Raw genomic sequence first — 52945 nt, 5'->3', positions numbered from 1 at the left:
CATGACCGGGCCCCAGCCGATGCCGGCGTACAGTTCCGTGGTGTAAGGGCGCGGGTTGTTGTAGCCGCCCGGGTAGTAGTACTGGAGCACGCCCAGGTCATAGTTGAATTCGGTGCCGGCGACCTTGAAGGTGTTCTTGAAGCCGCCGTAGAAATCCATCTCGACCGGGGCCGANACCGCCGGGTTGGCATCCTCGAGCCAGCTGATGCTGGAGTTCCAGTTGCCCACGTAGAAGCCGCTTTCGTGGGCGTAGTCAAAGCCACCCTGGATAGCCGGGCGCAGGTTGGTCTGGCTGATGCCGCGATAGCGGTAGTCCGAGACCAGCGACACATTGGCCGTGAACGTATGCGGCGATGCCGGCTCGGCAGCGGCGGCAGCGGGCGCCGGGGCCGTCGCGTCGGTGCTTTGCGCGAGGGCCGTGGCGGCGGCGCTGGACAGGACAACCGCGCTGACTGCTAGGGCCAACTTCTTCATAGATTTTTCTCCTTTTTCCTCATGGCTCGGATTTGGTTTGTTTGGATTTCGGTGAGGCAGTCGGGACCACTACTGCAACTGCCATGCCAGCCCTTGGAAAAACAACGACGCGCTGGGCAGCCGCGCCCTTGTCCGTGATCCAGGCCGCCCTTGAATCTGCCGGGTGGCATAGCCAGATCAGGTTAAAAGGTGTGACCGACGGCACGCAGGCGCTTTCGCCCGCGTGCTTCACGGGCGATAATTGAGTCGTGACGGTGGGCCATGTACAGCGACAACCAGGTGGTGTGCCCGCAATCGGGGCGCCCAAAACCTGTGCGAAAGCGCGCTATACGCCAAATGCCCACCCGGATTGGCACCAGTTAGGTGCGCAAAGGAGAAACCATGAAACCGACCGATCTCTTCAACGACCTGCAGAACAAGGTCAGCGAGGCGCTGCGCAACTCGCCGGCAAGGGACATCGAAAAAAACGTGCGCAGCATGATGACCCAGGGCTTTGCCAGGCTCGACCTGGTCACGCGCGAGGAATTCGACGTCCAGTCGCAGGTACTGGCCCGCACCCGCGCCCGCCTGGAGGAACTGGAGGGCCGCGTGGCGGAGCTTGAGCGCCGCGCCGGCATCCCGCCCGGCGCCGGCTCGGTGGACTCGACCGGGGGCGCGTGAGCACGCCGGTCCTGCCCGATCCCGCCAGCCTGTCTGAAGGCCGCCAATCCTGGCGGCCTTTTTCGTTAACAGATCGATGACATGAGCCTTGCCGTCCTTCGCAGCCGGGCACTGACCGGCATCGCCGCCCCGCCGGTGCGGGTCGAGACCCACCTTGCCAACGGCCTGCCGGTATTCACCATCGTCGGCCTGGCCGACACCGGCGTGCGCGAGAGCCGCGAGCGCGTGCGCGCCGCCATCCTCAACAGCGGCTACGAGTTTCCCAACCGCCGCATCACCGTCAACCTGGCCCCCGCCGACCTGCCCAAGGAATCCGGCCGCTTCGACCTGGCCATTGCGCTGGGCATCCTGGCCGCCAGCGGCCAGATCCCGTCCGAGGCGCTGGATGCGCATGAGTTCGCCGCCGAGCTGTCCCTGTCCGGCGAACTGCGCCCCGTGCGCGGCGCGCTGGCCATGGCGATGGGCCTGGCGCGCGACAACGCCGCGCGCGCGGCCGCCGGCGAGGCGCCACGCGCCTTCCTGGTGGCCGAGGGCAATGGCGCCGAAGCCGCGCTGATCGAAGACCTGGCGGTGCACGCCGCCGCCACGCTGCGCCAGGCGTGCGGCCACCTCGGCTCCCTGCCCGACGCGCGGCTGCACCGCGCCGCCCCCGCCTTGCTGCCTGCCGCCACAGACCGCGGCCCCGACCTGCGCGAGGTACGCGGCCAGGCCCAGGCGCGCCGGGCCATGGAGGTGGCCGCCGCCGGCCAGCACTCCGCGCTGCTGGTGGGTCCGCCCGGCACCGGCAAGTCGATGCTGGCGCAGCGCCTGCCCGGGCTGCTGCCGCCGATGTCGCTGCAGGAAGCGCTGGAATCCGCCGCGGTCATGAGCCTGACACCGGGCGGCTTTCGCACCGAGCTGTGGGGCCAGCGCCCCTGCCGCTCGCCGCACCACACCGCGTCCGGGCCGGCCATGGTGGGCGGCGGCGGCAACCCGCGCCCGGGCGAGATCTCGCTGGCGCACCATGGCGTGCTGTTCCTGGACGAACTGCCGGAGTTCGACCGCAAGGTGCTGGAGGTCCTGCGCGAGCCGCTGGAATCCGGCCGCATCACCATCGCCCGCGCCGCCGGGCACGCCGACTTCCCCGCCTGCTTCCAGTTCGTGGCCGCGATGAACCCGTGCCCGTGCGGCTACCTCGGGCATCCTGACCGCCCCTGCCGCTGCACGCCCGACCAGGTGCGGCGCTACCAGTCGCGCATCTCGGGGCCAATGCTTGATCGCATCGACCTGCAGATCGAAGTTCCCGCGCAGGACCAGGGCGAAATGCTCGATGGCGCGCCCGGCGAACCCAGCGCCGTGGTGCGCACCCGCGTGCTGGCCGCGCGCGAGCGCCAGCTGGCCCGGCAGGGCAAGCCCAACAGTGAACTGAGCGGACAGGAGATCGAGCTGCACTGCGCGATGGAACCGCAGGCGCAGGCACTGCTGCGCGGCGCCATGGCACGGCTGGCGTGGTCGGCGCGGTCGTACTTCCGGGTGCTGAAGGTGGCCCGCACCATTGCGGACCTGGAAGGCGCCGAGGTCTTGACCTCGGCCCATGTGGGCGAGGCAATCCAGTATCGGCGGGCGTTGCGGATGGCGGGCGGGTGAATGACTGGCTTTAACCGAACAGCGATGCCAGCGTCCACGCGCTTGCCGCACGACTCCATGTCCTGCTGCTGCAGGTAGGCCGCAGGTTGCGCGCCAGGCGGGGCGCGGGACGTTCGGCCAGCGGCGTCACGCCTCCTCCGACCACTGCACGCCTTCGCGCGCCATGAACGCGGACGATGCCGCCGGGCCCCAGGTGCCGGCCGTGTAGGGCCGCGGCCCCTCGTCCTGGTGGCGCCAGGCTTCCAGGATCGGGTCTACCCAGGTCCATGCGGCCTGCAGTTCGTCGCGCCGCACGAACAGCGCCAGCCGTCCGCGGATCACGTCGAGCAGCAAGCGCTCGTAGGCTTCGGCGCGGCGCGTCGTGAAGGCCGAGTCGAGGTTCAGCGCCAGGCTCAGCGGCTTGAGCTTCATGCCCTCGCCCGGCTGCTTGACCATCAGCGTGAGGCGCACCGACTCTTCCGGCTGCAGCCGGATCACCATGCGATTGGGCTGCAGCGTGCTGCCGGCGTCGAAGATCGAATGCGGCACCTCGGCGAAGTTGATCACTACCTCGGTCACCCGCTCCTGCATGCGCTTGCCGGTGCGCAGGTAGAACGGCACCTTGTTCCAGCGCCACGTGCCCAGCTCGGCGCGCATCGCCACGAAGGTTTCGGTGCGGCTTTCGGGCGGAATGCCATCTTCCTGCAGGTAGCCGCGCACCAGTTCGCCGGCGATGGCGCCGGCGGTGTACTGGCCGCGCACGGTGTTGCGGCGCACGTCCTCGGGCGACATCGGCCGCAGCGAGCGCAGCACCTTGAGCTTTTCATCGCGTACCGCGTCTGAGTTCATCGATGCGGGCGGCTCCATCGCCAGGATGCTGACCAGCTGCAGCAGGTGGTTCTGCACCATGTCGCGCATGGCGCCGGCCTCGTCGTAGAAGCCGCCGCGCGTGCCCACGCCCACGGTCTCGGCCACGGTGATCTGCACGCTGCGCACGAACGGCGTGCGCCACAGCGGCTCGAAGATCGAATTGCCGAAGCGCAGCGCCATCAGGTTCTGCACCGTTTCCTTGCCCAGGTAATGGTCGATCCGGTAGGTGCGGTCCTCGCTGAAGTAGCGGCTGACCACCTCGCCGATGCCGATGGCCGAGGCCAGATCCACGCCCAGCGGTTTTTCCAGCACCAGCCGGGTGTCGTCGGCAATCAGGCCATGGCTGGCAAGATTGTCGCAGGTGGCTGCGAACAAGCCAGGCGGCATCGCCATGTAGTAGACGCGCTGCGCCGCGGTGCGCAATTGCGCCGCCAGCGCCGGATAGTCGCCGGGCTGCGCGGCGTCCAGATGCACGAAGTCCAGCCGCTGCAGGAAGCTCTGCCATTTGGCCGGCTCGAGATAGCGCGCATCGATAAACGGTTGTGCGCTTTCATCGGCAAAATTGACAAAGGCCTCGCGGTCCCAGCGGTGCCGGCCCACGCCGATGATGCGGGTGCCGTCGGGGAGGTTGCCGTCGCGGTGGCACATATAGAGCGATGGCAGCAGCTTGCGCGCCGACAGGTCGCCGGCGCCGCCGAAGATGACGAGGTCAAGCGGGCGCGCGTCGGCAGTGCCGAAGGAAGAGGCGGTTCGGGTGGTTTGCATGACGAACTCCTTGCTTGCCGGGAGCGGCATGGGGCGGCGTGAGCCGGTATTGGAGCAATCTGGGCCAGATCAGCGGGTCTCGGTCACCTTGCGCAGGTATTGCGGCTGGTCGGGATTGCGCCCGCGCGCCAGGGCGAGCGCCTGCGCCGCGACATAGAAGCTCTGGATGGCGCAGATCGGATCGAGCAGCGGATGACCGGCCGGCGCAAGCGGCAACTCCGCGCGGAATTCCCCCGGAAACTCCGCATCATTCGTGCCAGCAGGCGCAGCCAGCAGCACGCGCGCGCCGCGGGCGCGCATCTCGGCGGCCAGCGCCAGCAGCCCGGCCTGTTCCGGCCCGCGCGGCGCGAACACCAGCAGCGGGTAGCCGTCGCCGATGATTTCCATCGGGCCATGCCGCACTTCGGCGCCGGAGAATGCCTCGGCCTGGATGCCGGAGGTTTCCTTCAGCTTGAGCGCCGCTTCCTGTGCGATCGCCAGGCCCGCGCCGCGGCCCAGCACGATCATGCGCTCGGCGTCGCGCAGCGCGGGCACCAGCGCCGACCAGTCCTGCGCGGCGGCCTCGTCCAGCGCGGCCGGCAGGCCCTCGCAGGCCGCGACCAACTCGCGCTCGCCGCTGCGCGCGGCTTCGAGATGGCCCACCAGCAGCGCCGATATCGACAACATGGCGATATAGCTCTTGGTGGCGGCCACGCTGTGCTCGGGCCCGGCTCGCAACGGCAATGCATGCGCGCACGCCTGCGCCAGCGGCGAGTCCGGGGCATTGACCAGCGCCACCGTGGCGGCGCCGCCGGTGCGCAGCGCCTGCATGGTCTCGACCAGGTCGGGGCTGCGGCCCGACTGCGAGAACGCCACCGCCAGCTGCCCATCCACGCGCAGCGCGCTGCCATGCAGCGTCACCGTCGACATCGGCAGCGACGCCACCGGCACGCCCAGCCGGCGCGTCACCAGCGCGGCGAAGTAGCTGGCGGCATGGTCTGAGCTGCCGCGCGCCACGGTCAGCACCGCGGGCCACGGCTGCGCGGCCAGCGCCGCCGCCAGCGCGGCGACGTGCGCGCCGTGGTCCAGCTGCGCGGCCACCACGGCCGGCGCGCTCAACGCCTCTTCAAGCATTCTCGACACAACGCTCCCCTTCGACATAGACGGCACGGATGGCCAGCGCGCGGTCCAGCACGGCCACGTCGGCCCAGCAGCCGGGCGCCAGCGAGCCGCGGTCGGCCAGGCCCAGGTACTGCGCCGGATACAGCGAGACGCGCCGCGAGGCTTCGGCCAGGTCCAGCCCGATCGCGACGAAATTGCGCAGCGCCTGGTCCATGGTCAGCACGCTGCCCGACAGCGTGCCGTTGGCCAGCCGCACGCTGCCGCCGGCCTTGTAGACGGTCTGGCTGCCCAGGTGGTAGACGCCGTCGGGCATGCCCGCCGCGGCGGTGGCGTCGGTAACGGCGTACAGGCGCGGGATCGCGCGCAGCGCGGCGCGGATTGCGCCCGGATGCACATGCAGCAGGTCGGGGATCAGTTCGGCGAACTCGGCGTGCGCCAGCGCCGCGCCGACCACGCCCGGGGCGCGGTGCTGCAGCGGCGTCATTGCGTTGAACAGGTGCGTGAAGCCGCTGGCGCCGGCCTCGAGCGCGGCCACTGCGTCTTCATAGCTGCCCAGCGTGTGGCCCAGCTGCACGCGCACGCCGCGCGCGGCCAGCATGCGGATGATGTCCAGGTGCCCGGGCAACTCCGGCGCCAGCGTCACGACCTTCAACGGCGCCGCATCGAGGTACTGCGCCATTTCCCGCTGCGTGGCAATGGCCGAAGACTCGGGCTGCGCGCCCAGCTTGCCGGGGTTGATGTATGGCCCCTCCAGATGCACGCCGAGCATGCGCGCGCCGCCCGCCGGGCGCCTCGCGCAGGCGCGGTCCAGTGCTTTCAGTGCCGTCAGCAGCACCTCGTGCGGCGCGGTCATGGTGCTGCCCAGCAGGCTGGTGGTGCCGAAGCGCACATGCGCGCGCAGGATCACCGGCACCGCGGCCTCCCCGTCCATGAAGTCCTTGCCGCCGCCGCCGTGATTGAGCAGGTCGACAAAGCCCGGCAGCACATAGGGGGCGTCGTTGTCCGCCGGCGTGGCCGGCACGCCCTCGATGCGCGCGATGCGCCCGTCCGGGCCAGCATGGATTTCGCCAAGCAGCCAGCCGGTCGGGGTCAGGATGTTGCCTTTCATGGCAGTACTCTCCACATCACGGGCGCATTCCTCAGAACAGGTGGATGATGCCGGCATAAGCGCCCTGCTGGTTCGCGCCCGGCCGCGGCATGGTGTCCGGTGAGGCCTCGACCGAGAAGGTCGCCTTGCCTGAGTTGAACACCGACGCCACGGTGCCGTACAGCGACGTGCGCCGCGACAAGTCATACTTTGCGCCCAGTGTGACAAGCGTGCCATGGCCGGCGTGGTTGTTCAGGTTGGCGTAGTAGATGCCTGACAGCAGCGTCAGCGCCGGCAGCACGCGGTAGTTGGCGCCAACCCACGCCATCTGGCTGCGCGTGGCGGCGTAGGGGTTGGCCGCCGTGGCCACCGTGGCGCCCGACGACGCCGTCAGGTTGTAGCCGGCAAACAGGCGCAGGTCGCGCAGCGCATAGCTGCCGCCCAGCGTGTACTGGCGCGAGCTGGCATAGAGGTCGTCCATGCGGCCGCGCGCATCGCGCAGTTCTTCGTAAAGGCCGGTCACGGCCAGGTTGCCCTGCGCGTACTTGATGGCGGCGCTCAGCTGCCTGCCACCGTTGAAGTTGCCCGGAACGCCGTCGTGGCCAGCCTGCGCGCGCAGGCTGAACCCACCCCAGGCGGGGGAGTTCCAGGTCACGGCATTCGGGCGCGAGCCCCAGTTGCGGCCATAGACCAGCGTGGCCACCGAACTGGCCTGCAGGCCCATCGGGTCGAGCGTGCCGCTCTCGTCGTCGGTGAGGCTCATGGCGCGGCCAAGCAGCAGCGCGCCCCAGCCGTCGCCGGCCAGGCCCACCTGCGCGCGGCGGTTGAACAGCGGCTCGGCGCGCCCGGTGCCGGAGGTGATCATGCCCTCCAGGTTGAACAGCGCGCGCAGGCCGCCGCCCAGGTCTTCGGCGCCGCGCATGCCCCAGAAGCTGACGCCGTACTGGTTGCTGCCGAAGCGCAAGGTATCGGCGTCGCCGCCAGGCCGGGCGATGCCGTTGACGTAGTCGAGGCCGGCCACCGCGCGGCCGTAGAAGGTAATGCCGGTGGCGCCGGCGGATTGCGCGCAAGCGCCGCCAGCCGACGCTGCAAGCAGCGCCGTCAGTGCAATGCGTTTCACGGTCGGGAACTCCAGGATGGTATGGCGATTGCCACCACGCGCGGCCGCAAGCGGGCGCCGATGGCACGGATCGACCGCGGCCGCTGCAAACCGCAGCAGGCCGCGGCGGCGGGGGCGTCAGGCGGGCGCGCCGGCTTTCAGCGCACGGGCCAGCGCAGCGGCGTGCCCATCGGCCGGATGGCCGAAGGCGATATGCGCGGTGTCCGGCCCGGTCCACATCAACTGGTTGCCCGGGCCGCCCGCGAGGCGCTCGTCGCGCACGCAGGCGCGCTCGCGCACCACCACGCGCAGCCTTGTCAGCGCCACCACGTCGACGGCCGCCAGATTGCCGGCGCCACCTAGCGTGTCGATCCACCAGTCCGGGTCGAAGGGCGCTGGCACCGTTGCGGCCTCGGCGACAGCGGTAGCGGTGGCTTCGTCAGCGCTTAATGCCTCGGGCTGCTGCAGTGCTGCGCGGATCTCGCCTGCAACCTGCTCGGCCTGCGGCCCGATCACCACCTGCACCACATTGGGCGGGCGCTTGAGCACGCCGCGCACGCCCAGCGCCTTGAGCTTCGGCTCGGACACGGCACCGACGTCGGCCACGTTCAGGCGCAGCCGCGTGGTGCAGGCGTCGACCACCACCAGGTTGGCGCTGCCGCCCAGCGCCTCGACATAACGCTGGCCCAAGCCGCCTGCGGCGACCGGCTGCGCCACGCCGGCCGCGGCGGGCTCGGTCATGGCCTCATCGCGGCCCGGGGTCAGCAGGTTGAAGCGGCGGATAAACAGGCGGAACACGGCGTAGTAGGCCAGCCCGTAGGCGAGCCCCAGCGGCAACGCCAGCCAGCCATGGCTGGACAGCCCATAGCCGAGCACGTAGTCAATCGCACCGGCCGAGAAGGTGAAGCCCAGCCGGATATCCAGGATCTGGCACAACGCCATCGACAGGCCCGTCATCACCGCGTGCAGGCCATACAGCACCGGGGCCAGGAACATGAAGCTGAACTCGATCGGCTCGGTAATCCCGGTCAGGAATGAGGTCAGCGCCATCGAGAACAGCATGCCGGCCACCAGTGCGCGGCGCGCGGGCGGCGTCTCCTGGTACATCGCCAGGCACGCCGCCGGCAGGCCGAACATCATCACCGGGAAGAAGCCGGCCATGAACACGCCGGCGCCGGGATCGCCGGCAAAGTAGCGGTGCAGGTCGCCCGTAACGGCGGCGCCGGTGGCCGGATCCACATAGTTGCCGAACACGAACCAGGCCAGCGTGTTGATCAGGTGATGCAGCCCGGTCACCAGCAGCAGCCGGTTGAGCAGCCCGAACACGAAGGCCCCGGCCGCGCCGGCCGTGGTCAGCCACGCGCCGGCGGCATTGATGCCGGCCTGCACCGGCGCCCACGCATAGGCCAGCACCAGCCCTAGCAGCAGGCAGCACAGCGCCGTGACGATGGGCACGAAACGCTTGCCGGCAAAGAATGCCAGGTAGGGCGGCAGGGTCACGCCGCGGTAGCGGTTGTAGAGGTTGCCGGCCAGCAGGCCGCACACGATGCCGGCCAGCACGCCCATGTCGAGCGAGCTGTCGATGGCCTTCATCACCGTGGTCAGCACCAGGTAGCCGATAGTGCCGGCCAGCGCGGCGGCGCCGTGGTTGTCGCGCGCCGAGCCCACCGCCACGCCGATCGCGAACAGCAGCGCAAGGTTGGCAAAGACCGCATTGCCGGCCTCGGCCATCGGGCGGATATCGAAGACATCGGGCTGGCCCAGGCGCAGCAGCAGGCCGGCAACCGGCAGCACCGCGATCGGCAGCATCAGCGTGGCGCCAAGGCGCTGCAGCCCGGGCAACAGGTCGATCTTCATTGGCATTCTCCATAAGGGCGCGCAAGCGCGCCGTCGTTCCGGGGAGCCGGCGCCTGGGCCGGCCAGTATTCGCGGCACGCGGCACGCACCGCGCCCGCCGAGGGCAGCCGCAGCAGCGCGCCGGCGCGCTGGCAGCAGTCGGCGTGGGACAGCGCGCGCACACGCGACTTGATGCCCGGTACCAGCGCGGCATCGACCGACAGCTCGGTCACGCCCAGCCCGATCAGCACCGGCACCGCCAGCGGATCGCCCGCCAGCGCGCCGCACACGCCGACCCAGCGGCCATGGCGCGCGGCGCCCTCGGTGGTGGCGGCGATCATGCGCAGCACGGCGGGATGCAGACCGTCCATGCGCGCCGCCAGCTCCGGCTGGCAGCGGTCCATGGCCAGCGTGTACTGGGTCAGGTCGTTGGTGCCGATCGAGAAGAAATCGGCGTGCTCGGCCAGCTGGTCGGCCAGCAGCGCAGCGGACGGGACTTCGATCATCACGCCGACCTCGGGCACGGCCTCGGCACCCGCCTCGCGCGCCAGCGCGCGGATGCGCTCGCGCCAGACCAGCAGTTCGTCCACCTCGGTGACCATCGGCAGCAGGATGCGCAGCGGCGCAGCGGCGCGCACCGCCAGCAGCCCGCGCAACTGGTCGTCGAACAACTGTGGGCGCACCTGCGCCAGGCGCACGCCGCGCAGCCCCAGCGCCGGGTTGGCTTCCGGCGGCAGCTGCAGCCAGGCCGCGTCCTTGTCGCCGCCGATATCGAGCGTGCGCACGATCACGCTGCGTCCCGGCAGCGCGTCAACGATGGCCTGGCAACTGGCGCGATGACCGGCGGGCGTGGGCGCGGCGGCCTCGTGCAGGCACAGCAGTTCGGTGCGCACCAGCCCGACCGAGTCGGCGCCGTGTGGCAGCGCATTGGCGGCATCCGCCACGCTGCCGACGTTGGCGGCCACCTCGATGCGCACGCCGTCGCGCGTGCTGGCCGCGGCGTGCGCATCGCGCAGGTCGGTGTCGCGTTGCCAGGCGCGCTGGCGCATGGCGCTGGCCGCGGCGGCCAGCGCGTGGGCATCGGGGCTGGCGAGCAGGCAGGCGCGGTCGCCGTCGGCAATCACGGGCGTGCCGTCGGCCAGGCGCGCCAGCGCACCGCCCAGTGCCACCAGGCACGGCATGCCGAGCTGGCGCGCGATGATGGCCGCGTGCGAGGTCGGGCCACCGCGCACCATCACCAGTGCCGCGACCTGCGCCGGGCAGAGATGCAGGCCGGCCAGGTCCGAGGGCGTGAATTCTTCCGCGGCCAGCACCACCGGAGTGCCGTCTGCGGCCGGCAGGCGCCCGGCGGCAGTGTCCGCGGGCGCGGGGGCGAGCACGCGCCGCACGCGCTTGTCCACGTCGAGCAAATCGGCGGCACGCTCGGCCATGCGCGGATCCGGCATGCGCGACAGCAAGGCAGCCTCGGCGCGGGTGGCCTCGCGCCAGGCAAAGCCCGCGCTCTTGCCGGCGTCGATATAGGCCTCAGCCGCGGCCAGCAGCGCCGGGTCTTCCAGCAGCGCGCGATGCATGGCGAAGATGCCGGCCTCGGCAGCGGCACCGCGCGCGGCGGCGGCTTGGCTCTCGTGCGTGAGCTGGGCGTCGGCGCCAGCCAGCGCCGCACGCAGCGCGGCACGCTCGGTGGCGTTGCCCTGGCCTGCTTCGGCCGGCTCGGGGGCCGTGTCGCGCCACCAATGCAGCGTGCCGACGGCAATGCCGGGCGCGGCCGCCACGCCGGCAATGGCGCCCGGGACCAGGCTGGCCGACGAAAGCGGGATCGTGCCGGCGTGCACCGGCGGCGCGTCCTCGCCTGCGCCGGCGCGCTGCAGTTCACGCGCCACCGCGGCCAGCGCGGCCTCTGCATCGGCGCCGCTTGCCACCAGTTCGACCATGGCGCCTTCGCCCGCGGCCAGGCTCAGCAGCGCGACCAGACTGGACAGACTCGCCTGCCGGCCGCCGTAATGCAGCATCACGCTGGCATCCAGCCCGCGCATTGCCGCACGCGCCCGCGCCGCGGGCCGTGCATGCAGCCCGCCCGGGCACGCCAGCGTGACCGTGCGGCGGTGCGGGCGGAGGCCGGCCTCGCCCGATGCGTGGCGCGGCAACGCCTGCGCACCGGCGGCCCGCACCTGCAGCACCACGCTGCGGCCGGCCTCCGCCCGCACCGCCACGGGCTTGCCGGCAACCGCGAAGGCGTCGCCGTTGGCCAGCGCCATTACCGTCACCAGGCTCAGCGCCTGACGCGCAACCCCGTCGACATCGAAGCGCACCAGCACGTCGCCTTGCCGCACGCGCTCACCCGTCGCCACGCACGGCGCAAACCCCTCGCCGCGCAGCGCCACGGTATCGATGCCGACGTGCAGCAACACCTGCGCGCCGCAAGGCGCCTCCAGCGTGAGGGCGTGGCCGGTGGCGGCCAGGTGGATCACGGTGCCGTCACACGGCGCCACCAGCGTGCCGGACAAGGGGTCGATCGCCACCCCGTCGCCGAAGGTGCCGGCGGCAAAGACCGGGTCGGGCACCGTGGCCAGGGGGAGCAGCACTCCGCTTATCGGAGCCCGCAGCATCAGGGTTTCAGCAGTGTCAGCCATATCGTGTCCCGCAAATTGGTATCCGGCGCTGTCGGCGACGTGTCGCAGTGGTCCGCGGAAAGATAGACCGCATCAGACAATAAAAATACCAGTAGAAACCATTAGTAGTTATTTGTATTCAACTGGTATTGATGTTGCGATGAATCAAGACGCTAAGAATTGTCGACAGGAAGCCTCGGCGAATGCCGCGAGCGCGCAGAAACATGCAGAAATTTCCGTGCCATGGCCCTGCTGCTGGCGGCAGCCATGGCGCAGAACCTTTCCAATACCAGACCGCATACACGCTGTCACCCGCAGCGCCGCGATGGTAGTAAAGTCGGGTCATTCGCCGAAGTTGTCCTAAAGTGGTATCATCCAATTTACAAACCTGGTACTACCCGAGGATGCAAGATGGATGAACGTCTGCTGGCGCTGCGGCCAGACGAAACGGATGCCACGCCGATCTACCTGCAGGTCGCGCGCAGGCTGGGCGCGGCGATCCAGGGCGGGCAGTGGCGCGTGGGCGACGCGCTGCCTTCCGAGCGCACGCTGGTGGAATCGCTGGGGATCTCGCGCGTGACCGCGCGGCGCGCGCTGCAGGTGCTGGCCGAGGAAGGCGCGATCACGCGCAGCCGCGGCGCGGGCACCTTTATCGCGCCACGCCCGGAGCCCAGGGCGGCACGGCTGGATAACTTCAGCGAGCTGGCGCGCCGGCGCGGCATGACGCCGGCGAGCGAACTGGTGGCGTTCGAGCGCCGCCAGGCCACGGCGCCGGAGGCCGAGGCGCTGGCCCTGCGGACGGGTGAAGAGATCGTCAGGCTGACCCGGCTGCGCAAGGCCGACGGCCAGACCTTCTGGATGGACGTGACCACGCTGGCGCTGGCGGTACTGCCGGACGCCAGCGCCATCGGCGAATCACTCTATGCCTACCTGGAGCGGATCGGCCAGCCAGTGCTGCGCGTGACCGAGAAGCTGCGCGCGATCGTCGCCAGCGAGGAACTGGCCACGCGCCTGAATATCGCGCCGGGGGAACCGCTGCTGCATATCCTGCGCACCGGCTATACCCATGGCGACAAGCCGGTCGAACTGACTGACGCCTACTGCCTGAACGATTTCTACGAGCTCAAGCAGTAGCGGCCGGCCACAGGCGGCTCGACCGGGGCTGGGGTCGGGTCTTCCTCTGGCGGCAACGGCAAGTCCGGAGGGACGCCCGGCGGCCCGGGCTCTTCGACCGGGGGTACGGTATGGCGCGGCTGCTTGCGCGCACCGGCGTGGGGGTTCGGCAAGGCGGGCATGCGGGGTCTCCGTGGCCGGGTTTCCTCCTCATTGAAGCAAACCCGGCCGGTGCGCGCCAGTATTGATGCAGCCCCTGCTCAGGCGTGTTGCCGGCGCACGAAGAACAGCGCCGCGCCCACCGCCATCAGCACGCTGCCAAAGAAGCGGTTCTGCCAGCGCACCGCGCGCGCATTGCGGAACAGCCCCTGCATGCGCGAAGCCAGCAGCGCGTAGCCATGCATCACCACCAGGTCCACGCAGCACATGGTGGCCGCCAGGATCGCCAGCTGCAGCGCCAGCGGCCGGTTGGGATCGATGAACTGCGGCAGCACCGCGACCATGAAGATGATGCCCTTGGGGTTGGTCACATTGGTCAGCAGGCCGGTGCCAAAGCGCCGGCGCCGGCTCATCACCGCCACGCGCGCGGGGGCGGCGCTGCCACTCTGGTTTGCGCCGCCCTCCACCTTCGCGCGCCATTGCTGCACGCCGAGGTAGATCAGGTACAGCGCGCCAATCGTCTTGACCACCATGAAGGCCTGCTCCGAGGCCAGCAGCAGCGCGCCCAGGCCGCCGCCCGCCACCAGCAGCACGATCACCAGCCCGGCCTGCAGGCCGAAGATGGTGGTGGTGGTCCTGCGCAGCCCGTACGAGAGCCCATGGCTCATCGACAGCACCGCGCCCGACCCGGGCGACACGGCGATCACCCAGCACGCGGCGAAATAAGCCAACCACACTTCCCAACGCATCCCAACTCTCCTTTGATGACAACCATGCCGGGGCCACAATCCCGCAGCCACGGCACAAACAATCTTTCCTGCGGCGCGGCGCGTCAGAACGGGTGGAAGCCGCCCAGGAACTGCTCCACCTGCTCGGCCTGGCGCGCGTCGCGCGCGGCATCGCCCGATTCCAGCACCACCGCCTGGTATGCGCGCGTACCCACGGCCACCAGGCGTGCCGTCAGCCGGCGCGGCGACTGGTCCTGCGGCGACACCCCGCTCGCCTGCACTTCCACGCCGGCAATCGGGCGGCCCGGACGGTCGGCGCTCATCACGGTGACGGGCCGCGCGCGCGGCTCGCCCGACGGCGTGCCAAGGTTGGCCAGCAGGCCGGCCTGCATCGCCGCCAGCGCCTCGCGCCGCAGCGCTTCGTCATCGGCGGGCAGCGTCACCACGCCCACGGCGAACAGCGTGTCGTCGATGCGCGCGGCTTCCATCGTCATCGGCAGCTTGCGACCGGCAATGGTCACGTCGCGAGCGGCGCTGGTGGGCTTGCCCGGATAGAGCGCGGCATAAGCGCCCTCGCCAGACTGGATGGTGCGCCAGTCAAAGCGCGGCGTACAGGCGCACAGGGCCAGTGCCAGCACGGCGGCACAGTACCGCAGCGGCCGGCGGACAGCGGCAGGAAAGCTCAGCGGGGGCGGCACAAGACGCATCGGGAATCCATGGGGGGACGGCGCGCGCAGGCTGCGGGCGGCGCTGGCGGGCGCCATCGCCTGCGGGCGGAAACCGGTATTATCCCCAAAGCGGCGCGCCAGTGCTTGCCGCGCCGCTCCCGCTACCCACCAGCCCCCGGTTTCCACCATGCCTGCCGCCCGCATCGCCCGCCACGCCTTTGCCATCACCAGCTTGCGCCGGGTGGCCGCGAGCGCGTTGCTGGCAGCCGCGACCGGCATGTCCGCAGCCGCCGCCAACCCCGCCCACCTGCCGCCGGCCACCGACCTGGGCGCCCACGGCACCGAGGCCGCGCGCCGCGGCGAGCCGCTGGTGGTACTGGTGTCGATGCCGGGCTGCAGCTATTGCGATACCGTGCGCCGCAACTACCTGGGCCCGCAGGCCGCCGCCGGCGAGATTGCCGTGCGCGAGCTCGACATGACCGCCGACACCCCGCTGCGCGATGCCGACGGCAGCCTGACCACCGCGCGCGCGCGGGCCCGGGCGCACCAGGTGCGGGTGGCGCCCACGGTGCTGTTCCTGGACCGCCAGGGCCGCGCCGCCGCCGGCCCGCTGCGCGGCATGCAGCCGGATTTCTACGGCGCCTACCTGGAACAGGCGCTGGACCAGGCACGCGCCGCCATCGCCACCCGGCGCTGAATGGATTGGGGCGCTTGCGGCAGATTGCCGCAGCCCGGCCCCGCGCAGCGCGCGAACGCCCGCGGCATTAGAATGTCCCATTGCTGACTGAACCTGCCTGACCCGGATTCCATGACCACTGCTGCCCCTGCCACCAAATCCTCCCGCAAGCCCTGGCCCATCGTCGCGGCGGTGGTCGTGCTCGCGCTGCTGGGCTGGTTCGGCTACCGCGCGCTGTCGCCGGCCAATACGGCCCCGGCGGCCACCTTCACGCTGCTGTCGGGTGAGAAGGTCAGTACCGCCGACCTCAAGGGCAAGGTCTACATGATCAACTTCTGGGCCACCAGCTGCGCCACCTGCGTCAAGGAAATGCCGGACATGGTCCGCACCTATGAGCAGTTCAAGGGCAAGGGGCTGGAATTCGTCGCCGTGGCGATGAACTATGACCCGCCCATGTATGTGATGAACTACGCCAGGACGCGCGGCCTTCCGTTCAAGGTCGCCATGGATTCCGACGGCGCCGCGGCCAAGGCCTTCGGCAATGTGCAGCTGACGCCGACCACCTTCGTGGTCGACAAGGACGGCCGCATCCTGAAGCGCTATGTGGGCGAGCCCGAGTGGGATGCGCTGCACAAGCTGCTGGATGGCGCGCTGGCAAAGTCCGCGTAACGCTCCCGGCGGCAACCGCTGCGAAAAGGTGCTCATCGAGCACCTTTTTTTGTTTTTATGCACGATCGCCAGGGCAGCAGGTTGCGTGACGCCCCTGTATGGATATACAGTTGGCGCCAGCCTTTTCTGAGTTTTCCGAGCCTTCCCCCGAGCCCTGCCTGTGACTTTGGACCTAGCCCCCGCCGCCGACCGCGCGGCCCCTGAAGCCGATGACGTCCCCGCCTACCTGTCCCGCCTCAACCCGGAGCAGCGCGCCGCGGTGGCGCATGGCAGTGACGCGCCGCTGCTGATCATCGCCGGCGCCGGCTCGGGCAAGACCAATACGCTGGCGCACCGCGTCGCGCACCTGGTGCTGGCCGGCGCCGATCCGCGCCGCATCCTGCTGCTGACGTTCTCGCGCCGCGCCGCGGCCGAGATGGGACGGCGCGTCGAGCGCATTGTCGACCAGGCACTGGGCACCCAGACCGGCGCGGGGCGCGCGGCGCTGCAGTGGTCCGGCACCTTCCACGCCATCGGCGCGCGCCTGCTGCGCGAATACGCCGAGACGCTGGGCCTGTCGCCCGCCTTCACCATCAGCGACCGCGGCGATGCCGCCGACCTGATGCACGTGGTGCGCCACGACCTGGGCCTGTCGGAGACCGCCAGCCGCTTCCCGAAGAAGGAAACCTGCCTGGCAATCTACTCGCGCGTGGTCAACACCCAGGCGCCGCTGGAAGACGTGCTCAGGCAGCAGTTCCCGCGCTACGCGATGTGGGCCGACGCGCTGCGCACGCTGTTCGCCGGCTATGTCGAAGCCAAGCAGAAGCAGCACGTGCTGGACTACGACGACCTGCTGCTGTACTGGGCGCAGGCGATGGCCGAGCCCACCATCGCGCAGGACATGGGCGCGCGCTTCGACCATATCCTGGTCGATGAATACCAGGACACCAATGCGCTGCAGGCGTCGATCCTGCTGGCCATGCGGCCGGACGGGCGCGGCCTGACCGTGGTGGGCGACGACGCGCAGTCGATCTACGCCTTCCGCGGCGCCACCGTGCGCAATATCCTCGATTTCCCGCAGCAGTTCACGCCGGCGGCGCAGCAGGTCACGCTATCGCAGAACTACCGCTCGACGCAGCCGATCCTGCAGGCCGCCAACGCGGTGATCGGGCTGGCTGCGGAGCGCTATACGAAGGATTTGTGGTCCGATCGTGCCTCGGCGGAAAAGCCCGGCGTGATCGTCGTCAACGATGAGGCCGACCAGGCCCGCTACGTGGTCGAGCAGGTGCTGGCGCGGCGCGAAGCCGGCCTGGCGCTGATGGCGCAGGCGGTGCTGTTCCGCGCCACCGACCACAGCGCGCAGGTGGAGATCGAGCTGGCGCGGCGCAATATCCCGTTCGTGAAGTTCGGCGGGCTGAAATTCCTGGAATCGACGCACGTCAAGGATGTGCTGGCCGTGGTGCGCTGGCTGGAAAACCCGCGCGACCGCATCGCGGGATTCCGCACACTACAGTTGCTGCCCGGCATCGGCCCCAAGACCGCCGCGCGCGTGCTCGATGCGATGGCCCTGGCCACCGAGCCCTTGTTCTCGCTGGAGGAATTCGAGCCGCCGCCGGCCGCAGCGCCCGCCTGGGCCGACCTGCTGGCGCTGGCGCGCGCGCTGATGGCGCCCACCTCGCCGTGGCCGTCCGAGTTCGAGCAGGTGCTGGCCTGGTACGCGCCGCACCTGGAGCGCCTGCACGACGACGCCGCCGCGCGCCAGGCCGACCTGCAGCAGCTGGAGCGCATCGCCGCCACCTATGGGGCGCGCGAGCGCTTCCTGACCGAGTTGACGCTGGACCCGCCCAGTGCCTCGAGCGATGAGTCCGGCGTGCCCTCGCGCGACGAGGACTACCTGATCCTGTCGACCATCCACTCGGCCAAGGGGCAGGAATGGAAGGCAGTGTATGTGTTGAACGCAGTGGACGGGTGCATGCCGAGCGATCTGGCGACCGGCACGACCGAGGAGATCGAGGAAGAACGGCGGCTGATGTACGTGGCGATGACGCGGGCCAAGGACCACCTGGATGTCATCGTGCCGCAGCGGTTCTATGTGCACCAGCAGGTGGGCTTTGGCGACCGGCATGTGTATGCGTCGCGCACGCGGTTCTTGCCCAACCGCGTGATGCCCAACTTCCACAGCCGCGCCTGGCCGCCCCCGCCGATGCCGGGCGAGGCACCGGCCAGGCCCGCGCTGGCGCCGGTGGACCTGGCCAGCCGGATGCGCAATATGTGGCGTTAAGTCAGGTCACCTTCCCCTGGTCACCTTCCTCAGGCCACTTTCTCCAGCAACAACCCCTTCAGGTACTCGCCTTCCGGGAACGCCGCCAGCATCGGATGGTCCGTGCCCGCCGACAGCCGGCGCAGGATGCGCGCATCCGCACGCGCATCGGTCACCGCGCCCGCCACGATCTTCTGGAACAGTTCCATGCTGATCGCGCCCGAGCACGAGTAGGTGAACAGCAGCCCGCCCGGGCGCAGCAGCTGCATGCCGACCAGGTTGATTTCCTTGTAGGCACGCGCGGCGCGGTCGATATGCTGCGCCGACGGGGCGAACTTGGGCGGGTCCAGCACGATCAGGTCGAACTGGCGGCCCTCGGCGCGGAATTCACGCAAGGTCTTGAACACGTCGGCATCGAGCCAGGTGGCGCGCTCGGGTTCAAAGCCGTTGAGCGTGACATTGCCCGCGGCAATCTTCAGCGCCTCGCCCGACGAATCGATCGAGGTCACCGAGGTGGCGCCGCCGCGCAGCGCCGCCAGCGAGAAGCCGCCGGTATAGCAGAAGCAGTTCAGCACCTCGCGCCCGGCGGCCAGGTCGCCCACCAGCTTGCGGTTGTCGCGCTGGTCGACATAGAAGCCGGTCTTGTGGCCATGGCGCACGTCGACGTAGTAGCGCACGCCATGTTCGGTGACCGACAGCGCCGGATCCGGCTCGGCGCCGGCCAGCACGCCCGTCACCAGCTCCAGGCCTTCGCGCTGGCGCACGGCGGCATCGGAACGCTCATAGACATTGGGGCAGCCGGTCTCCTTGACCAGCGCCTGCACGATCGCGGTCTTCCAGTGTTCCACGCCGGCCGCATTGAACTGGCATACCAGCTGGCCCTTTTCACCATTGCCGTAGTAGTCGACGATCAGGCCGGGCAGCCGGTCGGATTCGCCGAAGATCAGCCGCACCGCGTCGCTGTCCTTCACCCATTGGCGCCGGTAGGCAATGGCCGCGGCCACGCGGCGCTTGAACAGGGCGTGGTCGACCGGCTCGTTCTCGTCGAAGGTCCACGCGCGCGCGCGGATCTGCGACTCGGGACTGTAGGCTGCCTTGGCCAGGAAGCGGCCGTCGGCGGCGCGCACGATCACGGTCGCGCCCGGCTCGCAGCGCCCTTCGGTCGTGGCAATGCCGGTGGCGTAGATCCACGGATGGCGGCGCAGCAGGGATTTTTCCTTGCCGGGTTTCAGGGTGATGGTGTTCATGTTGGTATGGGGAAACAGCGGACGCGCGGCAGCAGAGGCTGGCGAGAATGCGTCAAGGCGGCTCCCCTCCCGCACGCGGGAGAGGGGAGCAAACAGAGCGGAAGAGAAAGTCTTGCGGCGTTACCGCTTACAGCACCACCTTCACCATCGGATGCGCAGTCAGCGCCCTGTACAAGTCGTCCAGCTGCTCGCGGCTGGTCACCCACACCGTCACGGTCAGCCCCAGGTAGTTGCCCTTGCTCGACGGACGCATCTCCATCTTGCCGGCGTGGAAGTCCGGGTCGAACTCCTGCACCAGCGCGACGATGGCCTCGGCAAAGCCGTCCTGCATCGAGCCCATTACCTTGATCGGGAAATGGCTGGGGTATTCGATCAGCGACTGCTCCGGCGGGATATCGCCGGGCTTGCCGCCGCTGCCTTGGTTGTCGGTAGTCATGTCGGATTCTCCGGCACGAAACCGGCGCGCTGCATGGCGCGCCGGCTTGCGCGCATTCAGGTCACTTGCGCTTGAACCACAGGCGGATGGTGTCCCACAGGCGGCCGAAGAAGCCGGCCTCGGGCACTTCTTCCAGCGCCACCACCGGGAACTCCGCCACCTTGTTGGTGCCGTCCATCAGCTTGACCATGCCCACCTGCTGGCCCGCCGAGATCGGCGCGATCAGCAGTTCCTGGCGCTCCAGCACCGGCTTGAGGCGCCCGCCGGTGCCCTTGGGCACGGTGACGAAGGTCTCGTTCTGCACCCCGATCTTGACCGTGCCGCTCTTGCCCTTGTAGATGTCCGGCGTGGCCAGCACCTGGCCCTTGTCGTACAGGCGCAGCGTGTCGAAGAACTGGAAGCCGTAGTTGAGGATCTTCAGGCTTTCCTGCGTGCGCACCTGTTCGGTGGTGGTGCCGATCACGACCGAGATCAGGCGGCGCTGCCCATTGGGCACATTGGCCAGCGGGCGCTGGGCCGACGAGACCAGGCAATAGCCGGCGGACTTGGTGTGGCCGGTCTTGACGCCGTCCACGGTCGGGTCGATGTAGAGCAGGCGGTTGCGGTTGGGCTGCCTGATCTTGTTATAGGTGAACTCCTTCTGCGAGTACATGCTGTAGTACTCGGGGAAGTCCTTGATCAGGCGCGTGGTCAGCGTCGCCAGGTCCACCGCGGTGGTGTAGTGGTTCGGGTCGGGGATGCCGTCGGTGTTGGTGAAGTGGGTGTTCTTCAGGCCCATGCGCTGGGCCTCGCGGTTCATCATCGCGACGAAGCCCTCTTCCGAGCCGCCCACGGCCTCGGCCAAAGCCAGCGCGGCGTCGTTGCCCGACTGCACGATCAGGCCCAGCAGCAGGTCCTGCACGGTAACCGGCTTGTTGGGCTCGATGAACATGCGCGACTCGTCGCTTTTGACCTTCAGCACAAGGTTCGTCGGCACCACGGACTGGTCCAGCGTCAGGCGCTTTTCCTTGAGTGCCTCGAACGCCAGGTAGGCGGTCATCAGCTTGGTCAGCGAGGCCGGCTCGATGCGCGCGTCGGCGTTCTGCGACGCCAGGGCCTGGCCGCTGGTCACGTCATACAGCATCCACGACTTGGCAGCGACCTGCGGCATCGGCACGCCCTGTGCCAGGACGGCGGCGGGCGCGGCGGCCAGCGTGACGGCAGCAACGATGGCGGCGGGTGCAAAAGCGGACGAAAGGCGTGTCGTGGCTCTATTCAGCATGTTTCTGTTTTCCGACAGTAAAAAGGTGGCGCGGGATGGTCCGGGATGGCGGCGTGCCGGCCTTACCGGTCCCACGCATTGACGACGAGCTGCTTGATCAGGTGCAGCTTGCGGTGAAAGAAATGGTCGGCGCCGGGGATCACGATCACCGGCAGCTCCTGCGGGCGGGCCCAGTCGAATACGCTCGCCAGCGGCACGGTGTCGTCCTGTTCGCCATGGATCACGATGGTGTCGGCCGGGACCTCGGCCACCTGCCAGCGGCTGGCGGCGGTGCCCACCAGCACCAGGCGCTGCGCGGGCGTGCCGGCCTCGGCCAGGCGGCGTGCCACGTGAGTGGTGACGAAGCTGCCGAACGAGAATCCGCCCATGGCCAGCGGCAGCGTTGCCGCCTGTGCCGACCACGCGGTCTGCTGGCGCATCCAGGCCACCACGGCCAGCAGGTCGTCCTGCTCGGCGATGCCGTTGTCATGCTCGCCGGCGCTGCCGCCCACGCCGCGGAAGTTGGGGCGCACCGTGGCATAGCCCAGCTGCACGAAGCTGCGCGCCAGCGTCTGCGCGACCTTGTTGTCCTTAGTGCCGCCGAACAGCGGATGCGGATGCGCCACCAGCGCCAGGCCGCGCGGCTCACCTTGCGGCAGGTCTACCGAGAGATCGATCGCACCGGCGGGACCGGCGATGGAAAGTACCTGGGTATGCGCGTTCATGATGGCGGTCAGGATGGCGGTGAAGCAAGCGCCCGGCGGGAAGCCCGGGCAAAAAATGAAAAAACCGTCCGGCTGGCGGGCGGCGGGGCAATACAGCAAAGCGGCAAAACAGGGAAACAACAAGCCGGCATGCGCCGGCTTCGGTTCGTTCAGCGGTCCACCATCAGCCGTTCGACAGGCTTGCCCTTCATCAGGTGGCTGTCGATGATTTCGTCGATGTCGTGCTCATCGACAAAGGTGTACCAGATGGCCTCGGGGTAGACCACCAGCACCGGGCCGAGTTCACAACGGTTCAGGCAGCCTGCCTTGTTGATGCGCACCCGGCCTTCGCCGCCGGCGATGCCCAGTTCCTTGCAACGCTTCTTGGCGTATTCCTGCATCGCCTGGGCGTTGTGGTTGGCGCAGCAGTTCTCGCCGGCCTCGCGCTGGTTCAGGCAGAAGAAGACGTGGTGCTGGTAGTAGCTGCTCATGCGTGCGGTGTGAGAAGGCGGCCCCGGACGGCGGTACGGCCCGGACGGCATTGAACGGAAGCTCGGAATTATACGGTGTCGCGGCGGCATGGCCGCGATGGCGGCGCCCTGGCACGGCCGTGGAAGTTGCCGCCGGCCCCCGGTGGGTGGCGCTTCGCGCACCCGCGATGCATCCGGCATTCCGAAACCCCGGAGTCGCACCGTCCGGATTTCCGGAATCCCGGAGGCCGCGCACCCCTGCCAGGCCGGCGTTTCCTTGTGAATCAACCAGTTAGCAATGCTGGTTTGACTGGCACGGCGGTTGCGAATTCCCGTCCCTGAACGCGCCGCAACCGCGACGGCGCGCGCCCGCGCGGCCCCGCCCGGGTACGGTCAACACCGAGGACGACATCATGAGAAAACCCTTCTACAAGATCCTGTACGTGCAGGTCCTGCTCGCCATCTGCGTCGGTATCCTGCTTGGCCACTACTGGCCCGACACCGGCGTGGCCATGAAGCCGCTGGGCGATGGCTTTATCAAGCTGATCAAGATGATCATCGGCCCGATCATCTTCTGCACCGTGGTGACCGGCATCGCCGGCATGAGCGACATGAAGAAGGTCGGCCGCGTCGGCGGCAAGGCGCTGCTGTACTTTGAAGTGGTGTCGACCTTCGCGCTGCTGATCGGCCTGGGCGCCGCGCACCTGCTCAAGCCGGGCGTGGGCTTCAACATCGACCCGGCCACGCTCGACACCAAGGCCATTGCCCAGTACGTGTCCAAGGCGCACGGCCAGAGCACGGTCGAGTTCCTGATGCACATCATCCCGGACACGGTCTTCAGCGCCTTCGCCAACGGCGACATCCTGCAGATCCTGCTGGTATCGCTGTTTTTCGGCTCCGCGCTGGCCGTGCTCGGCGAGCGCGCGCGCATCGTGGTGCAGCTGATCGAGCAGGTCTCCAAGGTGTTCTTCCATATCGTCCACGTGATCACCAAGGTGGCCCCGATCGGCGCCTTTGGCGCGATGGCCTTCACCATCGGCAAGTACGGCCTGGGCTCGCTGGTGCCGCTGCTCAAGCTGATCGGCACCTTCTACTTCACGGCCATCGTATTCGTGGTGTTCGTGCTGGGCACGGTGGCGCGCCTGACCGGCTTCAGCATCCTGCGCTTCATCTCGTACATCAAGGAAGAGCTGCTGATCGTGCTGGGCACCAGCTCGTCGGAAGCGGCGCTGCCGCACATGATGGAGAAGCTGGAAAAGCTCGGCTGCTCGCGCTCGGTAGTGGGCCTGGTGGTGCCCACCGGCTACTCGTTCAACCTGGACGGCACCAACATCTACATGACGATGGCGGTGATCTTCATTGCACAGGCAACCGGCATCGAGCTGACGCTGATGCAGCAGCTGACCATCCTGACAGTGGCGATGATCACCTCCAAGGGCGCCAGCGGCGTGACCGGCTCGGGCTTCATCACGCTGGCCGCGACGCTGGCGGTGGTGCCGACCATCCCGGTGGCGGGCATGGTGCTGATCCTTGGCATCGACCGCTTCATGAGCGAGTGCCGTGCGCTGACCAACATCATCGGCAACGGCGTGGCCACGGTGGTGGTCTCGGCATGGGAGCGCGAGCTTGACCGCAAGAAGCTCAACCGTGTGCTGCAACATGGCGGCCGCGATGCTGAAGTACTGGCCGACGCCGGCCAGAACGTCTGACGCCGCGCGGGCGGCTGCCCCGGCCGCCCGCCAGCGGGTATCATCGGCGCGACAGCCTTCGCGCGCGCCGATGCCACACTCCGACGACTTTCTCGCCGTGCATGACCCCGCCGCCCCGTCTGCCGCGCATCCGGCCCATGCGCCGGACAGCGGCAACGGCCGCTGGTGGGGCTTTGCGGTCGCCCTGGCCGCGGGCCTGCTGCTGCTGTGCGCGCTGACCTGGCTGGTCTCGGTCCAGCGCGGCCTGGCCAGCCTGCAGCAAAGCACGGCCACGCGCGCCGACCGCTACGCCGCCACGCTGGAAAGCACCCTCGACCGCTACGAATTCCTGCCCGCGCTGGTCTCGCTGCACCCCTTCGTGCGCGGGCTGCTGGACTCCCCCAACGACCCGCAACGCGTGGCCGCCGCCAACCAGTACCTGGCGGAGGTCAACCGCCGCGCGCATGCCTCGGCCACCTATGTGATCGCCGCCAACGGCATTGCGCTGGCGGCCAGCAACCACGGCGAGCCCGGCAGCTTTGTCGGCACCGACTACCGCTTCCGCCCCTACTTCCAGGCCGCCGCCGGCGGCAAGATGGGGCGCTTCTATGCCATCGGCATCACCAGCGAGGAGCCCGGCTATTACCTCGCGCAGCCGGTCGAGTCCGGCGGCAAGGTCATCGGCGTGACCGTGGTCAAGCTCAACCTGGAGTGGTTCCAGCGCGCCGGCGGCGGCGCCGAGCCACTGATGGTCAGCGACGACCATGGCGTGATCTTCCTGTCGTCGGTGTCGGCCTGGCAGTACCGCACCCTGCGCCCGCTGCCGCCGGCGCTGCAGGCCGAGCTGGAAAAGACCCGCCAGTACCACGGCCGCGCGGTGACGCCGCTGCCGCTGGAGCCGCTGACCTCGCCGGTCACGCGCTGGCTGGCGGACACCACGCTGGCCGACGGCGCGCGGCTGGTGCGCGTGCGCGACGAATCGCCCGCCGCCAAGACCACCTTTGCCCCGGACGGCGCCGAGCGCGCCGACCGCTACCTGGAACTGGACCGCACCGTCGGCCCGGCTGGCTGGACCATGCAGGTGATGGCGCCGCTGGAGCCGGTGCTGGCCAATGCGCGCAACGCCACCGTGGCGGCAGCGCTGGCCTATGCCTGCATCTGCCTGCTGCTGGTCAACTGGCGCCAGCGCCGCCAGCGCGCGCGCGACATGCAGTACAGCCGCCGGCTGCTGGAGGCAGCCTACGACCAGCTGGAGCGCCGCGTCGAGGCCCGCACCGCCGACCTGATGGCGATCAATGAGAAGCTGGAAGACGAAGTGGCGGAGCGTACCCGTGCTGAAAGCGAGCTGCGCGCGGCCCAGGACGAACTGGTGCAGGCCAGCAAGCTGGCCGCGCTGGGGCAGATGGCAGCCGGCATCACGCATGAGCTGAACCAGCCGCTGGCGGCGCTGCGCACGTTCTCGGACAACACCCGCGTGCTGCTGGAGCGCGGCCAGCTGGCCGCGGCCGAAGGCAACCTGACCGCCATTGCTGACCTGACCGAGCGCATGGGCAAGATCACCAGCCAACTCAAGCTGTTCGCCGGCAAGGCCCGCCCGGTGCGCCGGCCGGTGGCGCTGCGCGCCGCGGTCGATCACGTGCTGGCGCTGCTGGCGCCGCGGCTGGGCGCGGTCACGGTCAGCATCACCGGCCTGGACGCCCTGCCCGGGCTGGCCGTGCGCGCCGATGAGCTGAAGCTGGAGCAAGTGCTGCTGAACCTGCTGGGCAACGCGCTGGATGCGATCGCGGCGGCCGCGCCGGCGCAGGGGCAGATCGATCTCGAGGTGCAGGCAGAGGACCACGCCGTCACCATCGTCGTGCGCGACAACGGCACCGGCATCACGCCGGAAGCGCTGCCGCGCCTGTTCGAACCCTTCTTCACCACCAAGGAAACCGGGCAGGGCCTGGGGCTGGGGCTGGCGATCTCGTCGTCGATCGTGCGCGAGTTCGGCGGCCAGCTGAGCGTGGCCAACATGCCCGGCGGCGGCGCGCGGTTCACGCTGGTGCTGGCGCGCGCCCCCGCCATCGATCCAGCGCCATCGGTTTCCGCCTCTCAATGAGTATTGCCATGCAAGACGGTCTGCGTGTCCTGTTTGTCGAAGACGAGCCGCTGGTGCGCCAGGCCACCGCGCAGAGCCTGGAGCTGGCCGGCTTCGCGGTGCTGGCGCTGCCCTCGGCCGAGGCCGCGATCCCGCACCTGCACGGCGCCTTTGCCGGCGTGGTGGTGACCGACGTGCGCCTGCCCGGCGCCAGCGGGCTGGACCTGCTGCAGCACTGCCGCAACGCCGCGCCGGGCGTGCCGGTGATCCTGGTGACCGGCCACGGCGACATCACCATGGCCGTGCAGGCCATGCGCGAAGGCGCCTACGACTTTATCGAAAAGCCCTTCGGCGCCGACCGCCTCACCGACACCGTGCGCCGCGCGCTGGAACGGCGCGCGCTGGAGCTTGAAAATCAAGCCTTGCGCCGCGAACTGGCCGGCCCCGCCGCGGGCACGCGCATCATCGGCCGCTCGCCCGCGATCGGGCAGGTGCGCGCGCTGGTGGCCAATGTCGCGCCCACCGACGTGCCGGTGATGATCAACGGCGAGACCGGCACCGGCAAGGAACTGGTGGCGCGCAGCCTGCATGCGCTGTCCGGCCGCGCCGAAGGCCCGTTTATCGCGCTGAACTGCGGCGCGGTGCCCGAGGCCATCTTTGAGAGCGAGATGTTCGGCCACGAGGCCGGCGCCTTCACCGGTGCCGGCAAGCGCCGCATTGGCAAGCTCGAGCACGCCTCGGGCGGCACGCTGTTCCTCGACGAGATCGAGAGCATGCCGCTGGCGCTGCAGGTCAAGCTGCTGCGGGTGCTGCAGGAAGGCTCGCTGGAGCGGCTGGGGTCAAATGCCTCGGTGAAGATCGATGTGCGCATCGTCGCCGCGGCCAAGGGCGACATGGATGCGCTGGTGGCGCAGGGCAGCTTCCGCGAAGACCTGTACTACCGGCTGAACGTGGTCACCATCGCGCTGCCGCCGCTGCGCGAACGGCGCGAGGACATCGTGCCGCTGTTCGAGCATTTCTCGCTGGTGTCCGCGGTGCGCTACCAGCGGCCGGCGCCGATCCTGTCCGAGGCGCAACGCCAGGCCCTGGCCCAGCGTCCCTGGCCGGGCAATGTGCGCGAGCTGCGCAATGCCGCGGACCGGATGGTGCTGGGCGTGCCGGAGGGCGGGCAGGCGGGCGCGCAGGCCGCGGCCCCCGATGAAGCCGCGCCGCTGCGCGAGCGGATGGAGCACTTCGAGCGCGCCGTGATTGCGGATGCCCTGGCGCGCACCGGTGGCGCGGTCAGCCAGGCGGCGGACTTGCTGCAGGTTGGCAAGGCTACGCTCTATGACAAGATCAAGCGCTACGGGCTGTGATGTCATGCGGCCTTCATTGCGCTGCCATGCCGCCGTCACATTGGCGGCCTATGCTTCGTTGGCGGCTGCGGCATTGGCAGGTGCCCGCCGTGCGTATCAATCTTCGTGGTAATTGACGGCCCCGCGTATGCGGGGCGTTTTTTTGGCTATTCACCGCGCCCCGCCGCTTCACACTCCCCACACATTGCCCTCACCCCAGCTGGCCAGACTGGAGCCCTTCCATCTCCGGGAACTGCCATGCCCTCGTTCGACTACGACATCGTCATCGCCGGCGCCAGCTTTGCCGGCGCCGCCTGCGCCCTGGCCGCGGCACGCGCCGGCCTGCGCGTGCTGGTGCTGGAACGCAAGACCGATCCGGGCGACAAGCTCCACACCACCGGCATCCTGGTCAAGGAAGCCACCGAGCAAACCTGGCTGGGCCGCGCGCCGGCCGATTGCGTGCACCGGGTGGAGCAGGTGCGGCTGTACTCGCCCAAGCTGCGCAGCATCGACCTGAGCGCGCCGGGCTATTACTTCCATACCACCGATACACCGCGGCTGATGCGCTGGCTGGCCGCTGAGCTGGTCCGCCACCGGGTCGAACTGCGCCTGGGCCAGGCGTTTGTGGGCGCGGTGCCGCGCAACGGTGGCTGGCATGTGACCGGCGTGGGCAACACGCGCTATCTGGTCGGCGCGGACGGCGCGAAATCGCGCGTGGCGCAGTGTGCCGGGCTGGGGCGCGTGCACAGCTTCCTGTATGGCGTGGAATACGAGTTTCCGGGACTGGCGCTGCCCGAGCCCGGCGCGCTGCACTGCTTTATCACCCGGCGCTTCGCGCCCGGCTATATCGGCTGGATTGCGCAGAACCCCACCGGCGTGCAGGCCGGCCTGGCGCTGCGCTACCTGCCGCGTTACGGCCGCGCGCCCGACCTGGACGGGCTGCTGGCGCATGTGCGCGAGCGCGCCGGCCTGCCGCAGCTGGCGCAGCCGGCGGCGACACGCGCGGGCCTGATCCCGTGCGGCGGCCCGGTTTTCCCGCTGGCGCGCGACGGCGTGATCCTGACGGGAGATGCCGCCGGCATCGTGTCGCCGGTCACCGCGGGCGGCATCCACTATGCCTTTGCCCATGGCGAGTCGGTCGGCCAGGCCGTGGCGGCGCACCTGCTGCGCGGCGGTCCGGCCCCGGAAGCCGTCGCCACCGCCAGCGCGCCCCGCTTTCGCGCCAAGCGTGCGCTGCGCTGGATGTTCGACCGCTTCCAGTGCGACTGGCCCTTCGACCTGATGCTGTACTCGCCGCCACTGCGCTGGGCCGCGGAGCAGATCTATTTCCACAAGCGCCGCGGCGGCGAACCGGCGCCGCCGGCCCGCACGGCGGCCAGCGTCTGACCGGCTAGAATGCCGGGCATGGAACAACCGCGGATCCTGGTGGTGGAAGACGAGCAGGCCATCGCCGACACCATTCTCTATGCCCTGCGCACCGACGGCATGCTGGCCGAGCACTGCACGCTGGGCGGCGCCGCGCTCGAGCGCATGCGCGCCGGCCCGGCCGACCTGGTGATCCTGGACGTGGGCCTGCCGGATCTGAGCGGCTTCGAGGTCTGCCGCACGCTGCGCACCTTCTGCGATGCGCCGGTGATCTTCCTGACCGCGCGCCATGAAGAGATCGACCGCATCGTCGGGCTGGAGATCGGCGCCGACGACTACGTGGTCAAGCCCTTCTCGCCGCGCGAGCTGGCCGCGCGCGTGCGCGCCATCCTGCGCCGGGCGCGCGGCGGCAGCACAGCAGTTGCGAAGGGCGACGAGGCCGCCGGCTTCACCCACGACAAGGACGGCGCGCGCCTGGCCTACCGCGGCCGCTGGCTGGAGCTGACCCGCTACGAGTACCTGCTGCTGGCCTGGCTGGTCGCGCATCCGGGCCGCATCTACTCGCGCGCGCAGTTGATGGAGTGCGTCTGGGAAGACGCGCTCGACACCAGCGACCGCACCGTCGACACCCATGTCAAGACCCTGCGCGCGAAGCTGCGGGAGGCCAGCACAGGGGCCTCGCCAGACGGCGCCGGGCGCATCCGCACCCATCGCGGCATGGGCTATTCGCTGGAACCCTGAGCGCACGCCATGCATATCGGCCTGCGCATATTCTTCGGCTTCTTCCTGATCGTGGGACTGGCCACGGTGCTGACGCTGCGCGTGTTCGTGCAGGAGGTCAAGCCCGGCGTGCGCCAGGCCATGGAAGACACGCTGATCGATACCGCGCACGTGCTGGCGGCGCTTGCCGCCGACGACATGAAGGCCGGCCGCATTGCCCACGGCGATTTCGCGCGGCACATGGCGGCGCTGCGCGACATGCCGGTGGACGCCGATGTGTCGGGCCTGCACAAGGACAGCATCGGCTACCGCGTCTACGTGACCGATGCCAGGGGCATCGTGCGCTTTGACTCCACCGGCACTGACGTGGGCCACGACTATTCGCGCTGGAACGATGTCTACCTGACGCTGCGCGGCAAGTACGGCGCACGCAGCACGCGCACCAACCCCGACGACGAGGCCAGCACTGTGATGCACGTGGCCGCGCCAATACGCGACGGGGACGGCGGGCGCATCATCGGCGTGCTGACCGTGGCCAAGCCCAATGCGGCGATGGCGCCCTTTATCGAGCGCAGCCAGCGCAAGATCCTGCTCTACGGCGGCCTGCTGATCGGCGCTGCTTGCGTGATCGGGCTGGCCTGCACGCTGTGGCTGGCGCATGGACTGAGCCGGCTGCGCGGATATGCGCGCGCGGTGGCGGCCGGCGAGCGCGCCGAGATGCCGCTGCGCGGCGGCGGCGAGCTGGCCGAGCTGGGCCGCGCGGTGCAGGGCATGCGCGAGCGGCTGGAAGACAAGCAGTATGTCGAGCACTACATCCACACGCTGACGCATGAGATGAAAAGCCCGCTGGCCGCGATCGGCGGCGCCGCCGAGCTGCTGCAGGAAGCGATGCCGGCGTCGGACCGCCAGCGCTTCGTTGCCAATATCCGCGCCCAGTCGGGCCGGCTTGAAACCATGATCCGCAAGCTGCTGGCACTGGCCGACGTGGAGCAGCGCCAGCGCCTGGAAGTGCGCGAGCCGGTGCGGCTGGCCCCGCTGCTGGCCCAACTGGGCAGCGAGCTGGAACCGCGCGCGCGCCAGCGCGGCGTGACGCTGCGGCTGGCCGCCGACGCCAGCCCGGACCTGGTCGCCGGCGATCCGTTCCTGCTGCGCCAGGCCATCGCCAACCTGCTGGAGAACGCCATCGACTTCGCCCCGCCGGACAGTGAAGTCACGGTGCGGCTGGAGCGCCGCGGCGGCGCGCTGGCCATCGCCGTGGCCGACCAGGGCCCGGGCATCCCCGACTACGCCCTGCCGCGCGTGTTCGAGCGCTTCTACTCGCTGCCACGCCCGCACGGTGCGGACAAGAGCACCGGCCTGGGCCTGTGCTTTGCACGCGAGGTGGCAACGTTGCATCATGGCGATGTAACGCTGGCCAACCGCCCTGGCGGCGGCGCGCTGGCGGAACTGACCCTTCCGGCCGGGTAGTTCCACGAGGTGACCGGGTCGGCATAGACTGGGGCTTCTAACGTGACCGCGCAGAAACTCCCTATAATCGAACGACCGTTCATTTAGGGCGCCCGCGAGGTGCCCGCCCAGTAGTTCAGGAGACACCATGCCCGCCGCCAAGCAACTGCCCCAGGCCCTGCAGAACCTGGCCCTGCCCGTCATCGCCTCGCCCATGTTCATCGTCAGCTACCCGGAGCTGGTGCTGGCGCAGTGCAAGGCCGGCATCGTCGGCTCGTTCCCGGCGCTCAATGCGCGCCCGGCGGAGCTGCTCGACGAGTGGCTCACCCAGATCGAAGGCGAGCTGGCCACCTTCAAGGCCGCCAACCCGGGCGCGCAGGTGGGCCCGGTCGCGGTCAACCAGATCGTGCATACCTCGAACGCACGGCTCGAACACGACGTGAAGGTGTGCGTGGACCACCAGGTGCCGATCTTCATCACCTCGCTGCGCGCCCCCGTCAAGGAGATGATCGACGCGGTGCACAGCTACGGCGGCATCGTGCTGCATGACGTGATCAGCATGCGTCATGCCGAAAAGGCGATCGAGGCCGGCGTCGACGGCCTGATCCTGGTGGCGGCCGGCGCCGGCGGCCATGCCGGCATGCTGTCGCCGTTCGCGCTGGTGGGCGAGGTGCGCAAGATCTTCGACGGCCCGATCGCGCTGTCGGGCTCGATCGCCACCGGCGAGGCGGTGCTGGCCGCGCAGGCCATGGGCGCGGACTTTGCCTACGTGGGCACGCGCTTTATCGCCTCGCAGGAGGCCCACGCGGCAGAAACATACAAGCAGTCGATCACCAGCTCGGCCGCCGCCGATATCATCTACACCAACCTGTTCACCGGCGTGCACGGCAACTACATCCGCGAAAGCATCAGCAACGTGGGGCTGGATCCGGACAACCTGCCGGTGGCCGACAAGAGCAAGATGGACTTCTCCAGCGGCGCCTCCAAGGCCAAGGCGTGGAAGGACGTCTGGGGCGCCGGCCAGGGCGTGGGCCAGATCCACGACATCCCCACCGCCGGCGAAATCGTCACGCGCATGAAAGCGGAGTACGATGCCGCCAAGGCGCGCCTGGGTATCGCGCGCTGACCGAAGCCATCACTGGGCCGCTGTTGCGGCCCTTCATTCATCCATTGCCAGCGCCAAGCCCCGCCACCCCGCCAGATTCCGCTCCGGACGCCGACGCCACGCTGAGCCGCCGGCAACAGGCGCTGCGCGCCATGTGGGTGGTGCTGGGCGGGATCAGCCTGCTGCTGGGCGTGATCGGCATCTTCCTGCCGGTGCTGCCGACCACGCCATTCGTGCTGCTGGCCGCGGCATGCTTCGCGCGGGGGTCCCGGCGATTCCATGAATGGCTGCTGGGGCATCCCCGCTTCGGGCCGCTGGTCAGCGACTGGCAGCGCTATCGCAGCATTCCCTTGCGGGCCAAGTGCCTGGCGTTGTCGATGATGTGGGTGTCGATGGGCACCACCGCATGGCTGCTGCGCGGGCGGCCGCTGGCGTCGGCGGCGTTGCTGGCTTGTGCGGTGGGGGTGAGTGTGTGGATGGTCAGGCTGCCGACGCGGCCGGTGGAGGGAGGGAAGTCCTGACCTGCCCTGCATCAAAGGCCCCGCCCATGCGAGGCCTCTGACTTGTCTTCAATCGTATCGCCGCGCATCCTCAATCAGCTTCCCATCCTGCGGCAACGAGCCCGTCGCCACGAAGGCCACTTCACCGCGCAGCCGCATCACTTCGCGCAGCGATTCCGCCACCGCACGCTGCAAGTCACCATCCTCGCGCGTAGCCTCGCAGCGCAGCGTCATCACGTCCGCGCCAGGGTCGCCAGTCACCACCAGCCGCGCCGCGCGAATCTCCGGATGCCGCCGCAGCACATCCGCCACCTGCCCAGGATGCACGAACATGCCCTTGACCTTGGTGGCCTGGTCGGCACGGCCCAGCCAGCCCTTGAGCCGGATGTTGGTGCGCCCGCACGGGCTGGGCCGTTGCGACGACTCCGCGACGATGGCCGAGAGGTCGCCGGTGCTGAAGCGGATCAACGGGTAGTCGCCGTTGCCCAGCACCGTCACCACCACCTCGCCGGTTTCGCCTTCGGGCATCGGCCGAGAACCGCCGGGCTCGACGATCTCTACCAGCACGCCCTCGTCCACCACCCAGCCGTCGCCACCCTCGGTCTCATAGGCAATCAGGCCGACATCCGCGGTGCCATACATCTGCTGCACCCGTACGCCGCGCGCCTGGAACCAGGCACGCAGCGACGGCGGCAGCGCCTCGCCCGAGACCAGCGCCTTGGCCAGGCTGGCGCAGGGCGTGCCGAGCTCGTCGCCGCGCTCCAGCAGCAGCTTCAGGAACGACGGCGTGCCGGCATAGGCGGTGGGCTGCAGGCTGGCCAGCGCCTGCACCTGCGAATCGGTCTGGCCGACACCGGCCGGGAACACGCAGCAGCCCAGCCGGTGCGCGCCGGTCTCCATCATCATGCCGGCCGGGGTGAAGTGGTAGGAGAAGGTGTTGTAGACCAGCTCGCCGGCGCGGAAGCCCGCCGCATGCATGGCGCGGGCCACGCGCCACCAGTCGGCGTCATGGCCGTCGGGTTCGTGGATCGGGCCGGGCGACTGGAACACATGGCGCAGCTTGCCCAGCGGCGTCGCGTTGAGCCCGCCCAGCGGCGGCAGCGCGCGCTGGCGCGCGGTCAGGTCCGACTTGCGCGTGACCGGCAGCGCCGCCAGCGCAGCGCGCGAGGTCACCAGCCGCGGATCGACCCCGCTCAGCATCTCGGCAAAGTAAGGCGCGTTGTCGCGCGCATGGGCCACCTGGCGTGCCAGGGCGGCAAGGAGCGCCTGCTCGCGGACTTCCGGCGCGCGGGTTTCGAGCGAATCGAAGTATTCTGGCATGGTGCTGTGCGTCAGGGAAATGGATGCGGCATGCCGCCGCGCCGCCGGCGCGTGGTGGCAATGCCGGATAAATTGGGCCGGCTTGCGTCGGCTCAGGCCAGCCAGCGCTTCCTGCGCCGGTAGCTCTTCACATCGCGGAACGACTTGCGCCCGGCACCGTCGTCCGCATCGTTGGCCGCCACGCCCAGGTAGAACTCCTTGACATCCTCATTGGTGCGCAGCGATTCGGCGTCGCCGTCCATCACCACGCGGCCGTTTTCCAGGATGTAGCCGTAGTCGGCATAGCGCAGCGCCACCATGGTGTTCTGCTCGGCCAGCAGGAAGCTGACGTTCTCGCGTGAATTCAGGCCGCGCACGATCTCGAAGATCTCCTCGACGATCTGCGGCGCCAGCCCCATTGAAGGCTCGTCCAGCAGGATCATCGCGGGCTTGGCCATCATGGCCCGGCCGATCGCGCACATCTGCTGCTCGCCGCCGGAGGTGTAGCCCGCCTGCGACTTGCGGCGCGTCTTCAGCCGCGGGAAGTACTCGTAGATCTTTTCCAGCTCGTCGCGCGTCTGGCCGCGCGACAGGCCGCGCGTGTAGGCGCCGGTGAGCAGGTTCTCTTCGATGGTCAGGTGCGCGAAGCAGTGGCGCCCTTCCATCACCTGGATCACGCCGCGGCGCACCAGGTCGTTGGGCGTGAGCTGGTCGACGCGGTCGCCGCGATATTCGATCGAGCCCTTGGTGACATCGCCGCGCTCGGCCTGCAGCAGGTTGGAGATGGCCTTGAGCGTGGTGGTCTTGCCCGCGCCGTTGGCGCCGAGCAGCGCCACGATCTTGCCTTCCGGCACTTCGAGCGAGACGCCCTTGAGCACCAGGATCACGTGATCGTAGATGACTTCGGTATTGTTGACGGACAGAAGGCTCATGGTGCGGCTCGTGTTGGTCAGACGGTTCAGCTCAGGCGGGCATGCGGCGCCAGCACCGCATGCCCGCCAGGTTGCTATCAAGATTTCGTGCAAGCCGGGGTAATCCCCTTCTCCTTCGCGTACTGCGCCGCCGTGGCCTTGAACAGCGGGTGGATCAGGCTCTTGTTGCCCTCGATCCAGTCCGACACCACCACCCACTTGGTGCCGTCCCACTGCTGGATCTTCACCTTGCCCGAGCCCTCGTGGTTGTCACAGCTGGTCTTGATCTCGGGCAGCAGGCCGGTGGCGCCCAGTTGCTGCAGGCGCGCGTTGGTCAGGTTCAGGTTCTCGAAGGCCCAGCGCATCTGCTCGCCGGTCATGGGCTTGCCCTTGCCGAACTTGGCCTGCGCCACGCGCACCGCTTCCACCGTCACCACCGCCGCCGAGACGCCGCGGTTGTACAGCACCGAACCCACCTTGTTCTTGTCCTGCATATTGCCCTTGCCGGCACCGTAGACCACCTTCTCGATATCGGCGATCAGCGGCACGTTGCGGCCGGCCACGTTCCAGGTGGCGCTCATGTAGCCCTTGGACGCATCACCCGCCGGCACCGTGTCTTCTTCCGAGCCGGCCCACCACGAGCCGATTATCTTGTCGCGCGCAAAGCCCACCTTCTGCGCGGCCTTCAGCGCGGTCTGGTTCATCACGCCCCAGCCCCAGAAGATCACGTAGTCGGGGTTCTCCTGGCGGATCTTCAGCCACTGCGCGCCCTGCTCGTTGCCCGGGTGCGCCACCGGGATCTCCACCAGGTTGAACTTGCCCAGCCTGGCCTCGGCCTGCAGCGCCACGATCGGCTCCTTGCCATAGGCCGAGTCGTGGTACAGGTAGACGATCTTCTTGCCGGCCAGCGAGCCGCCGTTCTTCGCGGCCAGGTACTTGACGATGGCCGAGACCTGCATCTGGTACGTGGTCACCAGCGGGAACGCGTACGGGAACACCGAACCATCCACCGCGTCGGTGCGGCCGTAGCCCATCATCACCAGCGGCACCTTGTCGGCGGCGGTCTTGTCGACCAGCGCGTACGAGATGCCGGTGGACATAGCGTGGTAGGCCGTGCCCTTGGTGGTGGCGTTCTTGGACTTCAGGCGTTCATAGCACTCCACGCCCTTGGCGTTGTTGTACTCGGTCTCGCACTCTTCCCACGACAGCTTGACGCCGTTGACGCCGCCTTCCTTCAGGTTGACGTAGTTGAGGTAGTCGATGAAGCCGCCATACCAGGACTGTCCGTTGGCGCCATACGGCCCCACGCGGTAGCTTGGCAACGCCACGAACTGCTCGTTGCTCTGCGCCATGGCCGGCGCCGCCGGCGCCAGCAGTGCCACCGCGGCGCTGACCACCAGGGCGGCGCGTTGCACATTGCGAATCAGGTTGGTCATGACAGTCTCCTTCGCCCTCAGTGGAGCGTTTCGTTATGCGTAAGCTTCAGAACTTCACACAGGAACTGCGGTAACTCAGGCTCCCCTCCCGTCAATGAGGGAACGGCCACAGCCTCAGCTTCTCCTTGGCGATCTGCCACAGCCGGGCCAGCCCGTGCGGCTCCACGATCAGGAAGAAGATGATCAGCCCGCCGAACACCATCAGCTGGATGTGCGACACGGTGGCATTGGTAAAGGGCAGGTGCAGCAGCGATGCCAGCGGCGGCAGCACGTTGTCCAGAAAGATCGGCAGCAGCAGGATGAAGGCCGCGCCCAGGAACGAGCCCAGGATGCTGCCCACGCCGCCGATGATGATCATGAACAGCACGCGGAACGACAGGTCCAGCGAGAAGCCGTCGGGCTCGACCGAGCCCAGGTAGCAGAACGCGTAGAGCGCGCCGGCCACGCCGCAGTAGAACGAGCTGACCGCGAACGCGAGCAGCTTGGTGCGCATCAGCGGGATGCCGATCACCTCGGCCGCCACATCCATGTCGCGCACCGACATCCAGGCGCGCCCGGTGGCCGAGCGCACCAGGTTCTTGGCCGCCAGCGCCAGCACCGTGACGATGGCCAGCACGAACAGGTACTTCTTTACCGGGGTGTCGATGGCGACGCCGAACAGGTCCAGCCGCTGTGCCGTGATCACGCCCGACGAGCTGTTGTTGGAGAACCAGGGGAACTTGGTCAGCGCCCACACCACGAAGAACTGCGCCGCCAGCGTCGCCACGGCGAGGTAGAAGCCCTTGATGCGCAGCGACGGCAGGCCGAAGGCCACCCCCACCAGCGCCGCCGAGAGCCCGGCCAGCAGGAATGACAGCAGCACCGGGATGCCTTCGATGCGCAACTGGAAGTTGTAGGCCGCGTAGGCACCCACCGCCATGAAGGCCGCGGTGCCGAGCGACAGCTGGCCGGCATAGCCGGTCAGGATATTCAGCCCCAGCGCCGCCAGCGAAAAAATCAGGAACGGGATCAGGATGGCCGAAAACCAGTATTCCGACCCGACGAACGGGATCGCCACGAAGGCCACGGCCATCAGCACGGCAAAGCCGATGCGGTCCTGGCGAATGGGGAAAATCTGGCTGTCGGCGACGTAGCTGGTCTTGAACTGGCCGGCTTCACGATAAAACATGGCAACTCTCCTGTGCGAAGTCGGTCAGACGCGATCAATGTGTTTTTCGCCGAACAGCCCTTCGGGCCGAACCAGCAGGAACAGCAGGGCGAACACATACGGGAACCACCCTTCGATGCCGCCGAAGTTGCCGCCGAACACCGACTGGAACACCGGCGGGATATAGATCTCGGCCAGCTTCTCCGAGGCGCCGATGATCAGCCCGCCGACGATGGCGCCAGGCACCGAGGTGAAGCCGCCCAGGATCAGCACCGGCAGCGCCTTGAGCGCGGTCAGCGTGAGCGCGAACTGCACGCCATTGCGCGAGCCCCACAGCATGCCGGCCACCAGCGCAACGAAGCCCGCCACGCCCCATACGATTGCCCAGATGTTCTGCAGCGGGATGCCAAGCGACAGCGCCGCCTGGTGGTCGTCGGCCACCGCGCGCAGCGCGCGGCCGACCTTGGTGTACTGGAAGAACAGCGCCAGCGAGCCCACCAGGACGCCGGCGATGGCCGCCGCCGCGATGTCGAACTTGGACAGCACGATATTGAAGTTGGTCAGGATCGACTCGATCGGCTCGTCGACGATGCCCAGGTTGATCGGGCGCACTTCATTGCCGAACAGCAGCGGCCCCAGGCCTTCGAGGAAGAACGACAGCCCGATGGTCGCCATGAACAGCGTGATCGGCGGCTGGTTGACCAGCTTGCGCAGCACGAAGCGCTCGGTGCTCATGCCGACCAGGATCATCACCACGAAGGCGCCGATCACCGCAGCCCACATCGGCAGCCCCTTGTCCATCAGCCCCACCACCGCCAGCGCGGCAAAGTACACCATCGCGCCCTGCGCGAAGTTGAACACGCCCGAGGCCTTGTAGATCAGCACGAAGCCCAGCGCCACCAGCGAGTACATCAGGCCAGACAGCAGGCCGCCGATCAGGATTTCAAAGAAGAACGTCATGGTTCAGAGCCTCAGTGCGAAGTGCCCAGGTACGCCTTGATCACGTCAGGGTTGCCCTTGACCTCTTCCGGCGTGCCGTCGCCGATCTTCTTGCCGTAGTCGAGCACCACCACGCGGTCGGAGATATCCATCACCACGCCCATGTCGTGCTCGATCAGCACGATGGTGGTGCCGAACTGCCGGTTCACGTCCAGGATAAAGCGGCACATGTCCTGCTTCTCTTCCACGTTCATGCCGGCCATGGGTTCGTCCAGCAGCAGCATCGAGGGCTCGGCCGCCAGCGCGCGCGCCAGCTCCACGCGCTTCTGCAGGCCATATGGCAGGCGCCCCACCGGGGTCTTGCGGATCGACTGGATCTCAAGGAAGTCGATCACCTCCTCGACCTTCTGGCGATGGCGCATCTCTTCGTTGCGCGCCGGGCCCCACCACAGCGCGTGGGCGAAGAGCCCGGTGCGGAACTGCGTGTTGCGCCCGGTCATGATGTTGTCCAGCACCGTCATGCCCTTGAACAGCGCGATGTTCTGGAAGGTGCGCGCAATGCCCTGGCGCGCCGCGGCGGTCGGGTGCATCTGCTTGCGCTCCTCGCCGCGGAACACGATGCGTCCCTGCTGCGGGTGGTAGACGCCGTTGATCACGTTGAGCATCGAACTCTTGCCGGCGCCATTGGGGCCGATGATGGCGCGCACCTCGTGCTCGCACACATCGAACGAGATATCGGTCAGCGCCTTGACCCCGCCGAACGACAGCGAGATATGCTGCAGGTCCAGGATCACCTCGCCGCCGGTGCGCGCCTGCTCGCCGGTGCGCGGTGCGCGCTGCGTGCCGGGATGCGCGCCGCTGTCATCCGCCAGACCCGCGGGAGACATCGGGCCTGCCGGGGCGATCGCGCCGCCGCTGCCCGTGCCGCTGGCATCCGTGCGTGCCGTCCCCGCCCATTCGCGCTGCCCCGCGCCTTGCCAGGCTACTTGCGTCATCTTGCTGCCCTCGCTCATGCCGCGCGCGCCGCCACCGGCAGGCGCTTCGCATTGACCAGCTTCAGCGTGGCCGACACGCTGCCCTCGCGTCCGTCTTCAAACTTGACGCGCGTCTCGATGAACTGCTCGGATTTACCTGCATAGAGCGCCTCCACCAGCACGCCATATTTGTCGGCGATAAAGCCGCGGCGCACCTTGCGCGTGCGCGTGAGCTCGTCGTCGTCCGGGTCCAGTTCCTTGTGCAGGACCAGGAAGCGTGCCACCTGCGAACCGGCCAGCATCGGGTCGTTGGCCAGGTCTGCATTCACCTGGTTCACGCACTCGCCGATCATCTCCAGCACGTCGGGCTGCGCGGCCAGGTCGACATAGCCGGCATACGGCAGGTGGCGGCGCTCGGCCCAGTTGCCCACGGCCTCGAAGTCGATATTGATAAAGGCGCAGACCTGGTCGCGGTCGCTGCCGAAGGCCACCGCTTCCTTGATGTACGGGAAGAACTTCAGCTTGTTCTCGATGTACTTGGGCGCGAACATCGAGCCATCGGCCAGCTTGCCCACGTCCTTGGCGCGGTCGATGATCTTCAGGTGGCCGTCGGCGTCGATCACGCCGGCGTCGCCGGTCATGAAGTAGCCTTCGTCGTTGATGGCCTCGCGGGTGGCGTCGTCGCGCTTGTAGTAGGACTTGAGCAGGCCCACGCCGCGCACCAGCACCTCGCCGTTGTCGGCGATGCGGATTTCCATGCCGGGCGCGGCCGGGCCGACTGAATCGAACTTGACCTTGCCGTCCGGCTGCAGGCACACATAGGCGCAGGTCTCGGTCTGGCCATAGAACTGCTTCAGGTTCACGCCGATCGAGCGGTAGAAGCGGAACAGGTCTGGTCCGATCGCTTCGCCCGCGGTATAGCCCACGCGGATGCGGCTCATGCCCAGCACATTGCGCAGCGGACCGTAGACCAGCACTTCGCCCAGGGCGTAGCGCGCGCGCTCCGCGAGCGATACCGGCTGGCCGTCAAGGATATGGGTGCCGCAACGCTTCGCCACATCCATGGCCCAGTGGAACAGCTTGCGCTTGATCCAGCCGGCATCCTCCATGCGGATCATCACCTGCGTCAGCAGCCCTTCATAGATGCGCGGCGGCGCAAAGTAGTAGGTGGGGCCGATCTCGCGCAGGTCGGTCATCACTGTTTCCCGCGATTCCGGGCAGTTCACCGTGAAGCCCGCCACCATCGCCTGCGCGTACGAGAACAGGTTGTCGCCCACCCATGCCATCGGCAGGTAGGACAGCACGTCGTCGTCCGCGCTCAGCTTGTCGAAAGCGCAGCCGTTGCGCGCCGCGCCGATCAGGCCGTAGTGCGAATGGCATACGCCCTTGGGCTTGCCGGTGGTGCCCGAGGTATAGAGGATGATCGCGGTGTCGTCGGGCTGGCCGGCGGCGATGGCCTCGTCATAGAAGCCCGGGTGCGCCTGGTCGAACTCGCGGCCCAGCTCCTGCAGCCGTTCATAAGACATCAGCGACGGATGGTCGTAGTCCATCAGGCCGCGCGGGTCTTCAAAGATGACGTGGCGCACGGCGCGGCCGGACTCGGCCAGCTGCGCTTGCACTTCCAGCAGCTTGTCGACCTGCTCCTGGTCCTCGACGATGGCGAACTCGATCTCCGCATCGTTGAGCACATAGACCATCTCATTGGCGATGGCGTCCTGGTACAGCGGCACCGGCACGCCGCCCAACGCCTGCGCCGCGGTCATGGCCCAGTACAGCCGCGGGCGGTTGTCGCCCACCACCGCCAGGTTCATGCCGCGCCTGAATCCGAGCGCGGCCAGCCCGCATGCCAGCGCCCTCACCTGCTGTGCCGCCTGGGCCCAGCTGTATGTCTGCCAGATGCCGAGATCCTTCTCGCGATGAGCCGGATGATCCGGCCGCTGCTGGGCGTGCGCCAGCAGCCATCGCGGGAAGGTCGTCGCCGACGATTCCTGCATCGCTGTCTCCTGTCCCTCCGGCGTGGGGATCCACGCCCGGTGTCAAGCGCCGGTCCGGTCGTTATACTTGGCTTGCTTTGCCCGCAGCATCTGCCGCATCGCATCAAGCCCGGTGTGCCTTTCCTCAGGGCGCCGGGAAAGCGTTTCCGCCTTCCCCGGCGTGCCGCTTGTGGCACCCGCGGTTCCGTTGTGATCGTACGATAGTCCATGCCAACCACCCGGGTTGTCACGCCGGTGACAATTCCGGGTTAATCCCTACGGGAGCTTCTGCAGGCCATGCTGAACGATTTTGTCGACCGCTGCGTGTGGGCAGCAGACCTGAGTCCCGAGCAGCGCGAGCGCGTGCGCCGCGCCATGTTCGTGCACGAGTACACCCAGGGCGACTACGTCTGTCACAAGGGTGACATGGCCGAGCACTGGATGGGCGTGCTCGAAGGCATCGTCAAGATCACCACGGTGTCGCCGTCGGGCAAGTCGGTCACGTTCACCGGCGTGCCCACCGGCGGCTGGTTCGGCGAAGGCGCGGTGCTCAAGTCCGAGATCCGCAAGTACGACGTGATGGCGCTGCGCCGCTCGACCATCGCCTTCCTGCCGCGCGACACTTTTCAGTGGTTGCTGGATACCAGCCTGCCGTTCACGCGCTTCCTGCTGACGCAGTTCAACGAACGCCTCGGGCAGTTCATCGCGGCGGTGGAATACGAGCGGCTGCTCGACATCGATTCGCGCGTGGCGCGCGCGGTGTCGTCGCTGTTCAATGAGCACCTGTATCCGGGGATCGGCACGACGCTGGAGATCTCGCAGGAAGAGATCGGCCTGCTTGCAGGCATCTCGCGCCAGCGCGCCAACCAGGCGCTCAAGGTGCTGGAACAGCAGGGCCTGGTGCGGGTGGACTACGGCGTGATCGAGGTGCTGGACCTGGAGGGGTTGCGGCAGTACGGGGAATAGCGTGGCCAGCGCCATCGACGACGCCACGCTGCGGGCCTATCGCGAAACGCATTACCGCGTGCTGGGCGACCTGCCGATGATATTGCGGGTAGACGAGCCCAGCGCCCCGCTGGCGGCGCTTCACCACGCGCTGGGCGTGGCATCGAGCGCCTTCATCACCGCCGCCAACCCGTTCAGCCAGCGCTGCGACGACCACGCCAACGCGCACCGGCAACAGGCGCTGGCGCAGGACATAGCGAAGATGGGATTGCGCGCGATCGAAGCCGCCGGCGAGCATCCTGCCAACGGCTGGCCGGCCGAGCCGAGCTTCCTGGTGCCGGGGCTGTCGCTGCAGGATGCGCGGACCCTCGGCGAGAAATACGAACAGAACGCGGTGGTGTGGAGCGGCGCGGACGCGGTGCCGCGGCTGGTGCTGCTGCGCTGAACGTCGCGCCGCGCCGCGTCGTGGCGGCGCGTCAGCCGGCGAGAGGGTCAGTGGCCGTGGCCACGGTGACCGTGCCCGTGATGGCGATCGTAGTGCCGATAGTCATGATGGTGATGCCGCCCGCGCCACTCACTGCGGCCATACCAGCGGCGTCCGTCCCAGTAGCGGTCGCCATGCCAGCCGTGGTAGCGCGGCGCATAGACCACGGGCGGCGGGGGGGCCACATAAACAGGGGCCGGGGCCACATAGACCGGCGCGCCGACCTGCACGCCCACATCCACATGAGCCATCGCCGAACGGGCCGCCAGCAGGGACATTGCGCCCGCGAGCAGCGCAGCAAAGAGAATCGGGTGAGCCATGGAGCTTGTCTTGTCGTAAACGGAATGGGTGCACTCTACCGCGCATTCCTGTTACCGGATGCGGCGGAGTGTTTCGGCATATAACGCCGTGTAAGCGGGATTTGGCGGCGACCGGGAACCGGCACCGGGAAAAGCGGCGGCCGCCCGGAGGCGGCCGCCGTACCACGCGGAAAGTGCCGGGCAGCTTACTTGCTATATACGTACACGCCGCGGCCAGTCTTGCGGCCCAGGTAGCCGGCCGCCACCATCTCACGCATCAGCATCGCCGGGCGGTACTTCGGATCGGCAAACTCGGTGTACAGCACTTCCATCACGGCCAGCATGGTGTCCAGGCCGATCATGTCGGCCAGCGCCAGCGGGCCGATCGGGTGGTTGCAGCCCAGCTTCATGCCTTCGTCGATCTCTTCCGGCGAGGCCAGGCCTTCGCCCAGCACGCAGAAGGCTTCATTGATCATCGGGCACAGGATGCGGTTGACGACGAAGCCCGGGCTGTTCCTGACCGTAATCGGGTACTTGCCCAGCTCCTTGGCCAGCGCTTCCACGGCGGCGTGGGTGGCGTCGCTGGTCTGCAGGCCGCGGATCAGTTCCACCAGCGCCATCACCGGCACCGGGTTGAAGAAGTGCATGCCGATAAAGCGGTCGGCGCGCGAAGTCACGGCGGCCAGCTTGGTGATCGAGATCGACGAGGTGTTCGATGCCACGATCACGTTCTCGCCGACGACGGCGTCGATCTGCTTGAGGATCTTGACCTTCAGGTCGTAGTTTTCGGTGGCGGCCTCGATCACGATATCGGTGGCCTTGAGATCGTCATACGACGTGCTGCCCTTGATGCGCGCCAGCGCGTCGGCCTTCTGGGCCTCGGTCAGCTTCTCTTTCTTGATCAGCCGGTCCAGGCTGCCCGCCACGGTGGCGACGCCCTTCTGCACGGCGGCGTCGCTGATGTCGACCATCACCACGTTAAGACCCACCACTGCGCACGCCTGGGCGATGCCGTTGCCCATGGTGCCGGCACCGACGATGCCTACAGTCTTGATTGCCATCTTGTCTTCCTCTGCTTGCTTGGTTGAATGCTTTGATGCTTGATTCAGGCCGCCTGCTCGCGCAGCGCGGCGATGATGCGTTCCGCATGCCCCTTGAGCAGTTCCGGGTCCTGCATCTCGCGCGCGTGGCCGCGCAGCGCGCTGTCGGCATAGCGCGGCACGATATGGAAATGCACGTGCGGCACGGTCTGGCCCGCGGCCGCGCCGTTGAACTGGCCGATGGAGATGCCGTCCGGCGCAAACGCTGTGCGCACCGCGCGCGCCACCCGCTGCGTGGCAACGATGGCGGCCTGCGCGCCCTGCTCGGACAGGTCGAACAGGTTGACCGCGGCTTCCTTGGGCACCACCAGCGTATGGCCGTCGGCCTGCGGCATGATGTCCATGAAGGCGATGGTGTCGTCGTCCTCGTACACCTTGATGCACGGCAGCTCGCCGCGCAGGATCTTCGCGAAGATATTGGTCGGGTTGTACTGGGTGTCCATGGTCTTTGGCTTGCGGTTGTCTCGAATACGTTTGCCGTGGCGCGGCCGCCGGCGCAGCCTTCGAGTGTAACGCAGGGCGGCCCTTCACTGCGGCCGCCCTGCGCGGTAATCGGGCACTGCTTGCTGCGCGGTGCCGCCGGGTCTACATATTGCGCCGGTACTGCCCGCCCACCTCGAACAGCGCATGGGTGATCTGCCCCAGCGAGCAAACCCGCACCGCGTCCATCAGCACCGCAAACACGTTCTGATTGTCGATCACCGCCTGGCGCAGCCGTTGCAGCATCGCCGGCGCCTCGGCCGCATGGGCCTGCTGGAACGCCTGCAGGCGGTCGAGCTGGCTCTGCTTCTCGGCCTCGCTGGAGCGCGCCAGTTCCAGCTTCTGCGGGACCGGGTCGCCGTCCGGGTTGCGGAACGTGTTCACGCCGATGATGGGCAGCGTGCCGTCGTGCTTGAGCTGCTCGTAGTAGAGCGACTCTTCCTGGATCTTGCCGCGCTGGTAGCCGGTCTCCATCGCGCCCAGCACGCCGCCGCGCTCGGCAATGCGCTCGAACTCCTGCAGCACCGCCTCTTCCACCAGGTCGGTCAGCTCCTCGATCAGGAAGCTGCCCTGGTTGGGGTTCTCGCACCTGGCCACGCCCCACTCGCGGTTGATGATCAGCTGGATCGCCAGCGCGCGGCGCACCGACTCGCCGGTGGGCGTGGTGATGGCCTCGTCGTAGGCGTTGGTGTGCAGCGAGTTGCAGTTGTCGTAGATCGCGATCAGCGCCTGCAGCGTGGTGCGGATATCGTTGAAGTCGATCTCCTGCGCATGCAGCGAGCGGCCCGAGGTCTGGATGTGGTACTTCAGCTTCTGGCTGCGCTCGTTGGCACCGTACTTGTCGCGCATGGTCACAGCCCAGATGCGGCGCGCCACGCGGCCCAGCACGCTGTACTCGGGGTCCATGCCGTTGGAGAAGAAGAACGACAGGTTGGGTGCGAAATCATCGATATGCATGCCGCGCGCCAGGTACGCCTCCACATAGGTGAAGCCGTTGGACAGCGTGAACGCCAGCTGCGAGATCGGGTTCGCGCCGGCTTCGGCAATGTGGTAGCCCGAGATCGACACCGAGTAGAAGTTGCGCACCTGGTGGTGGACAAAGTACTCCTGGATATCGCCCATCACCTTGAGCGAGAACTCGGTGGAGAAGATGCAGGTGTTCTGCCCCTGGTCTTCCTTGAGGATGTCGGCCTGCACCGTGCCGCGCACGTTCTGCAGCACCCAGGCGCGGATCTTGGCTTCCTCGTCGGCGGTGGGCTCGCGCTGGTTGTCGGCGCGGAACTTGTCGAGCTGCTGGTCGATGGCGGTGTTCATGAACATCGCCAGGATGGTTGGCGCCGGGCCGTTGATGGTCATCGACACCGAGGTGCTCGGGCTGGTCAGGTCGAAGCCGTCGTACAGCACCTTCATGTCGTCGAACGTGGCGATCGACACGCCGGAGTTGCCGACCTTGCCGTAGATGTCCGGACGCACATGCGGGTCTTCGCCATACAGGGTGACCGAGTCGAACGCGGTCGACAGGCGCTTGGCATCCATGCCTTCAGACACCAGCTTGAAGCGCCGGTTGGTGCGGAAGGCGTCGCCCTCGCCGGCGAACATGCGGGTGGGGTCCTCGTTCTCGCGCTTGAAGGCGAACACGCCGGCGGTGTACGGGAAGCTGCCGGGCACGTTCTCGCGCATCAGCCACTTGAGCACCTCGCCGTCATCCTCGAAGCGCGGCAGCACCACCTTGCGCACCTTGGTGCCAGACAGCGTGGTGGTGACCAGCCCGGTGCGGATCTCCTTGTCGCGGATCCTGACCACGTATTCGTCGCCGCTGTAGGCCTCGCGCATCCGCGGCCACATGGCGAGCAACTTGCGCTCGACCTGGCCGAGGGCGGTGTCGCGCTCTGCGGCCAGCGCGTCCAGCGCGGCGCCATCGCCCTGCGCTGCCTGCAGCATGGCGCTCGATGCGAGCAACTGCTGGCGCTCGCGCGCGATGCGGCTCTGTTCGATCACGCGGCGGTGGTAGCCGCGCACCGTGTCGGCCAGTTCCGCCAGGTAGCGGCTGCGCGCCGGCGGCACGATCACATTCTGGCCGGTGGAAATGCGCCCCCACAGCGCGGGCAGTGAGCCTGGCTGCAGCTTCAGGCCGCGTTCCGCCAGCGCTTCGCGCAGGCCCTGGTACAGCATGGTCACGCCATCGTCATTGAAGCGCGACGCCTGCGTGCCATAGACCGGCATGTCCTCGGCCTTGCCGTGCCATTGCTCGCGGTTGCGCTGCACCTGCTTGGCCACGTCGCGCCACGCGTCCTGCGCGCCCTTGCGGTCGAACTTGTTGATGGCGACGAAGTCGGCGAAGTCCAGCATGTCGATCTTCTCGAGCTGGCTGGCCGCGCCGAACTCGGGCGTCATCACATAGAGCGACAGGTCCACGTGCGGCACGATGGCCGCATCACCCTGCCCGATGCCCGAGGTCTCAACGATCACCAGGTCAAAGCCCGCCACCTTGCACGCGGCGATCACGTCCGGCAGCGCCTGCGAGATCTCCGAGCCCGCCTCGCGCGTGGCCAGCGAGCGCATGAAGATGTTCGGGTGGTTGATCGCGTTCATGCGGATACGGTCGCCCAGCAGCGCGCCGCCCGACTTGCGCCGCGACGGGTCGATCGAGATCACGGCGATGGAGAGCGCATCCTGCTGGTCCAGCCGGAAACGGCGGATCAGCTCGTCGGTCAGCGATGACTTGCCGGCACCGCCGGTGCCGGTGATGCCGAGCACCGGGATCGACGCCGCTGCCGCTTGCGCATGCATCGCCTGCACCAGCGCCGGATCGGCCTTGTCGTTCTCTAGTGCGGTAATCAGCTGCGCCAGCGCGCGGCGGTCACCGCCGGCGACCGGTTCGAGCGAGGCCGGCGCATAGCGCGACAGGTCGATGTCGCAGCGCTGCACCATGTCGGCAATCATGCCGGCCAGGCCCATGCGCTGGCCGTCCTCGGGGCTGAAGATGCGCGCCACGCCATAGGCCTGCAGCTCGCGGATCTCGTCCGGCACGATCACGCCGCCGCCGCCGCCAAAGACTTGCACGTGCTCGCCGCCCTTTTCGCGCAGCAGGTCGACCATGTACTTGAAGTATTCGACATGGCCGCCCTGGTAGCTGGAAATCGCGATGCCCTGCGCGTCTTCCTGCAGCGCCGCCGTCACTACTTCCTCGACCGAGCGGTTGTGGCCGAGGTGGACCACCTCGCAGCCATGCGACTGCAGGATGCGGCGCATGATGTTGATCGAGGCGTCATGGCCGTCGAACAGCGACGCCGCCGTGACAAAGCGCACCTTGTTGACCGGACCGCGGCCTTGCGCGGTCGGCTTGGGCTGGGGCGCCCCGCGGCGCACATCATGCACATCGGAAAGATCGGTCATTGTCTCCACCGTTTCTGGTGTTGGCTGCCACCGCGGCATGCGCCGGAAGTGCCGTTCTGTGCCGGCTTGGCTGCAAAAGCGCGGGCTGCGCCCCGGGTCGGGGCCGATCGATTATATGACGTTGACGTTAACGTAAAGCAATGGGGCGGAACCCCGAGACCGGCGTGCGTGGGACGGGGGCTGTCCCTATAGAGTAGGCGCCCGCGGCAGGCGCCGCGCAAGCACCCGGGCAAACAAAAGGCCACCCGCAGGTGGCCGTTCCGGCAAAGCGTGAGTGGACGCTCAGGCCCAGATCCTGGGGCACTCCCCGAACGCATCCGTGCTGTGCTCCTCCACCCGGTGCCGCATCACCCGCAGCCATGCCGCCAGCCGCCGCAGCGACCACGGCGCCGGCACCTGTGCCAGCGTGAAGCGCGCGCCCGCGCCATCGCCCGACAGCCACACCCGGTAGCCCTCCGGCAACGGCAGTTCGGCCCCCGGCTCCAGCCAGATGTCGTTGGGATTGCCTTCCACCGTCACCCACAACCTGCCCGCCGCCGCGCAGACGGTCTGCCCGTAACCGGCGCGCCAGCTCACTGGCTGCCCAGGCTCATCCAGTTCGAAAGTCCGTAGTTCGCGCATGTCCCGCTCCTCATCGCCCGGCGGTCGCGTCCGGCGCCGGCCCCCGTGGATGCGGAATGATCACGGTAGCCGGCGCCTTCCTCCGCCACGCTTCCATTATTCGCATCCGTTACTACAATCCCATGTACAGTTGTGAACAGTTTTCGATGAACTGTTCAGTAGTTTTCCCTGACAGTTGTCGCTTGTAGCGATCTGCGCCTACCGGCTTCCCCCGGCTGCCTGCCCATGAAATTAATCTTAGATGCTTCCACCGGAATTCCACTGACCGAGCAGATCGTTGCCGGCGTGAAGGCGTGGATCGGCAACCGCGAAGCACGGCCCGGCGCACGCCTGCCGTCGATCCGGCAGCTGGCGGCGGAGAACGGCATCAGCCGCTTCCCGGTGATCGAAGCCTATGACCGGCTGGTATCGCAAGGGCTGCTGGATTCGCGCCAGGGTTCGGGCTTCTATGTAGCGGACAGTCCGCTGGCGGGGCGCTCGGCGTGCGGCTGGTCGGATCCGAGCCTGGCCGAGGATCTTTCCGACCACATCCTCGAGCAGTTCAACCACCCCAGCGGCACGCTCAAGCTGGCCGGCGGCTTCGTGCCCGAGACCTGGCGCGACATTGAGGGGCTGACGCAGGCGATCCGCGCGATCTCGCGCAACGAGATCGACAGCGTGATCCACTACGCCACGCCGATGGGGCATCCGGAACTGCGCCGCCAGGTGTTGCTGCGCGTGCGCCAGCTGGGCATCGCCGCCGAACTGCCGCAAGTGCTGATCACCACCGGTGCCAGCCAGGCGCTGGACCTGGTGGTGCGCCACCTGCTCAAGCCCGGCGATACGGTGTTCGTGGAAGATCCCGGCTACTACAACCTGTTCGGCCTGCTGCGGCTGCACGGGGTGCAGCTGGTGGGCGTGCCGCACACGCCCAACGGCCCCGACCCGGAGGCCACCGAGGCGCTGCTGCGCCAGCACAAGCCCAAGCTGTTCTTCACCAACAGCGTGCTGCAGAACCCGACCGGGTCGACGCTGGCGCCGCCGGTGGCATTCCGGCTGCTGGAGCTGGCGCGCCGGCATGGCTTCCGCTTTGTCGAGGACGATATCTTCTCGGACTTCCAGACCCACTTCACCGACCGGCTGGCCACGCTGGACCAGCTTGAGCACGTGATCTACATTGGCGGCTTTTCCAAGACGGTGTCGGCCTCGCTGCGGGTCGGCTACCTGGTGGCCGACAAGGCGCTGATCAAGGACCTGGTCGATGTGAAGGTGCTGACCAGCGTGGCCGGCTCGCACTTTGCCGAGGCGGTGACGGCGGCGCTGCTGGAGCGCGGCGGCTTCCGCAAGTATGTGGAGCGGCTGCGCCTGCGCGTGCGCGAGGCCTCGGCCAATGCCGTGCGGCAGCTGACCGGCAACGGCTGGGAGGTGTTCTGCCAGCCGTCCGGCGGCAACTTCCTGTGGGCACGCCCACCAGGGATCGAGGATTCGCGCGAACTGGTGACGCTGGGCGAGGAATACGGCGTGACGCTGGCGCCGGGCAACTACTTCCGCCCGGGCGGCGAGACCTCGGCCTGGATCCGGATCAACGCCGCCTATGCCAACGAGCCGCGCGCGGTGACCTTCATGAAGGCCGCGGCCGAGCGCGGCAATTGAGGGAGTTCAGCCCCCGTGGTTATGCAGCACGGCATTGCGCCGTGCATAGGCGAAGTAGATCACCAGCCCCACCGCCAGCCAGATCAGGAAGGCGGCCCAGGTCAGCGCCTGCAGGTGCGCCATCAGGAACAGGCAGAAGCCGATCGACAGCAGCGGCACCACCGGCACGCCCGGGCAGCGGAACGCGCGCGGCAGTTCGGGCCGGGTCTTGCGCAGCACCAGCACCGCCACTGAGATCAGTGTAAAAGCCGCCAGCGTGCCGATATTGATCAGCTCGGCCAGCACGTTCAACGGCACCAGCGCGGCAATCGCGGCAAACACGATGCCCACGGTCCAGGTGGCGAAATACGGCGTGGCATGCACCGGGTGCACTGAAGACAACCGCTCGGGCAGCAGGCCGTCGCGCGACATCGCAAAGATCACGCGGGTCTGGCCATAGGTCATCACCAGGATCACCGTGGTCATGCCCAGGATTGCGCCCAGGTCGACAAAGCCCGCCACCCAGTTCTGGCCCGCGAACTGCAGCGCCAGCGAGACCGGGTGGTCCACGCCGGCAAACTTCGCGAACGGCACGATGCCGGTCATGATCGCCGCCACCACCACATACAGCACCGTGCACACCACCAGCGAACCGATGATGCCGATCGGCAGGTCGCGGCGCGGGTTGCGCACCTCTTCCGCGGCCGAGGTCACCGCGTCGAAGCCGATAAAAGCAAAGAACACCAGCGCCGCCGCATTGAAGATGCCGGCAAAGCCGAATGGCGCAAACGGCTGCCAGTTGGCCGGCTGCACATGCCACACGCCCACCGCGATAAACAGCAGCACCACGCCGATCTTGATCGCCACCATCAGGTTGTTGATGCGCGTGGATTCGCGCACACCGTACGACACCACCCAGGTGATGGCCAGCATGATCAGGCACGCCGGCAGGTTCAGCATAGTCTTCACCCCCGGCACGGAACCCGGCGCTGCGGTCAGCGCCGCCGGCAGCTTCAGCCCGAAGCCCGCCATCAGCGACTGGAAGTAGCCCGACCATCCCACCGACACGGCGGACGTGGCCAGCCCGTATTCCAGCAGCAGGTCCCAGCCGATCATCCACGCGACGATCTCGCCCAGGGTGGCGTAGCTGTACGTATAGATCGATCCCGACACCGGGATCGCCGAGGCAAACTCCGCGTAGCACAGCGCGGCAAAGCCGCAGGCCAGCGCCGCGATCACGAACGACACCGTCAGCGCCGGCCCCGCGGTGAGCGCGCCGGTGCCGGTCAGCACGAAAATACCGGTGCCGATGATGGCACCGATGCCCATCATCACCAGGTCGGTCGGACCCAGCACCTTCTTCAGGCCATCATCGCGCGCGACGGCCAGCATCGCGTCGATGTCCTTGGTGCGGAACAAGCTCATTCAGACTCCCTGCAACGGTGGCCGGGCACGCGGCGGCAAGGCGGCGGCCCGGAAAAAGGGCGATAGTTTACGCCTGCCGCGGCGCGAAGGCATCACATTGCGCGCCCGCGCGTGGCAGGCGCGTCATCGAATGGTAGGAAAGGCCAGGCTGGCCGGCACTGACCGCAGACAAGACCGCAGAAGGAGGATGTCAGCCGCCGCAGCCGGGCGCCAACAGGGTGCCGTCCACGCGCGCCAGTATCCCGTTAAGTTCCAGCACCTGCCGGAACATTGGAAAAACCGGAACGCCGGGATCCTTCCGCCAAGCTGGCGCCGGCGGCACGGAATACCCACGCTCAGGCGTGCATGAGGATATTCACCAGCCGCCCGTACGGATCACGCACGTAGAAACGGCGCACACCCCACGGCTCGTCGACCGGACCGTACTCGATGGCAAAGCCCGCAGCCACCATGCGCCGATGCGCCTCATCCACATCGTCGACCTCAATGGACAGGTCCGGCACGGGCGTGCCGCCGCCGCCCTCGGAAGCGACGCTGACCTGGACGGACATGGCAGCACCGCTGCCATACGTCTGGATCCAACCGTGATCCATCAGCAGGTCAAGCCCAAGGACGTCCTGGTAGAAGGCGCGCGCCAGCGAAGGCTCCGCCGCCGGAATATTGGCAACGATTCGACGGACTTTCATCTTCCTCCAGCCCTGGATGCGAGGAGCCACTCCGAGTGCGCGCAATCGGCAGGACGGCACTTCAAGTGCTGTCCACCACAACAACCTACTTGGCCACCGGCATGGTGAACTCAGCGCCCTTGGCGATCGAATCCGGCCAGCGCTGCATCACGCTCTTGTAGCGCGTGTAGAATCGCACGCCCTCTTCGCCATAGGCATGGTGGTCGCCGAACAGCGAGCGCTTCCACCCGCCAAACGAATGCCACGCCATCGGCACCGGGATCGGCACATTGATGCCGACCATGCCCACCTGGATCTGCCGCGCAAACGCGCGCGCAATGCCGCCGTCGCTGGTGTAGCACGACACGCCGTTGCCGTACTCGTGCGCATTGATCAGCGNCACCGCTTCGGCAAAGTCATGCACGCGCACCACCGACAGCACCGGACCGAAGATCTCTTCCTTGTAGATCGTCATGTCGGGCTTGACGTGGTCGAACAAGGTGCCGCCGACATAGAAGCCCTTCTCATGGCCTGGCACGGTGTGACCGCG

At 68.2% G+C, this 52945-nt stretch carries 47 protein-coding genes; 17 read left to right on the top strand and 30 right to left on the bottom strand.

Features of this window, described 5'->3' with window-relative positions; translation table 11 throughout:
* Positions 1-474 (bottom strand): TorF family putative porin (locus A3A5_RS39340; protein WP_018313130.1); only part of this gene is annotated, 474 nt, incomplete at its 3' end.
* Between the two features lie 381 nt (positions 475-855).
* Here A3A5_RS39340 and A3A5_RS0124480 point away from each other — a divergent pair.
* Both A3A5_RS0124480 and A3A5_RS0124475 read left to right on the top strand, forming a co-directional pair.
* Positions 856-1134, top strand: a complete 279-nt coding sequence (locus tag A3A5_RS0124480; protein WP_018313129.1) for an accessory factor UbiK family protein — start codon at positions 856-858, stop codon at positions 1132-1134.
* Between the two features lie 81 nt (positions 1135-1215).
* Positions 1216-2760 carry a YifB family Mg chelatase-like AAA ATPase gene (locus A3A5_RS0124475; protein ID WP_018313128.1) on the top strand — a complete coding sequence of 515 codons (1545 nt, stop codon included), beginning with the start codon at positions 1216-1218 and terminating at the stop codon, positions 2758-2760.
* A gap of 126 nt (positions 2761-2886) precedes the next feature.
* On the opposite strand, the gene zwf is transcribed toward A3A5_RS0124475, so the two are convergent.
* The 7 genes from zwf to A3A5_RS43585 all read right to left on the bottom strand — a co-directional run bounded on the left by zwf (position 2887) and on the right by A3A5_RS43585 (position 12452).
* Positions 2887-4374 carry a glucose-6-phosphate dehydrogenase gene (zwf, locus tag A3A5_RS0124470; RefSeq protein ID WP_018313127.1) on the bottom strand — a complete coding sequence of 496 codons (1488 nt, stop codon included), beginning with the start codon at positions 4372-4374 and terminating at the stop codon, positions 2887-2889.
* A gap of 69 nt (positions 4375-4443) precedes the next feature.
* Positions 4444-5487 carry an SIS domain-containing protein gene (locus A3A5_RS0124465; protein WP_026201087.1) on the bottom strand — a complete coding sequence of 348 codons (1044 nt, stop codon included), beginning with the start codon at positions 5485-5487 and terminating at the stop codon, positions 4444-4446.
* On the bottom strand, positions 5480-6583 hold the full coding sequence (gene nagA, locus A3A5_RS0124460; protein ID WP_018313125.1) for an N-acetylglucosamine-6-phosphate deacetylase: 1104 nt from the start codon (positions 6581-6583) through the stop codon (positions 5480-5482). Before nagA ends, A3A5_RS0124465 begins: the two co-directional genes overlap by 8 nt.
* A gap of 31 nt (positions 6584-6614) precedes the next feature.
* Positions 6615-7682, bottom strand: a complete 1068-nt coding sequence (locus tag A3A5_RS0124455; protein WP_018313124.1) for a porin — start codon at positions 7680-7682, stop codon at positions 6615-6617.
* Between the two features lie 117 nt (positions 7683-7799).
* Positions 7800-9518 (bottom strand): N-acetylglucosamine-specific PTS transporter subunit IIBC, encoded by a 1719-nt coding sequence (gene nagE / locus A3A5_RS0124450; protein WP_018313123.1) that lies wholly within the window; start codon positions 9516-9518, stop codon positions 7800-7802.
* A complete protein-coding gene (gene ptsP / locus A3A5_RS39335) occupies positions 9515-12127 on the bottom strand; it encodes a phosphoenolpyruvate--protein phosphotransferase (RefSeq protein WP_051108576.1) in 2613 nt (870 codons plus the stop codon). Before ptsP ends, nagE begins: the two co-directional genes overlap by 4 nt.
* A 118-nt stretch (positions 12128-12245) precedes the next feature.
* Positions 12246-12452 (bottom strand): hypothetical protein, encoded by a 207-nt coding sequence (locus A3A5_RS43585; RefSeq protein ID WP_157637293.1) that lies wholly within the window; start codon positions 12450-12452, stop codon positions 12246-12248.
* 65 nt (positions 12453-12517) lie between these two features.
* Between A3A5_RS43585 and A3A5_RS0124440 the strand changes: the two genes are divergently transcribed.
* Positions 12518-13240: a GntR family transcriptional regulator gene (locus A3A5_RS0124440; protein ID WP_018313121.1), complete on the top strand. Its 723-nt coding sequence runs from the start codon at positions 12518-12520 to the stop codon at positions 13238-13240.
* Between the two features lie 239 nt (positions 13241-13479).
* Here A3A5_RS0124440 and A3A5_RS0124435 read toward each other — a convergent pair whose 3' ends face one another.
* Both A3A5_RS0124435 and A3A5_RS0124430 read right to left on the bottom strand, forming a co-directional pair.
* Positions 13480-14127 (bottom strand): LysE family transporter, encoded by a 648-nt coding sequence (locus tag A3A5_RS0124435; protein ID WP_018313120.1) that lies wholly within the window; start codon positions 14125-14127, stop codon positions 13480-13482.
* 83 nt (positions 14128-14210) lie between these two features.
* Positions 14211-14813 carry a hypothetical protein gene (locus tag A3A5_RS0124430; protein ID WP_026201083.1) on the bottom strand — a complete coding sequence of 201 codons (603 nt, stop codon included), beginning with the start codon at positions 14811-14813 and terminating at the stop codon, positions 14211-14213.
* 148 nt (positions 14814-14961) lie between these two features.
* On the opposite strand from A3A5_RS0124430, the gene A3A5_RS0124425 reads away from it, so the two are divergent.
* From A3A5_RS0124425 to A3A5_RS0124415, 3 genes are all read left to right on the top strand, one after another.
* Positions 14962-15471, top strand: coding sequence for a thioredoxin (locus A3A5_RS0124425; RefSeq protein WP_026201082.1), 510 nt, complete (start codon positions 14962-14964; stop codon positions 15469-15471).
* A gap of 111 nt (positions 15472-15582) precedes the next feature.
* Complete coding sequence (locus A3A5_RS0124420) at positions 15583-16119, top strand: TlpA disulfide reductase family protein (protein ID WP_018313117.1); 537 nt, start codon at positions 15583-15585, stop codon at positions 16117-16119.
* Between the two features lie 160 nt (positions 16120-16279).
* Positions 16280-18379, top strand: a complete 2100-nt coding sequence (locus A3A5_RS0124415) for an ATP-dependent helicase (RefSeq protein ID WP_026201081.1) — start codon at positions 16280-16282, stop codon at positions 18377-18379.
* A 29-nt stretch (positions 18380-18408) separates the two neighbouring features.
* Here the strand turns inward: A3A5_RS0124415 and A3A5_RS0124410 are convergent, their stop codons facing one another.
* The 5 genes from A3A5_RS0124410 to A3A5_RS0124390 all read right to left on the bottom strand — a co-directional run bounded on the left by A3A5_RS0124410 (position 18409) and on the right by A3A5_RS0124390 (position 22476).
* Positions 18409-19605 (bottom strand): class I SAM-dependent rRNA methyltransferase, encoded by a 1197-nt coding sequence (locus tag A3A5_RS0124410; RefSeq protein WP_018313115.1) that lies wholly within the window; start codon positions 19603-19605, stop codon positions 18409-18411.
* 127 nt (positions 19606-19732) lie between these two features.
* A complete protein-coding gene (locus tag A3A5_RS0124405; RefSeq protein ID WP_018313114.1) occupies positions 19733-20041 on the bottom strand; it encodes a YbeD family protein in 309 nt (102 codons plus the stop codon).
* 61 nt (positions 20042-20102) lie between these two features.
* A complete protein-coding gene (locus A3A5_RS0124400; RefSeq protein WP_018313113.1) occupies positions 20103-21302 on the bottom strand; it encodes a D-alanyl-D-alanine carboxypeptidase family protein in 1200 nt (399 codons plus the stop codon).
* Between the two features lie 62 nt (positions 21303-21364).
* Positions 21365-22006, bottom strand: a complete 642-nt coding sequence (locus A3A5_RS0124395) for an alpha/beta hydrolase (protein WP_010814862.1) — start codon at positions 22004-22006, stop codon at positions 21365-21367.
* A gap of 149 nt (positions 22007-22155) precedes the next feature.
* Positions 22156-22476, bottom strand: a complete 321-nt coding sequence (locus tag A3A5_RS0124390; protein ID WP_010814863.1) for a ferredoxin — start codon at positions 22474-22476, stop codon at positions 22156-22158.
* A 389-nt stretch (positions 22477-22865) separates the two neighbouring features.
* On the opposite strand from A3A5_RS0124390, the gene A3A5_RS0124385 reads away from it, so the two are divergent.
* From A3A5_RS0124385 to A3A5_RS0124350, 8 genes are all read left to right on the top strand, one after another.
* Entirely contained in the window at positions 22866-24164 is a 1299-nt protein-coding gene (locus tag A3A5_RS0124385) for a dicarboxylate/amino acid:cation symporter (RefSeq protein ID WP_026201080.1), read from the top strand.
* A 70-nt stretch (positions 24165-24234) separates the two neighbouring features.
* Positions 24235-26241, top strand: a complete 2007-nt coding sequence (locus A3A5_RS0124380; RefSeq protein WP_026201079.1) for an ATP-binding protein — start codon at positions 24235-24237, stop codon at positions 26239-26241.
* 8 nt (positions 26242-26249) lie between these two features.
* Positions 26250-27575 carry a sigma-54 dependent transcriptional regulator gene (locus A3A5_RS0124375; protein ID WP_018313109.1) on the top strand — a complete coding sequence of 442 codons (1326 nt, stop codon included), beginning with the start codon at positions 26250-26252 and terminating at the stop codon, positions 27573-27575.
* A gap of 237 nt (positions 27576-27812) precedes the next feature.
* Positions 27813-28940 (top strand): NAD(P)/FAD-dependent oxidoreductase, encoded by a 1128-nt coding sequence (locus A3A5_RS0124370; RefSeq protein ID WP_018313108.1) that lies wholly within the window; start codon positions 27813-27815, stop codon positions 28938-28940.
* A gap of 9 nt (positions 28941-28949) precedes the next feature.
* Positions 28950-29660: a two-component system response regulator CreB gene (gene creB, locus A3A5_RS0124365; RefSeq protein WP_018313107.1), complete on the top strand. Its 711-nt coding sequence runs from the start codon at positions 28950-28952 to the stop codon at positions 29658-29660.
* A gap of 9 nt (positions 29661-29669) precedes the next feature.
* Positions 29670-31106 carry a two-component system sensor histidine kinase CreC gene (creC, locus tag A3A5_RS0124360; RefSeq protein ID WP_018313106.1) on the top strand — a complete coding sequence of 479 codons (1437 nt, stop codon included), beginning with the start codon at positions 29670-29672 and terminating at the stop codon, positions 31104-31106.
* A 127-nt stretch (positions 31107-31233) separates the two neighbouring features.
* Complete coding sequence (locus tag A3A5_RS0124355) at positions 31234-32211, top strand: nitronate monooxygenase family protein (protein ID WP_018313105.1); 978 nt, start codon at positions 31234-31236, stop codon at positions 32209-32211.
* Between the two features lie 44 nt (positions 32212-32255).
* Positions 32256-32711 (top strand): YbaN family protein, encoded by a 456-nt coding sequence (locus tag A3A5_RS0124350; RefSeq protein WP_369797812.1) that lies wholly within the window; start codon positions 32256-32258, stop codon positions 32709-32711.
* A 48-nt stretch (positions 32712-32759) separates the two neighbouring features.
* Here the strand turns inward: A3A5_RS0124350 and A3A5_RS0124345 are convergent, their stop codons facing one another.
* The 7 genes from A3A5_RS0124345 to A3A5_RS0124315 all read right to left on the bottom strand — a co-directional run bounded on the left by A3A5_RS0124345 (position 32760) and on the right by A3A5_RS0124315 (position 41390).
* On the bottom strand, positions 32760-34010 hold the full coding sequence (locus A3A5_RS0124345; protein ID WP_018313103.1) for a phenylacetate--CoA ligase family protein: 1251 nt from the start codon (positions 34008-34010) through the stop codon (positions 32760-32762).
* A gap of 92 nt (positions 34011-34102) precedes the next feature.
* Positions 34103-34921 (bottom strand): ABC transporter ATP-binding protein, encoded by an 819-nt coding sequence (locus A3A5_RS0124340; RefSeq protein ID WP_018313102.1) that lies wholly within the window; start codon positions 34919-34921, stop codon positions 34103-34105.
* Between the two features lie 77 nt (positions 34922-34998).
* Positions 34999-36336, bottom strand: coding sequence for an ABC transporter substrate-binding protein (locus A3A5_RS0124335; protein WP_018313101.1), 1338 nt, complete (start codon positions 36334-36336; stop codon positions 34999-35001).
* Positions 36337-36427: 91 nt separating this feature from the next.
* Positions 36428-37504, bottom strand: coding sequence for a branched-chain amino acid ABC transporter permease (locus A3A5_RS0124330; RefSeq protein ID WP_018313100.1), 1077 nt, complete (start codon positions 37502-37504; stop codon positions 36428-36430).
* Between the two features lie 24 nt (positions 37505-37528).
* Positions 37529-38443 carry a branched-chain amino acid ABC transporter permease gene (locus tag A3A5_RS0124325; protein ID WP_018313099.1) on the bottom strand — a complete coding sequence of 305 codons (915 nt, stop codon included), beginning with the start codon at positions 38441-38443 and terminating at the stop codon, positions 37529-37531.
* 11 nt (positions 38444-38454) lie between these two features.
* Positions 38455-39417, bottom strand: a complete 963-nt coding sequence (locus A3A5_RS0124320) for an ABC transporter ATP-binding protein (RefSeq protein ID WP_026201078.1) — start codon at positions 39415-39417, stop codon at positions 38455-38457.
* Between the two features lie 14 nt (positions 39418-39431).
* On the bottom strand, positions 39432-41390 hold the full coding sequence (locus tag A3A5_RS0124315) for a long-chain fatty acid--CoA ligase (protein WP_018313097.1): 1959 nt from the start codon (positions 41388-41390) through the stop codon (positions 39432-39434).
* Positions 41391-41666: 276 nt separating this feature from the next.
* On the opposite strand from A3A5_RS0124315, the gene A3A5_RS0124310 reads away from it, so the two are divergent.
* Positions 41667-42335 carry a Crp/Fnr family transcriptional regulator gene (locus A3A5_RS0124310; RefSeq protein WP_018313096.1) on the top strand — a complete coding sequence of 223 codons (669 nt, stop codon included), beginning with the start codon at positions 41667-41669 and terminating at the stop codon, positions 42333-42335.
* Position 42336: 1 nt separating this feature from the next.
* Positions 42337-42759, top strand: coding sequence for a DUF3293 domain-containing protein (locus A3A5_RS0124305; protein ID WP_018313095.1), 423 nt, complete (start codon positions 42337-42339; stop codon positions 42757-42759).
* A gap of 47 nt (positions 42760-42806) precedes the next feature.
* Here the strand turns inward: A3A5_RS0124305 and A3A5_RS0124300 are convergent, their stop codons facing one another.
* The 5 genes from A3A5_RS0124300 to A3A5_RS0124280 all read right to left on the bottom strand — a co-directional run bounded on the left by A3A5_RS0124300 (position 42807) and on the right by A3A5_RS0124280 (position 48694).
* Positions 42807-43118, bottom strand: coding sequence for a hypothetical protein (locus tag A3A5_RS0124300; RefSeq protein WP_081623980.1), 312 nt, complete (start codon positions 43116-43118; stop codon positions 42807-42809).
* A gap of 185 nt (positions 43119-43303) precedes the next feature.
* On the bottom strand, positions 43304-44158 hold the full coding sequence (locus A3A5_RS0124295) for a 3-hydroxybutyryl-CoA dehydrogenase (RefSeq protein WP_018313093.1): 855 nt from the start codon (positions 44156-44158) through the stop codon (positions 43304-43306).
* Between the two features lie 44 nt (positions 44159-44202).
* Positions 44203-44640, bottom strand: a complete 438-nt coding sequence (locus tag A3A5_RS0124290) for an HIT family protein (protein WP_018313092.1) — start codon at positions 44638-44640, stop codon at positions 44203-44205.
* Between the two features lie 142 nt (positions 44641-44782).
* Entirely contained in the window at positions 44783-48073 is a 3291-nt protein-coding gene (icmF, locus tag A3A5_RS0124285) for a fused isobutyryl-CoA mutase/GTPase IcmF (RefSeq protein WP_018313091.1), read from the bottom strand.
* Between the two features lie 282 nt (positions 48074-48355).
* Positions 48356-48694 carry a DUF2917 domain-containing protein gene (locus A3A5_RS0124280; RefSeq protein WP_018313090.1) on the bottom strand — a complete coding sequence of 113 codons (339 nt, stop codon included), beginning with the start codon at positions 48692-48694 and terminating at the stop codon, positions 48356-48358.
* A gap of 225 nt (positions 48695-48919) precedes the next feature.
* Here A3A5_RS0124280 and A3A5_RS0124275 point away from each other — a divergent pair, with 225 nt between their 5' ends.
* Positions 48920-50326 carry a PLP-dependent aminotransferase family protein gene (locus A3A5_RS0124275; protein ID WP_026201077.1) on the top strand — a complete coding sequence of 469 codons (1407 nt, stop codon included), beginning with the start codon at positions 48920-48922 and terminating at the stop codon, positions 50324-50326.
* Positions 50327-50332: 6 nt separating this feature from the next.
* On the opposite strand, the gene A3A5_RS0124270 is transcribed toward A3A5_RS0124275, so the two are convergent.
* The 3 genes from A3A5_RS0124270 to A3A5_RS39330 all read right to left on the bottom strand — a co-directional run.
* Entirely contained in the window at positions 50333-51730 is a 1398-nt protein-coding gene (locus A3A5_RS0124270; protein WP_018313088.1) for an amino acid permease, read from the bottom strand.
* A gap of 335 nt (positions 51731-52065) precedes the next feature.
* Positions 52066-52416 (bottom strand): VOC family protein, encoded by a 351-nt coding sequence (locus A3A5_RS0124260; RefSeq protein ID WP_018313087.1) that lies wholly within the window; start codon positions 52414-52416, stop codon positions 52066-52068.
* A gap of 85 nt (positions 52417-52501) precedes the next feature.
* On the bottom strand, positions 52502-52945 hold a 444-nt coding region (locus A3A5_RS39330; protein ID WP_035813629.1), incomplete at its 5' end, for an aldehyde dehydrogenase family protein.

The sequence above is a fragment of the Cupriavidus sp. UYPR2.512 genome (assembly GCF_000379565.1).
Taxonomy (GTDB): domain Bacteria; phylum Pseudomonadota; class Gammaproteobacteria; order Burkholderiales; family Burkholderiaceae; genus Cupriavidus.
This window is presented reverse-complemented; position numbering and strand designations above follow the sequence as displayed.

Excerpts from the sequence above, each read along its gene's own strand:
- A3A5_RS0124335 (WP_018313101.1), bottom strand. The coding sequence starts at position 36,336 with ATGACCAACCTGATTCGCAATGTGCAACGCGCCGCCCTGGTGGTCAGC.
- ptsP (WP_051108576.1), bottom strand. The coding sequence starts at position 12,127 with ATGGCTGACACTGCTGAAACCCTGATGCTGCGGGCTCCGATAAGCGGA.
- A3A5_RS0124300 (WP_081623980.1), bottom strand. The coding sequence starts at position 43,118 with ATGGCTCACCCGATTCTCTTTGCTGCGCTGCTCGCGGGCGCAATGTCC.
- icmF (WP_018313091.1), bottom strand. The coding sequence starts at position 48,073 with ATGACCGATCTTTCCGATGTGCATGATGTGCGCCGCGGGGCGCCCCAG.
- A3A5_RS0124320 (WP_026201078.1), bottom strand. The coding sequence starts at position 39,417 with ATGACGCAAGTAGCCTGGCAAGGCGCGGGGCAGCGCGAATGGGCGGGG.
- A3A5_RS0124375 (WP_018313109.1), top strand. The coding sequence starts at position 26,250 with ATGCAAGACGGTCTGCGTGTCCTGTTTGTCGAAGACGAGCCGCTGGTG.
- A3A5_RS0124315 (WP_018313097.1), bottom strand. The coding sequence starts at position 41,390 with ATGCAGGAATCGTCGGCGACGACCTTCCCGCGATGGCTGCTGGCGCAC.
- A3A5_RS0124435 (WP_018313120.1), bottom strand. The coding sequence starts at position 14,127 with ATGCGTTGGGAAGTGTGGTTGGCTTATTTCGCCGCGTGCTGGGTGATC.
- A3A5_RS0124425 (WP_026201082.1), top strand. The coding sequence starts at position 14,962 with ATGCCTGCCGCCCGCATCGCCCGCCACGCCTTTGCCATCACCAGCTTG.
- A3A5_RS0124465 (WP_026201087.1), bottom strand. The coding sequence starts at position 5,487 with ATGCTTGAAGAGGCGTTGAGCGCGCCGGCCGTGGTGGCCGCGCAGCTG.
- A3A5_RS0124390 (WP_010814863.1), bottom strand. The coding sequence starts at position 22,476 with ATGAGCAGCTACTACCAGCACCACGTCTTCTTCTGCCTGAACCAGCGC.
- A3A5_RS43585 (WP_157637293.1), bottom strand. The coding sequence starts at position 12,452 with ATGACCCGACTTTACTACCATCGCGGCGCTGCGGGTGACAGCGTGTAT.
- nagE (WP_018313123.1), bottom strand. The coding sequence starts at position 9,518 with ATGAAGATCGACCTGTTGCCCGGGCTGCAGCGCCTTGGCGCCACGCTG.
- A3A5_RS0124355 (WP_018313105.1), top strand. The coding sequence starts at position 31,234 with ATGCCCGCCGCCAAGCAACTGCCCCAGGCCCTGCAGAACCTGGCCCTG.
- A3A5_RS0124325 (WP_018313099.1), bottom strand. The coding sequence starts at position 38,443 with ATGACGTTCTTCTTTGAAATCCTGATCGGCGGCCTGCTGTCTGGCCTG.
- A3A5_RS0124295 (WP_018313093.1), bottom strand. The coding sequence starts at position 44,158 with ATGGCAATCAAGACTGTAGGCATCGTCGGTGCCGGCACCATGGGCAAC.
- A3A5_RS0124340 (WP_018313102.1), bottom strand. The coding sequence starts at position 34,921 with ATGAGCCTTCTGTCCGTCAACAATACCGAAGTCATCTACGATCACGTG.
- A3A5_RS0124280 (WP_018313090.1), bottom strand. The coding sequence starts at position 48,694 with ATGCGCGAACTACGGACTTTCGAACTGGATGAGCCTGGGCAGCCAGTG.
- A3A5_RS0124405 (WP_018313114.1), bottom strand. The coding sequence starts at position 20,041 with ATGACTACCGACAACCAAGGCAGCGGCGGCAAGCCCGGCGATATCCCG.
- A3A5_RS0124380 (WP_026201079.1), top strand. The coding sequence starts at position 24,235 with ATGCCACACTCCGACGACTTTCTCGCCGTGCATGACCCCGCCGCCCCG.
- A3A5_RS0124345 (WP_018313103.1), bottom strand. The coding sequence starts at position 34,010 with ATGCCAGAATACTTCGATTCGCTCGAAACCCGCGCGCCGGAAGTCCGC.
- A3A5_RS0124410 (WP_018313115.1), bottom strand. The coding sequence starts at position 19,605 with ATGAACACCATCACCCTGAAACCCGGCAAGGAAAAATCCCTGCTGCGC.
- A3A5_RS0124260 (WP_018313087.1), bottom strand. The coding sequence starts at position 52,416 with ATGAAAGTCCGTCGAATCGTTGCCAATATTCCGGCGGCGGAGCCTTCG.
- zwf (WP_018313127.1), bottom strand. The coding sequence starts at position 4,374 with ATGCAAACCACCCGAACCGCCTCTTCCTTCGGCACTGCCGACGCGCGC.
- A3A5_RS0124275 (WP_026201077.1), top strand. The coding sequence starts at position 48,920 with ATGAAATTAATCTTAGATGCTTCCACCGGAATTCCACTGACCGAGCAG.
- creC (WP_018313106.1), top strand. The coding sequence starts at position 29,670 with ATGCATATCGGCCTGCGCATATTCTTCGGCTTCTTCCTGATCGTGGGA.
- A3A5_RS0124400 (WP_018313113.1), bottom strand. The coding sequence starts at position 21,302 with ATGCTGAATAGAGCCACGACACGCCTTTCGTCCGCTTTTGCACCCGCC.
- creB (WP_018313107.1), top strand. The coding sequence starts at position 28,950 with ATGCCGGGCATGGAACAACCGCGGATCCTGGTGGTGGAAGACGAGCAG.
- A3A5_RS0124480 (WP_018313129.1), top strand. The coding sequence starts at position 856 with ATGAAACCGACCGATCTCTTCAACGACCTGCAGAACAAGGTCAGCGAG.
- A3A5_RS0124430 (WP_026201083.1), bottom strand. The coding sequence starts at position 14,813 with ATGCGTCTTGTGCCGCCCCCGCTGAGCTTTCCTGCCGCTGTCCGCCGG.
- A3A5_RS0124370 (WP_018313108.1), top strand. The coding sequence starts at position 27,813 with ATGCCCTCGTTCGACTACGACATCGTCATCGCCGGCGCCAGCTTTGCC.
- A3A5_RS0124420 (WP_018313117.1), top strand. The coding sequence starts at position 15,583 with ATGACCACTGCTGCCCCTGCCACCAAATCCTCCCGCAAGCCCTGGCCC.
- A3A5_RS0124330 (WP_018313100.1), bottom strand. The coding sequence starts at position 37,504 with ATGTTTTATCGTGAAGCCGGCCAGTTCAAGACCAGCTACGTCGCCGAC.
- A3A5_RS0124310 (WP_018313096.1), top strand. The coding sequence starts at position 41,667 with ATGCTGAACGATTTTGTCGACCGCTGCGTGTGGGCAGCAGACCTGAGT.
- A3A5_RS0124395 (WP_010814862.1), bottom strand. The coding sequence starts at position 22,006 with ATGAACGCGCATACCCAGGTACTTTCCATCGCCGGTCCCGCCGGTGCG.
- nagA (WP_018313125.1), bottom strand. The coding sequence starts at position 6,583 with ATGAAAGGCAACATCCTGACCCCGACCGGCTGGCTGCTTGGCGAAATC.
- A3A5_RS0124475 (WP_018313128.1), top strand. The coding sequence starts at position 1,216 with ATGAGCCTTGCCGTCCTTCGCAGCCGGGCACTGACCGGCATCGCCGCC.
- A3A5_RS0124440 (WP_018313121.1), top strand. The coding sequence starts at position 12,518 with ATGGATGAACGTCTGCTGGCGCTGCGGCCAGACGAAACGGATGCCACG.
- A3A5_RS0124290 (WP_018313092.1), bottom strand. The coding sequence starts at position 44,640 with ATGGACACCCAGTACAACCCGACCAATATCTTCGCGAAGATCCTGCGC.
- A3A5_RS0124270 (WP_018313088.1), bottom strand. The coding sequence starts at position 51,730 with ATGAGCTTGTTCCGCACCAAGGACATCGACGCGATGCTGGCCGTCGCG.